The organism is Streptomyces sp. NPDC058307, assembly GCF_042880295.1.
In the GTDB taxonomy this organism is placed as follows: Bacteria; Actinomycetota; Actinomycetes; order Streptomycetales; family Streptomycetaceae; genus Streptomyces.
Map to the genome: position 1 here is coordinate 1 of NZ_JBHVYZ010000022.1, position 57,671 is coordinate 57,671.

Below are 57,671 nucleotides of genomic sequence, written 5' to 3' on the forward strand. Positions count from 1 at the left end.
CCTCGATGCAAATCGAGGCGCCCCGCTCCTGGTTCACTCGGACGAGTGTCCGACGATCCGTCAGACCTCCACCACCACAGGGAGGATCATCGGCCTGCGGCGATACGTGTCGGAGACCCACTTGCCCAGGGTCCGCCGCACCAGCTGTTGCAGCTGGTGGGGTTCGACCACACCGTCCTGCGCCGAGCGCTCGAGTACCTCGGTGACCCTCGGGATCACGTCGGCGAAGGCCGAGTCCTCGATGCCGGAGCCGCGCGCCTGGATGTGCGGACCGCCCGTGATCTTGCCGGTGGACGAGTCGACGACCAGGAAGACCGAGATGATGCCCTCGTCGCCGAGGATCTTGCGGTCCTTGAGAGCCGGCTCGCCGACATCGCCGACCGAGAGGCCGTCGACGTAGACGTAACCCGCCTGGACCTTGCCCGAGATCTTCGCCTTGCCCTCGACGAGGTCGACGACCACGCCGTCCTCGGCGATGACGATGCGGTCGTGCGGGACGCCGGTCAGGGCGCCGAGCTCGGCGTTGGCGCGCAGGTGCCGCCATTCGCCGTGGACCGGCATCAGGTTCTTCGGCTTGCAGATGTTGTAGAAGTACAGGAGCTCGCCGGCGGACGCGTGGCCCGAGACGTGCACCTTGGCGTTGCCCTTGTGGACGACGTGGGCGCCCCAGCGGGTCAGGCCGTTGATGACGCGGTAGACCGCGTTCTCGTTCCCCGGGATCAGCGAGGACGCGAGGATGACCGTGTCGCCCTGGACGATCCGGATCTGGTGGTCGCGGTTGGCCATGCGGGACAGGGCCGCCATCGGTTCGCCCTGGGAGCCTGTGCAGACCAGGACCACCTCGTGGTCGGGGAGGTCGTCCAGGGTCTTGACGTCCACGACCAGGCCCGGCGGGACCTTCAGGTAGCCCAGGTCCCGCGCGATGCCCATGTTGCGGACCATCGAGCGGCCCACGAAGGCGACCCGGCGGCCGTATTCGTGCGCCGTGTCCAGGATCTGCTGGATGCGGTGGATGTGGCTGGCGAAGCTGGCCACGATGATCCGCTTGCGTGCGTTCCCGAAGACCGTGCGCAGGACGCTGGAGATGTCCCGCTCGGGCGCCACGAAACCGGGAACCTCGGCGTTCGTGGAGTCGGAGAGAAGGAGGTCGATGCCTTCCTCACTCAGACGTGCGAACGCGTGCAGGTCCGTGAGACGGCCGTCCAGCGGGAGCTGGTCCATCTTGAAGTCGCCCGTGTGGACGACCATGCCCGCCGGCGTGCGGATGGCGACGGCGAGGGCGTCCGGGATCGAGTGGTTGACGGCGATGAACTCGCAGTCGAAGGGCCCGATGCGCTCGCGGTGTCCCTCCGCCACCTCAAGGGTGTACGGGCGGATCCGGTGCTCCTGGAGCTTGGCCTCGATGAAGGCCAGGGTCAGCTTGGAGCCGATCAGGGGGATGTCCGGCTTCTCCCGGAGGAGGTAGGGGACAGCTCCGATGTGGTCCTCGTGACCATGGGTGAGGACGATGCCCTCGATGTCGTCGAGGCGGTCCCTGATGGACGAGAAGTCCGGCAGGATCAGGTCGATGCCGGGCTGTTCCTCCTCCGGGAACAGCACCCCGCAGTCGACGATCAGCAGACGGCCGCCGTATTCGAAGACCGTCATGTTTCGGCCGATCTCGCCGAGACCGCCGAGTGGGGTGACCCGGAGGCCGCCCTGGGGAAGCGGCGGGGGCGGGGCCAGTTCAGGATGCGGATGACTCAAAAGACTCTCCTCAACCACGCACGCCACGTACCGGTAGGGCACATGGCGTGAGTGACGTTTGTGCTTGTAACAGTTGTCGTTGTGGTGCGGGCACCGGTGGCCCGCGTATTCAGTTGTTGAGTCTGGTGGCGCGCCGGGGGCGCGAAGTCTGGTGCTAGAGCTGTACCCCGCCGGCGGCAAGATCGATCTTGAGCTGCTCGATCTCTTCGGCTGAGAGCTCGACCATGGGGGCGCGCAGGGGCCCCGCGGGGAGCCCCTGGAGGGTGAGCGCCGCCTTGGTCGTCATCACGCCCTGGGTGCGGAACATGCCCGTGTAGACGGGAAGCAGCTTCTGGTGGATCTCGGCGGCCTTCTGTACGTCACCCGAGGTGAACGCCTCGACCAGGGCGCGCAGGTCCGGGGTGACGACGTGACCGACGACCGAGACGAAGCCGACCGCGCCCACGGAGAGCAGCGGCAGGTTCAGCATGTCGTCGCCGGAGTACCAGGCGAGGCCGGAGCGGGCGATGGCCCAGCTGGCGCGGCCGAGGTCGCCCTTGGCGTCCTTGTTGGCGACGATCCGCGGGTGCTCGGCGAGCCGGACCAGCGTCTCGGTGCTGATCGGGACACCGCTGCGGCCCGGGATGTCGTAGAGCATGACGGGCAGCTCGGCGGCGTCGGCGACGGCCTTGAAGTGCCGGTAGAGGCCCTCCTGCGGGGGCTTGTTGTAGTACGGCGTCACGATCAGGAGACCGTGTGCGCCCGCCCTCTCGGCGGCCCTGGCCAGCTCGATGCTGTGGTGGGTGTCGTTGGTGCCGACTCCGGCGACGACGTGGGCGCGGTCGCCGACCGCCTCCAGTACGGCTCGTACCAGGTCCGTTTTCTCCGCGTCACCGGTGGTGGGGGACTCGCCGGTGGTGCCGTTGATGATCAGGCCGTCGTTGCCTGCGTCCACCAGGTGGGTGGCGAGCCGCTGTGCGCCGTCGAGGTCGAGTGCGCCGTCCGCCGTGAAGGGCGTGACCATGGCGGTGAGGACCCGCCCGAAGGGGGTCTGCGGAGTGGAGGTCGGAGCCATGGGTAACACGCTACTCGTTGCTCAAGGTGGGGTCTGCCCTAGGGGGACGCGACAAGTGGTGACATATGCGGAGCCCGGCACTGCCTGCTCGGGGGTTCAAGCAGTGCCGGGTCCGTTTGATCAGGCTAGATGAACTTCTCCAAATGCCGCAATACGGACACTTCGCGCGGTGGACCCGTACATCTGTGCCCTGCGGGTACACAGGAGTCCGTTACGGCGCCACACGCCCGTTCGCATTGAAGGCGGCGTAGGTGAGCGGCATGAGCCTCGCCCACTCCGCCTCCATCTTCTCGCCGACCATCTCGATCTCCCGCTGCGGGAAGGACGGCACCGTCGCCTGTTCGTGCTGGGTGCGCAGGCCGAGGAAGTGCATGAGCGAGCGGGCGTTGCAGGTGGCGTACATCGAGGAGAACAGGCCGACGGGCAGGACCGAACGGGCGACCTCGCGGGCGACGCCCTGCGCGAGCATCTCCTGGTAGGCGCGGTACGCCTGGCGGTACGACTCCTCCATGGCGCTGCCGACGGAGGCGTGCTGCTCGGGGGTGCCCTCCACGAAGACGTACTTGCCGGGGCGGCCCTGCTGGACGAGCTTGCGGTCGGAACCGGGGACGTAGAAGACGGGCTGGAGCTCCCGGTAGCGGCCGGACTCCTCGTTGTACGACCAGCCCACGCGGTGCCGCATGAACTCGCGGAAGACGAGGATCGGGGCGCTGATGAAGAAGGTCATGGAGTTGTGCTCGAACGGGCTGCCGTGCCGGTCCCGCATGAGGTAGTTGATCAGCCCCTTGGAGCGCTCCGGGTCCTTGTTCAGCTCGTCCAGGGACTGCTCTCCGACGGTCGACACCCGGGCGGCGAACAGCACGTCGGAGTCGGCCGCGCTGTGCTTGACCAGTTCGACGGTGACGTCGTCGCGCAGCTCGATCTTGAAATCGTCGTCGGGGGTGGGGCTCACGGTTCGGGGGGTCCTTCCCAGCTCGTCGTATGGCGACGCCACTCTACGGCGCCCCAAACGGGACGTTCACTGGCGTGACCGAGTTAAGTCGGTGAAAACGGGCACCTTTTGCGGCGACCGCTCGTCTGTACAGACAGCAGCGATTCGTTCGATCCCCGAAGGGAGACGTACCTCCATGCTGTTGCGTCGGCGCGAACCCGTACCGTTCGCCTTTCTCGCCGAAGCCGACAGGTTCCGCAGCAATGTCACTCCTCCGCCCCGTGAACGGGCGTCCGCCGGTGAGATGGCCGGGCGCTGGCTGATGGGACTCACCATCGTCGCCGGGCTCGTGGGATCCCTGGTTCTCGGGATGCCGGCGCTGTCGCAGGATCAGGCTCCCTCTCAGACACAGCAGCAGTCCCAGGCATCGCAGGGACACTGACTCGGACGCGCCCCCGAAAGTGGCTCGCGGGGACACCGGCGGATAACCTCACCGGGCACAGCCCACCGCTTGGACCGAGTGAGGACCCGTCGTGCCCCTGCCCTTCCTGACGGCCGACCGCGCATTCGAGGCGACGGACGACGTCGCGCTGCCGTTCGACCACCGTGACCGCTGGCGGCGCCCTTACCGGCCCGGTCCGTGGCGGGTGGGTGTGGCGGCGATTCTTCTGCTGCTCGCCTCGTACGTGCTGTTCGCCGCGGTGATCATCGCGCTGACCAACTCGCCGACCGAGGCCGCGGTGGTGCTCGGCATCGCGGTGCTCGTCATCGTCGGCGCGCTGCGGCTGCTGCGCATGGGCGTGTGGGTGAGCGCCCGCGGGGTGCGTCGGGTGGGCTTCGTGTTCACTCGTACGGTGTCCTGGGAGCAGGTCGTCGCCGTGCGGACGGCTCAGCAGCCGGTGCGCTGGCTCGGACTGCCGCGCACGGTCCAGGGGCAGGCCCTGACCCTCGTACGGCAGGGTCGGGGGCCGGAGCATCTGCCGCCGCTGCTGACCACGCACAACGCGGACTTCCTGGCGCGCGGCCAGGCGTTCGACCGGGCCGCGGACGCGGTGGAGGCCTGGGCGGCGGAGCACGCGCGGGGCTGACCCCGGCGGGGACAACGAAGAAGGGGGCCGGTCCGCACCAGGACCGGCCCCCTTCGACGTGCCGGGACCTCAGAGCTGCTGGACGGGCCTGCCGTCGTGCAGTGCTATCGCGCGCTGCATGGCCTTGCGCGCACGTGGGGTGTCGCGGGCGTCGTGGTAGGCCACGGCGAGCCGGAACCAGCTGCGCCAGTCGTCGGGGGCCGCCTCCGTCTCGGCCCTGCGCTTGGCGAAGACCTCGTCGGCCGAGTCGCGGTCGATGCGGCCGCCGGGCGTGCGCTTGAGCTCGTCGACGGGCAGGCCGCCCTCGGCGTCGAGCTCGGCGGCGAGCGCGTTGGCCCGGCGGACGAACTGGGTGCTCTTCCACAGGAACCACAGGCCGATCACCGGCAGGATCAGCACCGCTACGCCGAACGTGACCGTGATGAGGGTGCCGGACTGGATCAGCATGACGCCGCGGCTGCCGACCAGGACGAAGTAGAAGACGAGGACGGCGGCCGTGACGGCGTAGGACAGCTTGGCGCGCATCAGCCCAGGTCCAGGAAGTTCTCCAGGCCGAAGGTCAGGCCCGGGGTCGTGACCACGCGGCGCGCGCCGAGCAGGATGCCCGGCATGAAGCTGCTGTGGTGCAGGGAGTCGTGGCGGACCGTCAGGGTCTCGCCCTCGCCGCCGAGCAGGACCTCCTGGTGGGCGAGGAGACCGCGCAGGCGGACGGCGTGGACGGGGATCCCGTCGACGTCCGCGCCGCGCGCCCCCTCCAGGGCCGTCTCGGTGGCGTCCGGTGCCGGGGCCGTGCCCGCCGCGCGCCGGGCCTCGGCGATGAGCTGGGCCGTGCGGGTGGCGGTGCCGGACGGGGCGTCGACCTTCTTCGGGTGGTGCAGCTCGACGACCTCGACGGACTCGAAGTACGGCGCAGCGATCTGCGCGAACTTCATGGTGAGGACGGCCCCGATGGAGAAGTTGGGAGCGATGAGCACGCCCGTCTCCGGGGACGCCGCGAGCCAGCCGTTCAGCTGCGCGAGGCGCTCGTCGGTCCAGCCCGTCGTACCGACGACGGCGTGGATGCCGTGGCCTACGCAGTACTCGAGGTTGTCCATCACCGAGGCCGGCGTGGTCAGCTCGACGGCCACCTGGGCGCCGGACTCGGCCAGGGTCTCCAGCTTGTCGCCCCGGCCGAGGGCGGCCACCAGCTCCATGTCCTCGGCGGCTTCGACGGCCTTGACCGCCTCGGCGCCGATGCGGCCCCTGGCTCCGAGGACGGCCACGCGCAGCTTGCTCATCTTCTTGCTTCCTTAACCGATGCAACCAGGGTGGATTAGGCGACGGCCTCGTGCAGTCGGGCCGCCTGCTTGTCCTTCAGCGGACCGATGACCGACAGCGACGGGCGGCGTCCCAGGATCTCGCGGGCGACCGCACGGACGTCGTCCGGGGTGACCGACGCGATGCGGGTCAGCATGTCGTCGACGGACATCTGCTCGCCCCAGCACAGCTCGCTCTTGCCGATGCGGTTCATCAGCGCGCCGGTGTCCTCCAGGCCCAGGACCGTGGAGCCCCTCAACTGGCCGATGGCGCGGCCGATCTCGTCGTCCGAGAGGCCGTGTTCGGCGACCTGGTCGAGTTCGTCGCGGCAGATCTTCAGTACGTCGTGGACCTGCGAGGGCCGGCAGCCGGCGTACACGCCGAACAGGCCGCAGTCGGCAAAGCCGGAGGTGTACGAGTAGACGCTGTACGCCAGTCCGCGCTTCTCCCTGACCTCCTGGAAGAGGCGGGAGGACATGCCGCCGCCGAGCGCGGTGTTCAGCACGCCGAGGGCCCAGCGGCGCTCGTCGGTGCGGGCGAGGCCGGGCATGCCGAGGACGACGTGGGCCTGTTCGGTCTTGCGGCCGATCAGCTCGACGCGGCCCGCGGTGCGCAGGGCGCGCCTGCCGTCGCGGGGCGCGATGGGCGTGGCGTCGGGGCTCTTGAGGGCGCCGGCCTTCTCGAAGGCGGCGCGGACCTGGCGTACGACCTTGTCGTGGTCGACGTTGCCAGCGGCCGCGACCACCAGATGCGTCGGGTCGTAGTGCTTCTTGTAGAAGCGGCGGATGCGGTCGGCGGTCAGGGCGTTGACGGTGTCGACCGTGCCGAGGACCGGGCGGCCGAGGGGGTTGTCGCCGAACATGGTGTGCGCGAACAGGTCGTGCACGCAGTCGCCCGGGTCGTCCTCGGTCATCGCGATCTCCTCGAGGATCGCGCCCCGCTCGACGTTGACGTCCTCTTCGAGGATGAGGGAGCCGGTGAGCATGTCACAGACCACGTCGATGGCGAGCGGCAGGTCGGCGTCGAGCACGCGCGCGTAGTAGCACGTGTACTCCTTCGCCGTGAACGCGTTCATCTCGCCGCCGACCGCGTCGAGGGCGGAGGAGATGTCCAGGGCGCTGCGCTTGGCGGTGCCCTTGAAGAGGAGGTGCTCCAGGTAGTGCGTGGCGCCGTTCAGCGACGGCGTCTCGTCGCGGGAGCCGACATGCGCCCAGATACCGAAGGTCGCGGAGCGGACCGAGGGGAGGGTCTCGGTGACGATGCGCAGGCCACCGGGGAGGGTGGTCTTGCGGACGGTGCCGATGCCGTTGGTGCCCTTGATCAGGGTTTGGGTACGGGCGACGGCCCGCGCCTCCGAAGAGGTGCGGGCCGTCGCCTTGGAGCTGTGGGACGTCACTGGTCGGCGTCGTCCTTCTTCTCGTCCGAGGAGCCCGCGGCGGAGCCGCTATTGGACTCAGTCTCGCCCTCGATCACGGGGATCAGGGAGAGCTTGCCGCGGGAGTCGATCTCGGCGATCTCGACCTGGACCTTGGCGCCCACACCGAGCACGTCCTCGACGTTCTCGACGCGCTTGCCGCCGGCCAGCTTGCGGATCTGCGAGATGTGCAGCAGACCGTCCTTGCCGGGGAGCAGCGACACGAACGCACCGAAGGTGGTGGTCTTGACGACCGTACCCAGGTAGCGCTCGCCGACCTCCGGCATGGTCGGGTTGGCGATCTGGTTGATCGTGGCGCGGGCGGCCTCGGCCTGCGAGCCGACCTGGGCACCGATGTAGATGGTGCCGTCGTCCTCGATCGTGATCTCGGCTCCGGTGTCCTCCTGGATCTGGTTGATCATCTTGCCCTTGGGGCCGATGACCTCGCCGATCTTGTCCACGGGGATCTTGACGGTGATGATCCGCGGGGCGTTGGGGGACATCTCGTCCGGCGTGTCGATCGCTTCCATCATCACGTCGAGGATGTGGAGGCGGGCGTCACGGGCCTGCTTGAGAGCGGCGGCCAGGACGGAGGCGGGGATGCCGTCCAGCTTGGTGTCGAGCTGGAGGGCGGTCACGAACTCCTTGGTGCCGGCGACCTTGAAGTCCATGTCACCGAAAGCGTCCTCCGCACCGAGGATGTCGGTGAGGGCGACGTAGTGCGTCTCGCCGTTGATCTCCTGGGAGATCAGGCCCATGGCGATACCGGCGACGGGGGCCTTCAGCGGCACACCGGCGTTCAGCAGCGACATGGTGGAGGCGCAGACCGAGCCCATGGACGTCGAGCCGTTGGAGCCGAGGGCCTCGGACACCTGACGGATCGCGTAGGGGAACTCCTCGCGCGTCGGCAGGACCGGCACGATGGCGCGCTCGGCGAGCGCTCCGTGGCCGATCTCGCGGCGCTTCGGGGAGCCGACACGGCCGGTCTCGCCGACGGAGTACGGCGGGAAGTTGTAGTTGTGCATGTAGCGCTTGCGGGTCACCGGGGAGAGGGTGTCCAGCTGCTGCTCCATACGGAGCATGTTCAGGGTGGTGACGCCCAGGATCTGGGTCTCGCCACGCTCGAACAGCGCGGAACCGTGCACGCGCGGGATGGCCTCGACCTCGGCGGCGAGCGTACGGATGTCCGTCAGCCCACGCCCGTCGATGCGCGTCTTCTCCTTGATCACGCGCTCGCGGACCAGCTGCTTGGTGAGCGAGCGGTACGCGGCGGAGATCTCCTTCTCGCGGCCCTCGAACTCCGGGAGCAGCTTCTCGGCGGCCAGACCCTTGACGCGGTCCAGCTCGGCCTCGCGCTCCTGCTTGCCGGCGATGGTCAGCGCGGAGGCGAGCTCCGGCTTGACGGCGGCGGCCAGCGCCTCCAGGACGTCGTCCTGGTAGTCGAGGAAGATCGGGAACTCGCCGGTGGGCTTGGCGGCCTTCGAGGCGAGGTCGGCCTGGGCCTTGCAGAGCACCTTGATGAAGGGCTTCGCGGCGTCCAGACCGGCGGCGACGACGTCCTCGGTCGGGGCCTCGGCGCCGCCCTTGACCAGCTGGATGGTCTTCTCGGTGGCCTCGGCCTCGACCATCATGATCGCGACGTCGCCGTCCTCCAGGGTGCGGCCCGCGACGACCATGTCGAAGACGGCGTCCTCGAGCTCGGAGTGCGTCGGGAAGGCCACCCACTGGCCGTTGATCAGCGCGACGCGGACGCCGCCGATCGGGCCGGAGAAGGGCAGACCGGCCAGCTGCGTGGACGCGGAGGCGGCGTTGATCGCCACGACGTCGTACAGGTGGTCGGGGTTGAGCGCCATGATGGTGGCGACGACCTGGATCTCGTTGCGCAGGCCCTTCTTGAAGGAGGGGCGCAGCGGGCGGTCGATCAGCCGACAGGTGAGGATGGCGTCCTCGGAGGGGCGGCCCTCACGGCGGAAGAAGCTGCCGGGGATCTTGCCGGCGGCGTACATCCGCTCCTCGACGTCCACCGTCAGGGGGAAGAAGTCGAGCTGGTCCTTGGGGTTCTTGGAGGCGGTGGTGGCCGACAGCACCATGGTGTCGTCGTCCAGGTACGCCACGGCGGAGCCGGCGGCCTGCTTGGCGAGGCGGCCCGTCTCGAAGCGGATGGTGCGGGTGCCGAAGGAGCCGTTGTCGATGACGGCCTCGGCGTAGTGGGTCTCGTTCTCCACTATTGGTTTCTCCGTTACTTTTCGTCTGCGTTCGTCTTTTGTCCCGATCCGCCCGTGTGGCGGGGGGACGTGCGCGGAGAAGCGCTCCATCTGGTGCGGGCCGGTCTTCGATCGAAGCACCCGGGTTCGCAAGGCCCGGGGGCCACTACCGAGGACCGGCGGCGGCGAGGTGCACTTCTCCTCGTGATACTGCGTTGTGCTACCACACTACAAAGTGGGTGTGACACTGCGCACGTTTCCGTACGTACGGTGCGCACGTACGGCAAAGGGAGCGGCCCCCGATCGTTTCGGGAACCGCTCCCTCACGGCGTCCTACTTGGCGCCCGCCGCACCGCGGCGGATGCCGAGGCGGTCGACCAGCGCACGGAAGCGCTGGATGTCCTTCTTCGCCAGGTACTGGAGAAGGCGGCGGCGCTGACCGACCAGGATCAGCAGACCACGACGGGAGTGGTGGTCGTGCTTGTGGGTCTTGAGGTGCTCGGTCAGGTCCGAGATCCGGCGCGAGAGCATCGCGACCTGGACCTCGGGGGAGCCGGTGTCGCCCTCCTTCTGGCCGAACTCGGTGATGATCTGCTTCTTCGTAGCGGCGTCGAGCGACACGCGTACTCCTCGTAGTCTCTTGGGTAGCCACCGAGTGCCCCTGGTCCACTTCTCAGGGGAGCTTCCGTTACTCGGGAGGCGGGGTCCGCTGGGCGCGGCCTCCAGAGCGGTGAGCTCCGGGGGTGCGTACACAAACGGCCATCAGCCAGGGTATCAGCCCGGCGGCAGTGCCCCGGCCCACGCCGGCGTCGTACGCATGACGCGGCGGCTGCCACCCGTGTGGGTGACAGCCGCCGCGAGGTGTGCGGAGCGAGCGTCAGCTGGTCATGCCGCGGGCCGCCGCGTACAGGTCGAGGACCGCGAGGCAGAGCGGGACGAGGGAGAGCAGCACCGCGCCCTCGCTCAGGTCGAGCATCCGGCCCCAGAACGGGGTGACGCCCTTGCGCGGCACGATCAGGGCGACGGCCACCAGGAGCGTGGCACCCAGGGCCACCGCGGCGGCGAGCCAGACGGTACGGATGTCCAGCGGAACGCTGTTGTGGTTGTAGACGAGCTCTTCGAGGATGTCGGCCGGCGGGTTCAGGGCGAGGCCGAGCACCAGCAGGCTGACGGTCACGATGCCCGAGATCATCAGGGTCACGACCTGGGACGTGTACAGGAAGAGCCGGGCCCGCATCAGCAGGGACAGGCCGGCCGTCAGCGACAGCAGCTGGGCCCAGCCGCTGGTGGAGAAGCCCAGCACCACACCGGCGGAGGCGACGCCGCCGATCGCGCAGCCGCCGACGAGGCCGAGCAGCAGTTCGTGACCGCGGCGGGCCTGGTCGGTGATGAGCTGGTAGTCGACCGGCTCCTGCTCCTGCTGGTCCTCGGCGCGGCCGCGCTTGGCGATCTGGTCGGGCGAGCGGAAGCCGATGGGCAGCCGGGAGAAGCGGGCGGACCAGCCGGGCAGGAAGCCGATGACGGCGACCATGACCACGGCGGTGACGGCGGCGGTCTCGCGCGGCTCGGCCTCGGTGACGATCGCGGTGAAGGTGGCGAGGACGCCGATGCCGGAGGCGAACGCGACGGCGATGAAGGGCGCGTCGTTCTGGGGCAGCATCAGCACCAGCAGCACCGAGGCGACGAGGACCACGGCGAAGGCGATGAGGAGCTGCAGCCGACCGGGACCCTCGCCCGCGTCCAGGCCCATGATCCCCGAGCCGCCCACCAGCAGGTGCGGCAGCGAGGCGATGCCGAGGGCCACGGCCGCCTGGTGGTCGTCGTAGACGCGCGCGCGTACGGCCGCGAGGGCGACCAGGACGATGCCGGTGGCGCCGGCGATGACGCCCGGCAGACCGTTCATGTCGTGGCGCAACGGCTCCGAGAACCACAGCGCCAGCGCCATCATGGTCAGCAGCAGCGCGCCTGCGGTCAGGCCGATGACGCGCATCATGCCGTCGTTCCAGCTGCGCCGGTCGGCCTCGACGGCGGCGGCCACGGCGTCGACGACGTCGTCGAAGACGGCGGGCGGCAGCGAGTCCGCGAACGGCCGCAGAAGCAGCAGTTCGCCATCGCGTATCTGCTGTTCGGAGAGCGAGCGGCCGTCGTCGAGGACGGAGCCGTCCCTGCGTACGAGGTTGTACCCGGTGGGCGCGGCCTCTTCGGGAGTCTGTCCCGACAGCCGCAGGATCTCCGGGTAGACGTCAGAGAGCGGCACGTCCTCGGGGAGTGCCACATCGATCCGGCTGTTCGGTGCCGCCACCGTGACCCGGCAGAATCCGGTTGCTGAAACCGTACTCACCTGACGGTTCCCCCTAGTCCAGTACTCGGTGATTCGTCGCGGTTTGCCAGGGCGATTCCCGTTCCGCGCTTGGTTTGGAGCGTCACCCTACCGTCCCCTTGCGGCATCTCCTCATCCCCTATCGGCTCAACAGGCCCGCAGAACAGTAGGATCAACGCCCGACTCATGAGTGGGCTGAGCCCCATGGGTCGACGAACGTTACGGGGGCCGTCACGACGGGGGCGGTTTCGACATTGCGACTGCGTGAAGGACTGGTGGATCGGTGAGCGTTGTCATCGTCAAGCGCCCGCCGCGGGTTTACCCGCCGGAGGTGCCGAGTGAGGAGGTCAAGCTCGAGTCCCCTCCCGAACTCCCTCGTACCGAGGACGACAGCCTGCTGATGAACCTGCTGCCCATGCTGGGCATGGGGTCGTCGGCGGCGTTCTTCTTCATGCCCGGCGCCCAGGGCTTCATGAAGATCATGGGCATGATGATGATGGCGTCCACGGTCGCCATGCTGGTCGCCCAGATCGTGCGGGCCCGCAAGGGACCGTCCGGTCAGATGGCCGAGGCCCGCCGCGACTACCTCAAGTACCTGGCGCAGAAGCGCCGTGAGGTGCGGCGCACGGTGCACAAGCAGCGCGACGCCCAGTACTACCTGCACCCGGCGCCCGAGCAGCTGTGGGCGCTGGTCGCCGAGGGCTCGCGACTGTGGGAACGCCGGTCCACGGACCCGGACTTCGCGCAGGTGCGCATCGGCCTCGGCCCGCAGCAGCTGGCGACGCCGCTGGTCGCCCCCGACACCGCGCCGGTGGACGAGCTGGAGCCGCTGACCGCCCACGCGATGCAGCAGTTCATCGCGAGCTACGGCACGCTGGGCGACCTCCCGCTGGCGATCGGGCTGCGGTCCTTCTACCACGTGACGATCTCCGGCGACGCCGAGACGGTCTACGGCCAGACCCGGTCCGTGGTCGGCCAGTTGGCCTCGCTGCACTCGCCCGAGGACGTGGTGATCGCGGTCGTGGCCTCGCCGGGTGCGGCGGTGGACTGGGAGTGGACCAAGTGGCTGCCGCACATGCAGCACAAGGAGTCCGACGGGGCCGGCAGCCGCCGTCTGCTCTGCTTCGACCTGGGCGAGCTGGAGGAGATGATCGCCCACCAGCTGGAGGGCCGCCCCCGCTGGAGCCGTGACGGTTCGCCGGTGCTGGACCAGCCGCACGTGGTCGTCGTCCTGGACGGCGGCGGGGTGCCCGCGGACTCGGTGCTCGCCTCGGCGGAGGGCCTGCAGGGCGTGACCATCCTCGAGGTGGTGCCCGGTGAACTCGACGAGGCGCGGGGCTCGTTGTCGGTGCGGGTGTGGCCCGAGGCGATGGAGCTGGAGGCGGGCACAGGTGTCTTCACCGGTGTCCCCGACGTGCTGTCGCAGGCGCAGGCGGAGTCGCTGGGCCGACAGCTCGCGCCGCTGCGTCTGGGCGCGGCCGACGCGGACGAACCGCTGCTGGCGAACCTGGACTTCACCGACCTCATGCAGATCGGTGACGCGGCAAGCGTGGACGTCTCGCGCACCTGGCGGCCGCGCACGCTGCACGAGCGGCTGCGGGTGCCGATCGGGCTCGGTGAGAGCGGCGACCCGGTCATGCTGGACCTCAAGGAGGCCTCGCAGGAGGGCATGGGCCCGCACGGCCTGTGCGTCGGTGCCACCGGTTCCGGAAAGTCGGAGCTGCTGCGCACCCTGGTCCTCGGCCTCGCGGTGACCCACTCGTCCGAGACGCTCAACTTCGTCCTCGCGGACTTCAAGGGTGGTGCCACCTTCACCGGCATGGGCGCCATGCCGCACGTCTCCGCGGTCATCACCAACCTGGCCGACGAGCTCACCCTCGTCGACCGCATGCGCGACTCCATCACCGGCGAGCTGAACCGCCGCCAGGAACTGCTGCGGCAGGCCGGCAACTACCAGAACATCACCGACTACGAGAAGGCCCGTGCCGCCGGTGCCGCGCTCGAACCGCTGCCCTCGCTCGTCCTGATCATCGACGAGTTCAGCGAACTGCTCGCCGCCAAGCCCGACTTCATCGAGATGTTCATCCAGATCGGCCGGATCGGCCGTTCGCTGGGTGTGCACATGCTGCTCGCCTCGCAGCGCCTTGAGGAGGGCAAGCTGCGCGGCCTCGACACCTTCCTGTCGTACCGCATCGGTCTGCGCACCTTCTCGGCGGCCGAGTCCCGTACGGCGATCGGCGTGCCCGACGCCTACCACCTGCCGAACGTTCCCGGCGCGGGCATCCTCAAGTACGACACCGAGACGATGGTGCAGTTCAAGGCCGCGTACGTGTCGGGCACCTACCGGCCGAACGGGCCGATGGCGCAGGGCGGCGGGCGGATCGACCGCTCCCCCGTGCTGTTCACCGCGGCGCCGGTGCCGGTGCGCATCCTCACCGAGCCGGAGCCGGAGACCCGCAGCACCCAGGTCGACGACGCGCTCGCCGACACCGTCCTCGACGTCATCGTCAGCCGCCTGGACGGGCAGGGTCCGCCCGCCCACCAGGTGTGGCTGCCGCCGCTGGACGAGCCGTTCAGCCTCGACCAGGTGCTGCCGGCGCTCAACATCAGTGCGGAGCGCGGTCTGCACGCCGAGGGCTACCACCTGCAGAGCAAGCTGACCGTGCCGGTCGGCCTGGTCGACAAGCCCTTCGAGCAGCGCCGTGACGTGATGTACGCGGACCTGTCGGGAAGCGCCGGTCACGCGCTGATCGTGGGCGGTCCGCAGTCCGGCAAGTCGACGCTCGTGCGCACGATGGTCACGTCGTTCGCGCTCACCCACACACCGGCCGAAGTGCAGTTCTACGCCCTCGACTTCGGCGGCGGCGGCATGCTCGCGCTGGAGAACCTGGCCCACATGGGCGGCGCGGCCTCCCGTCTGGACCAGGAGAAGGTGCGCCGTACGGTCGCCGAGGTGCACGGCATCCTGGGCGCCCGTGAGGAGTTCTTCCGCTCCAAGAGCATCGACTCCATGAACACCTTCCGCTCCCGCCGGGCGCAGGGGCACTACCCCGACCAGCAGTGGGGTGATGTCTTCCTGATCATCGACGGCTGGGCGACGTTCAAGAACGACTACGAGATGCTCGACCCGGTCATCGCGGACATCGCGACCCGTGGTCTCGGTTTCGGCATCCACCTGATCATCACCGCGACCCGGTACACCGAGATGCGGCCCGCGCTGCGCGACCAGATCCTCAGCCGGCTCGAACTGCGGCTGGGTGACGCGATGGAGTCGGAGTTCGACCGCAAGCGGGCCGAGAACGTGCCGATGGGCAAGCCCGGGCGCGGTCTGTCCCCGGACAAGCTGGACTACCTCGCCGCCACGCCCCGGATCGACGGGTCGACGCAGGTGGAGGACCTCGCCGACGGCATGGCGAACCTGGTGCAGAGCGTCAACAGCGCCTGGCAGGGCCCTACGGCCCCCAAGGTGCGGATGCTGCCGACGATGCTGCACGCGTCCGAGCTGCCCGGCGGCGGCGACTTCGGCAGCCGCGGTATCGCGGTCGGCGTCGACGAGCTCACCCTCTCGCCGGTCTTCGTGGACTTCGAGACCGACCCGCTGTTCGTCGTCTACGGCGAGAGCGAGTCCGGCAAGTCCTCGCTGCTGCGGTTCATGGCCAAGCAGATCGCAGAGCGGTACCAGCCCAACAAGGCGCTGTTCGTGGTCTCCGACTTCCGGCGCGCACTGCTCGGCCAGATGCCCGAGAGCCACATGTACAAGTACTGCGCCTCGGGTCCGCAGCTCCAGGAGGTCATGGAGTCGCTGGCCGGCTCGATGAGCCGCCGGATGCCCGGCCCGGACGTGACGCCGGACCAGCTGCGCAACCGCTCCTGGTACAACGAGCCGGACGCGTTCATCTTCATCGACGACTACGACCTCGTCGCCTCGTCGATGGGCAACCCGATGTCGGTGCTCCTGGAGTACCTGCCGTTCGCGCGTGACCTGGGTCTGCGCATCATCCTGGCCCGCACCACCTCGGGTGCCTCGCGCTCCTCCTTCGAGCCGGTCCTCACCCGCATCAAGGAGCTCGGCGCGCAGGGCATCGTGCTGTCCGGCGACCCGTCGGAGGGCCCGGTGTTCAACAGCATCAAGGCCGCCCCGATGCCTCCGGGCCGCGGCCAGTTCATCTCACGCCGGGCGAGCGGCCAGCTCGTCCAGACGGGATACCTGCCGGAGAGCTGAGTCGGCTTGGCGGAGGGGCGGGCCGCCCTGTCTGGGGCCCGCCCCTCCGTGTTGTTGTGAAGAAACCTGCCGAACGGGGAGAGATCGTGACGGGGTCTCTCCCCGGTCGTGTTCGTGCTGATCTACCTGACCATGCTGAACACAGCGAGAGTCCTGGGCATCCGGTCACTGCGCCGGGTCCTGCGGGTCCATCCCTGGCAGTCGGTCCCCGCTCGGCTACGGCAGCTTTCTGGGCAGCGGTTACACCTTCTGGGTCCGGAAGGACAGGTCGGGCGAGGTCGGCGAGGTCTGGTTCGCGGGCGACCCGCGCTTCCTGGGCGTCGTCGCCGTACCGGGCCCGCGCCGGCTGTTCGGAGTGGCACAGCGTACGGCGGTGGACGACCGGATGTCGGCCCGCAGACGCGGCGTCAGCCCCGAGGCGCGGGAGCGGGCCATGGAGGCGGGGGCACGGGTCGGTTGAGGAACCTCTGAACAGTGCGGGATACGGCGGTGGCGGTGCCCTGAGCGGTTGCCGCCACCGCCGTATCCCTTCGGCTGTTCTGCGGCCGGTCTGCCCGGCGGGCGGGCACCGGGCTGCGTCGGTCAGGCGGACCAGAAGTGCACTACCGCCTGGGCGTAGGCCAGGCGGGCGTCCGGGCCGGGTGTGCGGAGTTTGTACTTGTCGGTGATGCCGTAGAACTTCAGGGGCGCGGGGCCGAAGCCACCCGCGGGGCGCCAGGCCGTGCGGGTGGGCAGGTGCCAGTCGATGCCGTATCCGCCGACGAGACTCGCCGCGTTGTAGAGCAGGGCGAGCGGGGAGAGGACGACGTACAGCAGCCATGCCCCGACGGTTCCGCGGCGACCGACCAGGCGGGTGCCGTCCGGGAGTTCCATCTCGTACCGGGTCCGTCCGCCGCCCTGTCGGGTGGGCGGACGGAGCACGCCGAGGACCGCTCCGTCGGGCGCCGTCACGGTCAGGACGCCCTCCGAGCCGGTCGGGGCCACGGCGCACAGGGGCTTGTGACCTGCCGGGTCCTCGTAGAGAGCGAAGTCCGTGCCGGGTCGGTCCGGCGCGTCCTCGCCCGCGGATCCTCGTGCGACGTGGACGGAGGTTCCGCCGCGCACCTTGATGACACTCTGGAGGTTGAGGCCCGTGTTTCCCTGGAGGGCCTGCGCGTGCACGCCAAATACAGTCGTCATCGCCATTTCTTTCCGGTGACCGGCTTCAGCCCCGAGGCGCGGGAGCGGGCCGCGGCAGCGGGGGCGCGGGTCGGTTGAGGGGTTGAGCGATTGCGTGTACGGCGGTGACGGCGCCCGGGGAGGGTGCCGTCACCGCCGTATGCGTGCTGCCTTTCAGAGCCGTGTGTCCAGGAGCTTGCGCAGGGGTGGCGAGAGCTCGTGCACGGGCGCTCCCGCGGCCTGAACCCTGGTCAGCTCCTCAAGGTAACGGAGGGCCTCGCCGGACAGTTCCCTCTGGCGTCGGCCGAGACGGTGTCCGGCCAGCCAGGCCCAGATACCGAGGGGGATGAGCAGTACGGCCGCGTACGCCGCGGGTAGATCCTTGACCACGGCGTAGCCCACGCCGACGGCTCCGGCGACGACGAGGATCCAGCCCGCCTCGTCGTGCCAGCCTCCGTGGTCGGCGATCCGCTCGTACTCCTCGACCGCGGCCGGCTTGGGCGGCGGGGCCACCGGGGTGGCTCGTACGGCGGTGGCCGGTGCCCCGGCCGGTGTGGGGTGCGACGGCAGCGGGGCCACGTCCAGTGCCGCGCCGCCTCGGCCGGTGAGCCAGGCGGGCACGAAGGTCACGGGGGCGTCATGTGCACGCGCCGCCGCGAGGACGTGACGGTATCCCTCCAGGAAGGGGTGCCGGAGCTTGCGTCTGCCTTGGAGGTTGACCTGGACGAAGGCGGCGAGCGCCAGGACGAGGAGAGCCGCCGGGGGTGCCGCCGCCACCGCCATGTTGTCCGGCTTGCCGGCCACGGCCCATACCAGCCAGACGATTCCGACCGCAGTGGCCAGGGATCCGGCCCAGACCAGTCCTCCGCGTCCGAGCCGTCGCAGGGCGGCCTCATGTTCGGCGAGGGTCTTTCTGACCGCCCCGTCGTCGAAGTAGTCGTAGCCGTATGTGATGCCGAACTGCCGTACGGCATCGGCGAGTCGCGGGTCCGCGGACAGTGCCTGTGCGCCGACCGGCAGGAGATCACTGGGGTTGTTGTCCATGATGCGGCCGCCTCCTCGGGCCGGCCCCTATCCGAAGGCGAAGTCGACCGGCCCCCGCACGATACGTGTGCAGGGAGCGATCACCTCGATGACGAGCCGTTGACGGCCGGAGATCAACGTGACGGTGACGCGGTGCCCCGAGTCGCCGTCCGCGGCCAGGGACACGCTCTGGCCCGGTGTGCCGGACGACTTGAGCCAGCCCTGCCCCTGGAAGGTCTCTTCGAGCCGTCCGACGGCGGCCGCGAGCTCCGCGTCTGCGACACCGTCGATCTGCCAGTGGTGTCGTGCCGTGCACACCGACCTCAGCCCCTTGGACCAGCAGTCGACACACGTGACCGCGGACACCGCGTTGCCCTCGTCCATCCGGCCACGCACGCCGAGAGCGTCCAGGACCCGGCTGGAGTGGGCGTAGAGCTCTTGGACCACGGCCGGGTCGGGAGCCACGTCCGGGACCGGCTGGGCCTGGGAGAGGGCGGCGGCCATCTCGGCCTCCTCCTCGGTGGCCCAGTCCAGCGTCCGAACGATCGTCGCGAAGAGCTCGGAGTAGAGGTCCCAGTCCTCCATGGAGGGCGTGGAGAGCTCGAACACCAGCATGTCGGCGTCGTTGGGCAACGGGATGTAGACCTGTATCTGTCCGCGCGGCACTTCCAGCGGCTCACCCGTGGGGGACGCCTCCGCGGTGATCGTGAACGGCGCGCCGCCGATCCTCACCACGGCTTGGCTGTCCCCCTTGCCCACGGGCAGGGCGCTGATCTGAACGTCGTCTTCGGGATAGGCACGCCGGAGCGCGGAGTAGGCCTCCGACAGCGCCTCGTCGGCCGTCATGTTCTCCAGCGGCATCCGGTAGACCGCGACGGTGGCGGTGCTGCGGCGTCCGTCCATGTCCATGAGACAGAAACCGGCGTACTCGGCGCCGGCTTCCGCGAGCTGGACGGTGATCTGGAGATAGAGGGCGAACATCGTGATCTGGTCGTCCTCGCTGCCCTGCGCGAGGATCGTCGTGACCAGTTCGCCGAGCCGGTCGCCGGCCTCGTCGACATTCTCCGCGTCCACGGGAAGCTCGTGGAAGAACGGCGGCATGATCCAGCCGACGTGGAGGTCGTGGCGCCGGCCCTCAGGGTCAGCCGTGACGGTGGTGACTTCTGTCATCTCGCTCAGGCCGCCAGGGTCTGGAGGAACTTGTCCCCCGTTGCGGGGTACGGCATTGTCCGGACCGGAGCGGGCCGGCTCGGGTTCGCCGGAGTCGGGTGGGTCGAGACCGAAGGCCGGCTGCCGCCGTCGTCCCCACCGAAGATGAGCTTGCCGGTGCCGAGAAGCGCGCTGCCTGCCTTCGTGGGGAGCGAGATCTTCCAGACCTCGGACTCGGGCAGTGCCTTGCCGAGCCTGCCCAGAATCTGCTTGTTGATCTGCGTCGACATGACACCGTTCTTGATGCCCTGCATCAGACCCTTGCCACCTTGGGTGAGGCCGGCAGCGAGCCTGGCGCCCTTTGCTCCCGCCTTGACGCCGGTGAACAGGCCCTTGGCCGCACCGAGGCCGGGGAGCATGCCGAACGCGTCCATGCCGATCTTGAAGGGCGAGGCGCCGCCCATCCAGTGGCCGGCCATGGCAGCGCCGGAGAAGGCGATGGCGCCCGCGCCCAGGATTGCGGAAGCGACCTGCCCACCGACCGGAATGACGTTGACGACGATCGCGGCTGCGGCCAGCGCGCTGGAGATGGTGGAGAACAAGTCCGCGTTGTCGATCAGGAAATTCTTGAAGCCGTCCCAAGCACCCTTCAGGCCACCCGTGATCTTGTCCCAGATGCTGATGTCCGGCGGCCGGTTCTTGGCGGCCTCGCGAATGGCCTTCTCGGCCTTCGCGGCCTGTTCTTCCCAGTACTTGCGCAGCGCCTCGGCGTTCTGGATGAGGAGCTTGAGGTCGGTCGCGGCGTCCTGAGCCGCGCGCGTGGCGGAGTCGGCCTCCTCCGAGAGGGCCTTGGCCTGCTGCTCGGTGAGCTGCTGGAACTGCGCGCCCTCGATCTTGACGTTGACACGTTCGACGTCGTCGTTCTTCTGGTCGAGCCGCTTGCGGGCCTCGACCGCGCGCTCCTCCAGGTTCCTGGCCTGGCGCTGCATGGTCTCGAGTTCGTCGTGCCAGCCCTTGAGCGCCCTGGAGCAGGCGTTCATCGAGTCGTGGCCCTGCTGGAGGTACTTGGGCAGTTCGCCGACCTTGTCCTGGAAGTTCTTGGCGGCCTCGCCGTCCCAGATCCCGTCCGTCTTGCCGATGTTGACGAGCATCTCGCGCATCTCGTCGAGTTCGTCGCCAACCGTCTTCACGTCGTAGGCCAGTGACTCGATCGTATGCAGATCGCCCTTGGCTGGGTTGAACGTCAGGCCGGGCCAGCTGGGATCGTCGAACATCCCCATCGTCTTCTCCCCGTTGTGTGCGTATACGTGTGCGTGTGGTGTGTCGGAGGGGTGGTGCGGGCTGGGCTACTTCTGACTGAAGCCCTTCTGCAAATCCTCGTCGGTCGTCCGGTACGCCTCGAGCGTCTTCTGCAGGCCCTCGTGCAGCTGCTTGGCCCCGTCGGCGATCCGCTTGATGCCGTCGCCCCAGTCGTCCTGGAAGCCGTCGCAGGCGTTGTCGAGACCGTCCGTGCCCAGACCCTTGGGACCGACCTTGTTCAGCCGCTCCTGGGCGCCGCGCATGCGGTCGTCCACTTGGTCCAGCCGGTTGATCAGGGTCTTCATCCGATCGACATCGATCTGGAAGTCAGCCATCCCCGTGTCTCCCCGTGGTCGTGATCCAGTCAACGGCGCTCAGATTATCGGAGGGGCAACCTTGAGGGCACCTGAGGATGTTCGCGGTCGCCAACATGTGAGGACCACGGCTCAGACGCCGTCCCACACGTGCAGCACCGACTGTGCGTACGCCAGCCGGGGGTCCAGCCGCGACGACGCGATGTGGAAGATGCCGCCGCCCCGATAGTCGACAACGACCTCGGAATCGCCAGCGGCACGCCACAGCGCGCGGCTCGGAAGGCCGAGGTCCCAGGCAGACTCCTTCTTCGCCTCGTCCTTGTCGCCGAACAACAGCGGCACCAGCCCCTGGAGCGCCCCGAGCGCCCAGATGACGAGGTAGACCAGGGAGAAGACGGTGAACAGCGCCCAGCCCGCTGCGGTTCCGCGCTTCGCGATGAGAGGCTCGGTGCCGGTCACCGCCTGCACGGTCCAGCGCGGGCGGCGCGGCCACGGCAGCGCCCGTCCGTCCTGACGCGTGATCCGGCCGATCGGTGCGCCGTCCCCGGCGTACACCTCGTACGCACCCGGGCCGCTGGGCCGGACCGAGCAGAGCAGCTCGGCGTTCAGGCCGCTCATGGTGAACGGCGGCCTCGCCCGACGCCCGCCGTTCGGCGCGTCCTGAGGCACCTGGACGTACGCGAGCGGGTTGCCTTTGGTCTCCTCGCCCGCCGAGCGCACGGTGACAGTCTGTTCCCCCGGCTTGATCCGGGCGTACTCGCGCAGCTGCTTGCTGTCGATCTCGATCCTGGCCTGGGACTCGGGGCTCGGATACGACGCCGGGGCGGGGGCCTGGCCGTACTGTCCAGGCACCTGCGGTGGCCCCGGCTGCTGCCCCCGCGAGGACCATTCCTGACTGCTGTGGTTCATGGCCGCCCAACTGTCGATGCCGTTGACGATGACGAGCGCCAGAATCTCAAAGGTCGGTCGACCGTGTCGCGGGGCGGTCCGGGTCGGCCGGTTCGACGACGACTCGTCCACCGTGCGTTCACAGGACCTCCCCCGAAAAGTTGCTCCGTGGAGGACGTCGACCTCGTCTACCGGAGGCGGCGGGGCGGTACTCAGGCGGGCGACCGAGCCCGCCACAAGTCGCGGAGCAGCGCGATCTCCGCCATGTGGTGGATGAGTTCCAGGTTGGACCCCCACAGCACGGCGATGAACGGGTCGTCGGGGGCGGAGCCGTAGGCGTACTGCGAGAAGCCGACCGTGTCGAGTTGCTCCTCCGTCACCTTGCCGACCTCCTCACGCCAGCGGTCGAGCAGTGACCAGAACCGGTCGAGGGCAAGAGCGGCGGAGGGCGTGAAATCGACCAACTGCCTGGGATCCGTACGGCGTTCGCCGAAGGTCCACTCCCACTCGCCCGCGAAACAGGAGTGCAGGTGGCCGAGCCGCCACGCGATGGTCGTGACCGGGGTGACGTCGGGATCCACCGGGCCGGTGTGGGCGAGGACCTCCTCGACCCGTTCGACGCTCACGCTCCAGTCCTCGGCGATCTTGGCGACGCTCATGCCGTCGGCGGCCTGCCGGGCGACCTCGGCGTACTCCCCCGCCGGGATGCCCGGGGCACCCTGGTCGAGCAGCCACTCGCCGGGTCCGTACGCCCTCGGGGTCACCGCCTCGCTCCGGCGTCGGATCGACCAGCAGCCGGGCACCGGCTCCCACAGGCACTCCTCGTCGCGGAGCCCCTCCAGCCGCGACGGATTTCCGTGGGCCCCGGAGGCCACACGTCCGGAAGGAAGGTCTGCGCCAACTGGGCTCCAGATCCGGTCATGTGAGTCAGGGTCAGCTTGTTTCCATGATTCGTTCAAAGTTAGGTTCTTCGAAGTAACTTTCGAACGGGGGCCCTTGTGGGTGTTGTCCTGCCGAGCGAGCTGGATGCGGCCCTGGACCTGATAGGTATCAGCTGGCCCAATGTCGACGAGGACGACTACCGCGACATGGCCCAGGCCATGCGGGAGTTCGCCGACGACATCGACGACGGGGCCGCCGACGCCCATGCGGCGATCGCCGATCTGATCGGGACCAACGAGGGCCTGGCGATCCAGGCGCTGGAGAAGCACTGGGACCTCGTCAAGGGCACGCACCTGACCAACCTCGCCGAGGCGGGCCGGATGGCGGCGACCGCGCTGGACGGGGTGGCCGTACTGATCGAGGGCGCCAAGCTGGCGGCCATCGTGCAACTGGGCATCCTGGCGGCCGAGATCGTGGCGGCGATCGCCGCGGCCCCCGTCACCCTGGGTCTGTCGACGCTCGGCGGCATCGCGGGGACACAGGCCACCCGGATCGCGGTCAAGCGCATCTTCGAAGAGGTCTGCGAAGAGGTCGTCTCGCGCGTGATGGACGTCGCGATGGGCCCGGTCTACCAGGCGCTCGGCAACATGGCCGGAGACCTGGTGGTCCAGATCGGCGGCAACGCGCTCGGCACCCAGCACGGTGTCGACCTCGGTCAGACCGCGAGGTCGGGCCGGGAGGGCTTCGGCGAGGGCGTCAACGCCGCGAAGTCGGGCGGGATGCAGCTGGCGAGCGCGGGCGGGAGCTCCGGCGGGTCGATGCAGCTGGCCGGCGCGGACGGCGGAGGCGGCTCCGGCAGTTCGGGCGGCGGCGGTGGCGGCGGTCAGTTCAGCATGGACCTGGAGTCCTACGACCGGGCCGGCACGCAACTCAAGGGCGCGGGCGGCAAGATCCGCGACGGAGCGGGCGGCAAGCTGTCGCGCGCGAAGTCCACGCACGGCCGCACCAAGGGCAAGGACGCGATCGCCGACGCCGCCAACGCCATGCTGGACCAGGTCATCGAGGGCATCGAGAAGGGCGTCAAGCGGTCCGCCTCGCACCTCGACGAGAACATGACCGGCGGCCTGAAGCAGATGGCCAAGCGCCACCGGGACAACGACGACCAGGTCGCGACCGAGCTCCAGGGCATCAGCAAGAAGCACGTCTACCACGTGGACGACATGGGGAAGGTCACCCGCCTCACGTCCTCGGGGCACCGGGACCTGACCGACGAGGACCGGGCTCGTCTCACCCCGCTGAACCTCCAGGGCGACAACGTCGGACGGCGGGTGGCGGGCGACTACCGACTGCCCGACGCACCGGATCGGAAGCGGAAGCCGTCGGAACAGGTCGCCTTCGGAAGCACCGATCTGTCGCAGGCCACGCGGATGGCACGTGATGCGAACAAGGATTACGGCCAGACGAGAAAAGGAAAGTTCTCGAGCCGGAACTACGCCGCGGCGAGGTACGGCGAGCCGGGTGCGAAGGAGGAGTTCATCCTCGTCGGGCGCAGTAAGTGGCCTGCCTCCCATTCGGAACGTCAGGTCGGTATCCCGTTCCTCAACAACGGAACGGAGAAGGGAATGACCGAGCTCTATACCGAGCGTGAGCCATGTACGACGGGCCCGGGCGCCAAAGACTGCAGCGCCTGGATATCCGAGCATCTGCCGGACGGCGTGAAGGTCTCGCACACCGTGGAATACGGTGAAACTGCGGATTCGAAAAAGTCGGGGAACGAAGAAATGGAGCGATACCTCAACGGTATCAATCCGAAAAAGAAGTAGGAATTGACCCGGGCTGATGGCTCCCGATAAAATGCCCAGCCCGGCAGCAGTGATGGTGAAATAACCGACAGGACAGAACATGCCCCAGCTTGTCGACCGCGCGATGATGGAGTCGGTCCTCCCCCCGGAGCGGCTTCTGACGCTCGAGGAGGAAAAGCTACCCGCGGAACTCCACGAGTCGGCCCGCTCGATCCTGACCGGCGTCGGCCTTCCGGACGACCGCAGTTCCTTCTTCGTGATCGACGGTGCGCTCTTCGAAGGAGAGACCCCCAACCGGTTTCGTCGGTGCGCGGAGCTGCGCCACTTCTCCGACTACAAGGACATGCCGGAAGGCTGGGAGAACTGGCTCGTCATAGGAGAGATCTTCTACGACGTCGTGGTCCTGGACCCCGTGTCCGGGACGGTGTACTGCCTGCCGGACGGCGAGCCCGGTACGTACCCGCTCAACCAGAGTCTCGACTCCTTCGTCTACTTCACCTATCTGCTTGAACTGGAGCGCCCCAACTACGACTTCACCGTGTCGGAGGAGATCCCCGATTCGGAGGGCGTCGCGGTGTCGCTGCGGGAGCGGATGATCCGGGCCGATCCGCTTCCGTTCGAGGGCGTGGAGCCCGCCTGGTCGGAGGAGTTCGACTGGGAGGACGAGGACGCCCCGCGGATGCCCGCGTGGGATGTCGTGCTGTCGAACGTGTACGAGTCCGTGGGCTAGAACCTGCAACAGGCCCTGGTCCGAGCCCGGTGGCGAGGAACCCTGCGCGAGGCCCCCTGCGCGAGGCACGAGACAGACAGGTCACGAAATGACACCCCCCATCGATCGGGAGACCCTGGAGACGGAGTTCGGCCCGGACGAACTCGTCACGTTTCCCGAGGCCGTGGTGGCGACCGTCCGGCACGGGCCGAGTGCGCGTTTCCTGCGCGATGTCGGCCTTCCGTCCCGCCCCAACCCCTGGTTCGACCTCGTGAACGGCACGCCGGAGGAGGCCAGAGCGCTCGGCGCCTGCTACGACGACCTCCGCGAGCGGTGGACCGACCTGCCCGAGGGCGCCGAGAACTGGCTCCTGCTCGGCACGGTCCCCTACGACGACATCGCCCTGGACGGTGTCACCGGGGTCGTCCAGTTGCTGCCGGGGGACGGGTCCGACATCTGTCCGCTGAACAAGGACCTCTCCTCCTTCGCGCACTTTCTCCATCTCCTGGAGAGGGAACGCCCGCACTACGACTTCGCGTCGGAACAGGAAACCCTCGACCCCGCGGGAGCGGCCCGTCGGCTGGGCGAGCGGATGCGGGAGATCGACCCGCAGGCCCTGGCGGGGGCCCGGTCGCGCTGGCACGACATCCTGGAGTACGTCGAATTCCCCGAAGCGCGATAGGCGGAGCCATCCATGACTGTCCCCCACCACGACGTCCGGCACTTCCGGCAGGACGCAGCCGGTGACGCCCGCGACACACCCGCGAGCGTGCGCCGGCTCGCGGAGGTCGCGGTCCCCGTCCAGGTCGGGCCCTACTTCGTCACCGCCCCCGACGACGCGGTGGGCCTGCGGGAGTACGCGGAGGCCGTGGGCCGACGGGTCGTGGAGGAGTCCTGCAGGGAGTGGGCGCGGCTCGGCTCGGACCGCGGCTTCGAGATCTGCGCCGATGCGGAGGGGGTCGTACGGGCCGTACTCCTCGACTGGGCCGAGGAGTCGAGGTTCGTGAACTCCAGCCCCGAGGCGTTCGCCGAGTCGCTCGTGGTGCTGGACCGGGCCCTGGGCGAGATGTACCGCACGGAGGAGCCGCAGGAGGCCGCGGCCGTGTTCGCGCAGCTGGAGCAGCGGCTGAGGACCCGGGATCCGCGGGCCTTCGAGGGGCGCGAGAACTGGTGGCCGCTCGTCCTCGACGACATCCGGGACACCGCGAGCGCAGAGTGGTTCACCGCGTTCGAGATCGTCGACGGACAGGGTGAGAAGCAGATCGTCACGCAGGCCGGCGGAATAGGCGTCCACCCGGAGGAACAGCTCTGGTCCCGGCTACGGGCCGCGGGGGTCGAGCCGGAGCAGGTACTGCGGATCCACACCGAGTTGGAGGCCTGCTTCATGCCGGGCCACTACTGCTCGCTGTGGCTCGGACAGGTCTTCCCCGACGCCCGTCTGACACACAACTTCCCCTACGGCGAGACGGCCGAGTCGCGTGCCGAGGGTATCCGGCTGCTGCGCGAGGCCGCCGACCAGCAGCCGTCGTAGGGCGCCGGAGAACGACTGATGAGGGGGAGCCCTACGCCATGACCGCCGAGACCACCACACCGGACCTCGCCTCCTGGCCGCCGTTGGACGACCGTGAGCGGCCCGCCGCGCGGCGGTTGCTCGCATGGGCGGCCGACGGCAGCGGGACGGAACCCCGGCTGTGCCTGGTGCGGGGTGCCGAGGGCAGCGGAAAGAGCCGTCTGCTGGCCTGGTTCCTGGTCGGGTCGGCCGACCACCCGGCGACGACGGTCCACGCCACCGTCCTGGCCGAGGGACTGACGGCCGAGTCCTTCGCCTGGGCCATGGGGCGCCAGCTCGGCTACGGCCCGCTCGGCCCGGCAAGGCTGCTGGACCGGGTCAGCCGGGACGAGCGACCGGTCCTGCTCCTCGTACCCGATCTGCACCGGGCCGGGGCGGGCTCCGCGGATCTGCCGGCGGCCGCACCGGAAACCCTGGTCGCCGAGGTGCTGGAGCCGCTGCTGTCCCTGTCCCATGTGCGTGCGGCCGTCGAGGTCGGCGACCGCGAGCTGCTGAGCGCGGACGGCGCGGAGGTCATCGACCTGGGCGAGGGCACCGTGGACACCCCGGGCGGTGAGGCCCCGTACCCGGAGCTCCTCGCGGCGGTCCCGCACACCTCTGGTGGCCGTCCGGACTGGTCCCGGGCGCCCGACCCGGTCCGCCGCTACATCCTCGACGTGGCACTGCGCGCCGACGACCAAGGGGCCGCCGTACGCGAGCTGTTGACCGACCCCGGCTTCCTGGTCCACGGCTCGGCCGCCGCGCTCACCGCCCTCCTCGCCGACGAGCGCGTCCCCGTGCCCGGGCGGCTGCGCGAGGTGTGGAGGCGCGCCGCAGCCGAACTGACGGCGTATCACACCGGCAGCGCCGAACGGGCCGCCCTCCTGCACACCGCCGCCGTGGACACGGACCCCGCCCTGGCCGGGTACCTTCAGCCTCTCGCCGAGCGTCACTGGTGGACCGCGGTGTGGGCCCGGCACGAACTCGCGGTGAGCGCGCTCGCCCTGGTGCCGGGCGAGGAGCGACGGGTGCTGGCGACCGATGCCATGGGGCGGCCGCGGTCGTACGAAGTGGACGGCGGTGCGCCGGCCGGGGCCGTCGTCGGTGCGGTCCGTGGGGATGCCGGTTTCCCGCCGTCCTTCGTACGACCGGACTCCGTCGCCCCGCGCGACGCCCACTCGGTACTGCTGCTCGACCGGTCCGGTGCGCTGCTGCCGCTCGTGCCCGAGGACGAGCCGACGGTGGCGTTCGTGCTCGGGCACATCGCCGGGCACCATGGCGCGGCTGCCCTCGCCGGCGAGGAGTCGGAGGTCAGCGCGCTCGGCAACGGTGGCTCGCAGGGGCCGTACGCCGTCGTCGGCGACCAGGGCGGCACGGTTCACCTGTGGTCCCTGCGCGAGTATCAGGACACCCCGCGCGCCTGCCAGGTGCACGAGCATCCGGTCACCGCCGCCACCTGCGTCGACACCGCCGAGGGGCTGACCCTCACCTTCAGCGCCGGGTCGGACGGCTCGGTGCGGCTGTGGGAGGCGTCCTCCGCCGAGCCGATGCCTGTCCCGGTGCAGCAGCGCCGCCATCTGGTCACCGCCCTCGCCGCGGCCGACACCCCGGCCGGTCCGGTGCTCGCCGTGGCCTGGAGCGACGGTGAACTGCACCTGTGGCACGTGCTTTCCGGGACCGTGCGCGTCCTGCCCCTGCTGCGGCCGTGCACCGCGCTCGCGCTCACACCAGGAGGGCTGCTCCTCGTCGGGGACCCCGAGGGTCTGTACGCCGTACAGCTACGACCGGACGCGCTCCGGGAGCTGCGGGCCGCCGGATCCGGTTCCGCCGCGTCGTAGTCGCCGGTGGGCGGGGGCGGCAGGACCCAGTCGGGGTCTTCGAAGTCGTTGACCTGGCAGCCGTCATGACCATTACGGGGGAGCTGTTGATCACTTGACCCTATAAGGACGTCCGTTCCCCCGGTCAAGGCCCGCTGGACGTATCGCCACAAGGTCTCCAAGGACGGCTTCGGCGAGATCGAGGGCCGCGAGGTCATCTCGACCTCTCCCGTCGTCCTGATCCGGCACGGTGACCAAGGTGACGCCGTCTTCTCCCGGCACGTCAATATCGGCCCGGCCCTGCTGGGACGAGGACTGCCTGTCCGTGTTCGAGCCGAACTCTTCCGTCGTCTACGGGGAGACGCCGTACACGCTGGTGGCCCTGCCGACTGCGGACTGACGGAGGGGTTGTTGCTCGGGAGGCTACCGTCGCGCACGTACCCGCGACGGAAGCCTTCCGAGCGGCTCAGGACCTGACCGGCCCTCCCTCCGACGTGCCCGGTGAGAGGCCAGTTCACCGACGTGTCTCAACCCTCCGTCGCGTCTCCATCACCGTGGTCCATCCTCGCCACTGCCTGCACGGTGAGACCGGCAAGGGGCGCCAAGACGCCCGCCACCGCCGTCCACACCCGCCACACGCCACTGTCCGGGACGAGCAGCAGGGCGGCGAGGCACCCCAGGGCCACCGCGAACCCCACGACCACCGGCGCGGACGCCGTCACGAGCCAACCGGCACCGAGGTCCAGGGTCTGGACCCGCCGCTCGGGGTCCGGTCGGGCGGGTTCCATGACACCCGCCTCCTCGACCTGCTCAGCCACCTGGACGGGGACGGCACCCGGCAGCTGCCAGCCGTCGTCACCGACGAGTTCGGCCAACACGTCTTTGCCACGGCGCTGTTGGGGATGCCAGAGGAGCCAGCCTTGTACGCCGGTCAGGGCGGCCCCGGCGTCTTCGCCGGCCATCTGGGAGTGGAAGGGAACCTGCCGCCCACGGCCCTCCAGCACCAAACAGCGCAGTCTGCGGGTGTTCTCCCGACGCTTCTTCTCGTCGGCCGCCTCCGGACTGCCGGGCGGCGGCGCGTCGATGTGCTCGGCAGTTCCGGTGACGGAGACGCGCAGCGCCTTCCAGTCGGGGCCGACGGTGCGCCTGGGGCGACGCATGCTCTCGCTCTTCCACCAGTAGCAGAGCGGACCGAGAGTCGCCAGCGCCCACAAGCCACCGATCGTCCAAGAGTCGCCGACCTGTACGGCTCGCCCGGCGAGTTGCCGCTCCACGTCGTCCCGCTGGTCGTCACCGATGGCGCCGAGATCGGGGCGGTGGGGGACGTAGGCGACGTAGAGCTCACTGCCGACTTCCCGGCGGTAGTTCGTGGTCGCCTCGAAGCTCACAGGCACACCCTCACCGGTCGGCGACGGAAGCAGAACGGTGAAGTCCGCTGTGGCATCGGCCGTGCTGTGACGACTGTCGGCAACCTCGTTCTCAATCTTCACGACGGGACGCTCCTCGATCACCGCACCGGCCTCGGCCAGTACGGCACTCGTGCCGGTTCCGCGTGCATCGACGACGGCGAGCGTCACCCAGAGAGCCAACATCGTGGGAACGGCGACCATCGCACCGGCGAAGCGTGCCGACGGCCAGCGCGTGCCACCCAGCCTCGACGGCACGGTGCCCTCCCGGCAGCCAGGGGTCGTCGAAAGGATCCGCACACCCCACCGGTAGGTCTCGCGACGGGACGGGCCGCCCCCACACAGCACCGCCACGCCCAGGATCACCACACATGCGGCCAACAGCACCAGCGAAGACCCCGAGACAATCGCGCGCACCGGCGTGGATCCCAGGAAGAGCCACGCGGCGGTCAACGCCCCGAGGGCGAGCGGAGTCGCTGCGGCAACGAACCTCCCGCAGCGGCGGAAAAGACGAAGACCGGTGACGTCGGCTGTGCCGCTCGCGTCCTTGTCCATGGTCCATTCACTGCTCACCCGAACGCTCCATACCTCTGCGGGTCGGGCCGCCCCCGCAGGGCGCCGGCGTCGTCTTCCGCATCCCTTTGTGCGTCAGCGACCGCGCCGGGCCTGTCCTTACCGTGCTCGGCGTTGGGATTGCCGTTGACCAGTCCGTCGACATCCTGGGCCATGGTGCCTCCTGCCCCCAGTCCGAAGCTGATGGGCGCATTGGTGGCTAGATCCCCTACGAGTTGGTGCGCCGCGGAGAGCGTCCGTCCATCCGCGGCTCGGTGGACCGCAACGCTCCCGGAGCCCCCGGCCAACCCTCCGGCCACGGCTCCGAGGGCCATCTGAGAGGCATCGAACCGGTCCCGACTGTGAAGGTTGTTCAGGCTGTCACCGACGACCGACGAGGCGGCCCCTACCGCCACACCATCAGCGGCGCTGGCCCACGCACCTCCGCCCAGCCTTTGAGCCAACAAACCGGCTCCGAACTTCCCACCCAGCGCTCCCACCACTCCATCGACCGCGTTGTTGGCGAACTCGGCGTCCTTGCCCATGGCCAGGTTGGTTGCGATCCCCGTACCCGTCCCCGCCCCCCACTGCACACCCAGCTCGACAGCCAGCCGCAGCGGCCCACTGTTCCTCACCAGCCCTCGGACGTACCGGAACAGACGAGCGGCAGCGCTGAGCAGCCGACCCAACTTCGACGCGGCGTTCCCGGCCTGCGCCGCCAGCCGCATGGCATTCGCAGCTCCCGCCGCCGCCGAGAAGCCCACCGTGACGAATGACAGCGCGACGGACGCCGCGATCGAGACACCGATCTCGAGGTAGATCTGATGAATCTCGTCATTGATCTCCTCGATGTTGTCGGCAGCCTCCTCAAGCCCCCTCGCCGCCTGATCGAAAAGCGGCGCGGTCTCCTCGACCGCTCTCCCGACCTTCTCCCAGTACTCTCGGAACGCCTCGGCGGATTCCCCCCGCCAATGCTCACCGAGAACCCCCCGCACCCTCCTGTCGAGTCCGCCGTACGCCTCCTCCAGTTCCTCCCCCATCGTGCGCCACCCCTTGGCCGCCGCACGCAGCACATCGGGACGGCCGCCGGGATTGACCACCTCGATCCCGGCTTCGTAGATCTTCTCGGCGACGCTCTCCTCGCTCACGGCTTCCCACCCTTGAACAGCCCGGCAAGAGCCTCGTCCGCCGCTTCGGAATTCTTCGCGTTGTCCTTGAGGGCCTGGTTCAGCTCCTCAAAGTGGCGAGCCAGATTCCCCAACGATTCGACCATCCCGGCGGCCAAGTCCACGTAGGCCGACGTGACCTCTTCGGACTCCGTCAGAAACCCGAAACCGTCGTGGATCTGCTCCGCCCCCGTCGTACGCTCAAATGCCCTGACCGCACTCGCCAGGTCATACGCCCGCGTATCGAACGCCCCTGCCAGCTTCGCCAGTTCCTGCGGATCTAAGTAGAAGTCACCAGACATGCGCCGCTCCCCACTCCCTCTCCACCGAGACTTCGACGTGCACTTCCGCAACCGAAGAGCGCGCGAAGAGTCACGTGTCAGCACCCGAAGGAGGGACGGCGTCAACCCATGGATACGTGGCCTCTGTCCGTGCGACCATCCCGGTCACCTGACAGTGCGCCTGGGCACAGGCAGACTGGTCAAAGATGCCGGCATCATCGCGGACAAGCCGCAGCAGACCGCCGACGGTTACACCGGCCCCGACCAGCAGATCACCGACTCGAAGGGGGCGGGACCACGCCTGGCGGGGGCAGCGCTTCCCAGGGCCCGGCGACCGCCTGGGGAGGGGGAGGAGCACATTATCGAAACGATCGGTATCGACCTCCCCCGCGACATCGGGAGCACAGGGAACTCGGTGTGCCGATGAATGGAACGAGTGCGGCCGACGCGACCCTCACCGATCTGATCCGGGCTGCGTTCCGCAACGCGATGCCGCCGACGATCTCGACGTCAACAAGATCCTGCCGGACAACCCGTCTCCGCGATCGACTTCCGTGCTCAAGAGGGCAGAGCCGCCGGTGCGCCACACCCATGGCGGGCCGCCGACTGCTCCGCGAAGTGCTCAAGATCCGCGCGCTCCTCTTTCGTGAGCGCGTCCGAGGTGAACTCCCGGTTGCTGCCCTCGACCGGCGAAGCGCGGTAATAACCGATGCCCAAAGCGCCTTGGCAGGTGGCTGACGTCCAGGCCGTGTATTCGTCGGTTCCCGAAGGAGTGTCGTGACCGCCGTACTTACCGTCGACCACAGCCTTGGAAGCATCGCTGAAGGGACCGTATGCGGCGGCAAGTTGCAGACCGCCGACGAGTAGACACTCTTCGGCCGGTGACGTTCCAGCGGCGGTTTCCCGCACCTTCGTCACGGACGTCATCCCTTTGCAGGTCCCCGTGGCATCGCTCGCCCGCACGGTCGCGGCTTCGGCAGCCGGAGGGGTGAGCTTGCCCGAGTTTCCTGGTTCCGTCGCACAACCGGTTTTCTCTGCGGCACGCTGGGCTGCCCCGGTCACCGTACGGGCGAGGTCGAGCCGGACGGCCTTTGTGGGCTCGCTGCCGTAGGGCGACTCGCCCACCACGAGGATTCCGCTGCCCTCCTCCGGCGTCCAGTTCCTACAGCTGAGAAGTACCGACGTCGTGGCCTCGTCCTCGTCGGTGACCATGAATCCTTGCCAACCCGCGTCCAGAGGTACGGGAAAGGAGTCCTGGTCACGCTGGAAGGAATAGAACCCGTATGCGTTGTGAGCACCGGACGCGGTCTCGATCGATAGGACGACGCCGTCGACATCGCACGTCGTCGCCAGGCCGGGTGGCTCCGTCACATCGCTGGAGACGTCGAACTGCCTACTGGAGACGTGGAAGCCCAAGCCGAGCAGGGAGAGTTTCGACTTCCCCGCGAGGCTCAGCACGGGGTCGACCGGAAGCATCCCACTGCACACCCGCGCGGTCTTGGCGGCCGGGTACTGGAGTTGGAATCCGTAGTACCCGGCCCCCAGGACGGCCAGCGTCAGCGCGGAACTGATCAGCCGACGCTTCACGTCTCCCCGGAACAGTGCCGATTGGTCCCACTTCACTGGAAGCAATTCCCGTCTGTGTCCTCAGCTGCCCGAGGGACTCGGAGACGCTGAACCAGAATCCGCTCCGGACTGGACTGCGGAGCACTTGAACACTTCACCGCCGAGATACCGCGCGGCGATGGTCGCGGCGGAGGCAAACGTCTCTCGCTGCCCGCTGTCGAGAGTCCGGGTCGGTGGCATGTTCGCCACCTCGACTTCGAGCAGTTCGTGCTCGCTCACGCCCCGCCCCTCGAAGGCGCAGGGGATGGCGACGAACGCACGGTTCTTCTCCACGTATCCGACTGCCGAGTCGACCTTGAACGACTTGACAGTGGAGGCGCCGGGCGACCGGTACCTGTCGAGGTCGTCAAGGTCGTCCGAGTGCCAGAGATAGTCGATCCGGACAGAGTCCTCTTTCCCGTAGAGCTCACATCTCCCGGCAGCCGTCCACTGCGTGGGAGAGAACTTGCTGGTCTTCTCCGAGACGACGCCGCTGTCACCGACAAGCGTTGCGAAGACCTGGCCCTTGAGGTTGCCGTCACACACCGAGGTGCTGCGGTCATCCTCGTCGCCACCCTGGCCGCTGCATCCGGCTGCGACCAGCACCGCCATAGTGACAACAGCCAATGATCTCAGACCCTGCCGAGGTCCCCGGGCGACACCAGGCTCACGAGTGTCCAGCACTGTCGAAATCATCGCCCGCTCCCGGAAGAGTTCCACGTCGCCCCCGTGGTGTGCCCGTCGTCCGCCGCCCGCGCCGCGGACTCGGCCAGTGTGTTCAGCTTCTGGGGGGACATGTCCACCCCCGAGTTCCTGATGGCTTCGCGGAGCGAATCCGCAGTGGAGTCCCGCAAGGCCGCCCTTCCTTCCGCGTACCTGGAGTACGCATCTTTCTGGGCTTCGTCGGTGGTGTCCTGCTGGACCTGGTCCACCACCATCGCCTGGATGTCCTCGACGGCCCAACCCGCGATGGTCCCGACGATCGGAGCGGCCGCTCCCGTCGCTGCGCCGACCGCCATACCCAGACCACGCCCGGCCCACTTGTCGCCTGTCGCCACGGCATCGTTGAAGTCCTTGTCAGACGCCGAGTGCTCCTCGAAGATCGCCTGATCGCGGGCGTCGCTGAGAATACCGGCCACGACGCCGCCCGGATGAGCCACGTTCTCCATCGCGGGGGTCATCTCGTCGTAGCCGGGATGCTGCTTCGCCACCTCCTGCATCCAGATGGCGGTGTTGGCCTGCGAGGACTCGCTGATCGCGACGTAGGCGTCCGGGTCGCGCCCGACGTTCGCAAGAAAGGGCACTAGCGTGCCGGTCTCGAACCCCTTGGGGGGATTGACCGGTTCACCAAAGGGCTTGATCGTGCCCTGTTCGTTCCCGAACGCGGCTTGGACGTCCGCCATGTACTCGGCCGTCATGTTGCCCAGGCTGTCCCGCATTTCGTCCCTGGGAGAGCCACTGATCAGACCGGGATCGCCGCCGATGGTGCCGACGAGTTCGTTCATCAGAGCCGCGCGATCGGCCGTGTGTTTGACCGGGGCTCCGTCGCTGTCGAAGGGGCGGCCCGAGGTGGCGGATTCCAGGGCATGCCCGAGGTTGTTGTATCCGCTGGGGTTGCCGGGGTCACCGGTGTATCCGGGGCCCTCGGGCCAGTGCCGGTCCTTCAGCAGGTAGTCCAGGTGATCGACCTTCTGGCCGTCAATGGTGGCGTCGGACGTGAGGAACTCGGTGGAGGCGTCCGGGTTGTGCCCCAGCGCGTCCATGAAGCCCGCCATCGGATCGAGCGCCCCGATGTTGGTCGTACCCAGTGTCCGCGGATACCCCCAGTACGCGTCCGGGTTCTGCCCCGCGTTGGCGCCGTTCTTCTCCGCGGTGATCAGCGCGTCGCCGTAGCCCTGGAGGAAGTCCTTGTCCCACTTGCCCTCGCTCATCAGGCTGCTGGTGAGCTGGTAGCCGCTGAGGCCGTACGGCGACTCGGTGGGGTTGGCGTTGAAGTCTCGCTGGCCTGCCTTGAGCAGGTCGTTCTGGAACTTGGTGATGTCCGGGTCGGGGCCACCCTTGCGGTGATCGTCCGACGTGGTCGCCGTTCCGATGGTGGTGCCCAAGTTCGCCTTGAGCTCCTTGAGTTGGGCCAGCTGCGCCTTGGAGAGCGTGGTGCCGGCCGGCGGGCTCATGAGCTCGTTGTACTTGCTCAGCATGTTCTCGCCACCGGTCTTGACCGCGAAGTCCCTGGAGAACTCGGGGTCGTTCTTGTTGGCGGAGAGGAGCAGGTTGAGCTTGGTGATCTCGGCGTCGGAGAGGCGGCCCTTCTTGTTCATCAGGGCGGCGGCCTGGTCGGCCTCGACGGAGTCGAGGGTGGTGTAGACGCTGGTGTTGAAGGACTGGCTGTCGCCGTTGGCGTCGCGTTCCAGGGCCGAACTGGCGGCCGTGTCCGCGGCGGTGGCCACCTCCAGGACGCGCGTCAGCCGGGAGACGAGCGAGTCCAGCTTCTTCTTGCGTTCCTCGGCAAGGCCTGGCGAGGCGGAGGCGGTCGGGCTGTCCTGGCGCGGGTCGACGTCCTCGACACGGCCGTCGTCGTAGACCTTGTAGTGGTCCTCGCGGGCCTCGTCGAGCAGGGCGTGCAACTGCTTCTGGGAGGCGGTGAATTCGCCGTGCGCGTCCAGCAGCAGCTTGGCGATGCGCTCCGCCTCGGTGGCGGCGTTCTCGTACTCCGTGCGGGCCTTGCCCATGGTGACGAAGGCGGCCTCGGCGGCGTCGCCCTCCCAGTGGCCCTTGAGGTGGTTGACGACCCGCTGCTCGAACTCCCGCTGCAACGCGTCGTACTTGGCCGGCAACGCTTTCCAGGACGCGGCGGCGTCGGCCAGCGGGCCGAGGTCGGCCTTGTCGAGGTAGGGGATGGACACCATGTGCGACTGCTCCTTGTGAGGGGGTTCCGGTCCGACTCGATGGGCTCGCCCGGGCGCGGCGCTACGGCGGCGACGGCCTCGGGCGGCCCGGCTCACCCGAAGGGCGTGCTGATCGAGTGCTGCCGGGCCTGTTCCTCCTGCTCGGTGCTGGTGTAGTGGCCGGAGGTGGTGTGGAGCTTGTCGCTGATGTCCTGGAGCAGGCTCTTGAGGTTGATGACCTGGGAGCCCCAGCGGACGTCCATGGTCACCAGGGAGCCGGCGGTGGCCCAGGAGCCGGCCTCGGCCATGCCTCCGGCGCTGTGCTTGTTCAGCCCCCTGGAGGCGCTCAGGCAGTCGTCGTCGGCGCCGTTGTCGGCGTTCTCGGTGGCACCGCGCAGCTCGACGAGGGCGTTGGCTGCCTCGTCGAGGCGCTGGGTGTCGACGTTGGTACCACCGCCGCCACCCCCGCTACCGCCCTCTGCGGGCACGGAGTTCAGCCGCGTCCGAGTGGATCCGCTGTGCTGCGGCGTATCGAAGGGAGTACTCATCCCTTGTCCCATCCCCGTGGTGAAAGTGGTGGACATGCCCGGTTCGCTCACTCGACCACGGATTTCGTCGCATCCGTACGACGTGAGGTGCCCACTCCGGCCGAACCTCGCGCTCGGCGACCTAGGCAAGGACATGCCAATCAGCAGGCGAAAGATACCGGATCTTCCGTCGGGCGGCTCAGCGTTGGCCGCACTGTGGGACCGGAGGGTGAACACGAATGGCTCGGCGGACGTCTGCCCGCCGAGCCGCTCACCGCTCACCGCTCACCGCTCACCCTGAACCGAAGATCAGCCTGCGGGCGCCTCCAAAACCGCCCCCGACGGCACCTTCACACCCACCGCCCCGCCGAAGTCGGAGTTCGTGCGGTCCTGCATGTCGTCACGGGTGCTGTCCACCTTGATGAAGTACGGCTTGCCGGTGGTTGCCACGTACCAGGTCACGGACTCCCCCTTCTCCGCCAGCACGACCGGAACCGCCTGCTGACCGTCCACCGTGGTGACCTTGCCCTTGGTCACCTTGGTGTCGGCGTCGAGCGTGTCGGGGTCGGTCAACTGCTCCTGGTGACACCAACTCGCAAGCTTCTTCATCAGCGCGTTGCTCGACGTCCCATGGGTCCATTTGGTCGTGGAGAACGCCTTCTCCCCGAGCGCGGAGTTCAACCCCTCGGCGAACGTCGAATCAGGCCTGGCCCAAATGTCCTTGCCCTTGCGGATGATCTCGAAGGAACCCTTCTTCGTGATTTCGACGCTGCCGACACATTCCGTGGCGGAGAGTCGCAGATCACTCTTGGTGCCCTCGCGCTCCATCTTCTCGTGGAAGGATCCCGCCTCGGCATTGGTCTTCATGCCGGTGTCGTAGATCTCCTTCGCGGAGAGCTTGTCGATACCGTTGGGCTCCGCGGCGGGACTGGCCTTCGCGGCCTCGGACGGCGTGGAACCAGCCGCGGACTTCGCGGCATCACTGTCACCGTTGCAGGCCGTGAGTGACACGAGTGCAACGGCGCAGGTGAGCGCGACGGCTGCATGTCGGGCAGACGGAATGTACGTCTTCATAAAGACCCCCGTGAGTATTCGATTGCGGGCAAACTCCGTGATCATCTAAACAACAATCGCCCGATACTCCAACTCGGCTTGCTGCCGGCCGAGTTGTCGCCCGAAACCCTCAGGAGTGACCGCGTCCAACGCCTGCAAGGCCGTCACAGGCGTTGGAGTCTAGCCGCCGGAGTGGGCGTACTGGCACAGGGGATGCGCGAAATGACTCCGCAAGCCCGAGCCGGCAGCGGAAGCACAGCCGGATTTCCACGAGCTGAACACCAATATTTCACGTGACCCGCCGAGGATCCCCGCTCCACAACGGACTCCTCCGGATGCCCTTCCGACCAGTGGCCGCAGAGCCCGTAGATTGACCTCGTGGGACTCTTCGACAAGTTGACCGGCACGCAGCGCCCCGACGACGGTGTAACACCGGCCTCCCCCAGGGAAGTGCGGGCAGCCCTGCTCGGCCTCAACCGGCCTGACCTCCCGTACGTCATCCGCGACGGCGCCCCGGAGGACGCCGACCTCGTCGCGGAGTGGCGACTGGCCGAACCGACCTGGCAGACCTTCTTCGTCCAGTCCCAACTGTCGCGCGCCATCCGCATCCGCATGCGCCTGGCCGACGAGGACCATGAGGTACGCGCCCTCGAGGAAGCGTGGGAGGTCAGCCGCGTCGGGAACCCTCCGAGACTCGAGATGTCGTCGCAGTACACACGCGGACCGAGCAGGACCGTCTCCACCCGGTGGGGTGTCCGCCGAGACGACGCCGGCAACCTCGAACCAACGAAGACCTTCCACTTCGACAGTTCGGACCTGGTCGATCCCCTGCGAGACACCGTCCTCAAGTCGGGCTGGACATGGCGTGGTGTGGTCTTCGGCAAATTGTGAGTGGCATGGGGAGTCGAGGCGTGCCGTCCTGCCCTAGTCGACCGCAGACACAGGTCAGGTCAGCTCACGGGCATCGCAGTTGCAGCCACTCGGGCAGCTTCTTCTCGAAACCGTCGGCCGGCACCCAACCGAATTCATTGTGGGCGATGTCCAGGGCGCGCCTCGCGCCTAGCAGGCGGTAGTAGCAGTCATCGACACCCAACCGGTGTTTGCCCCCTGAGCAGGGAAGCGGCACCGGGGCCCCAGGTCGTGGAGGGACACAGTTCAGGCGGTGGTCCGCGAGGAACTGCCGCAACTCGCGCTCCTGTTCCTGGGGGTCACGGATCCGGTCGAGACGCAGGCGTTCCCGGTCCACCCAGATTCGGCGCCGCCAGCGCGGCTTCCTGGCCCGTCCGGTACCCGAACTCGGTACGTCGACCTCGAGAACAGTGAGCAGAAGAATCGGAATGCGCGCCAGCACCCAGGCCGGAGGGCCCCAGAGCCACTGCAGGAAATAACGCGTCCAGATACGCGGCGCCGGTTTGGGCGGTCTAGGGTCCCACTCGCGGCCGAAACCAGTGGTCACTGTGCTCATCCGAATGCTCCAAGGCCTCGATCGGCCAAGTCCTTGTACTTCTCGTACTTCCCGTGCACCTCATCGGACAGGGCCGTCTCGGCCGACTCCACGAACTTGTACCCTCGGTAGGCAGCCTCGGCACCGCGCGAGACCCACGAGGTGGGATCGATGAACGTCTTGCCGTTGTCACCCAGCTTCACCGCATCGGCCAAACCCGGGATCTTGCCCAGCGGAGTGTGGTCGATGATCTTTGGAAAGAGGTGTTCGTCAGCCCACTTGACAGGGCTCGTCAGTGGCCTCTCATACCGCGTGGCATCGTTGAAAACGCGCTCAGTTGCCATCGCGAGCCGATCCTTGACCGAATCGGCGGTGACCCGGTACACCGCATTGCCTTCACCGAAGAGCCCCAGGAACTTCTTGGACTCCAGAAAGACTTCAGCATTCTTGGCTTTGCCGGCTATCTCGGCTATGCGCTCTGTTGCCTTGAACGAGTCCGCCGCGATTTCAACGCCCTTCCAGGCGCCCATGGCGACTTTGCCGCCCCGGAGAAGATCACCAAACGGCACAAAACCTGCGATGTCGAGGCCGATGTCCGCCCAGGAGCCCTTCTTGGCGCCGGCCGCCCATCCGGCCGCATGGAATCCGAGCGCCCCGGCGTTGAGGATCCTGCCCGCGATCTCGAAGACCGCGGCTCCGATGACCGTCTCCGAGAAGACGATGGCCAGCACGTCACAGGCGGCGGCCGCCATGCCCAGCCAGTCGCCGATCTTGTAGATCGTGTCGGCGTGCTCCTGTACCCACTTCCAGATGTCCCCGGCCAGCTCCGTGATCTGGTCCCCGAGGCCTTTGAGCGTATCCATGAAACGGTCGAACAAGCCCGGCTTGTCCGGGGCGCACTCGGCAGCCCTGCGGATGGCCTCCGCGGCAGCCCGTGCGGCCTGCTCGTGATCACCGAGCAGGCCCTGGGCCTTCTTGATGACGGCATTCAGGTCGCCGGTGGCCTCGTTGACCCGTCTGACGGCGTAGTCCAGACGCTGCTGGGCGTTGTTCAGTGCCGCTTCGGTGTCGAAGGTCTTCCCCGCGAGCTGCAGGTCTGGAGCGCCCTGCGCCTCCTTGAGTACCCGGCGCGCCTCCTCCGCCTCCCGCTCGTAGCGGGCGGCGAGCGCCTGGAAGTCGGCCAGCTGGGAGTGCCATTGATTGAGGGCCTGCGCAGCATCGATCAGGGAACTGTGGCCATCGGCGAGGTACTTCGGCAGCTCTCCGACCTTCTTGGCGAAACCGGACGCGGCGTCGCCTTCCCACACGCCGTCGGCCTTCCCTATTTTCGTGAGCGTGCCGTGGGCCTCGTTCAGCTGGTTGCCCACCTTGCTCAGGGTGGTGACGAGTCGCTGCACCGACGCCGGCACGCCGGGTGCCGGGTCGAAGCCGAGCGCGTCGTAGGTCTGCGTGCTCATACGTCTACGTCCTCCTCGACGCGATCATCCGAACGGGTTGGGCGTAGGCGTGGTGGTCCTGGCGGGAGCGACGGGCGCATCTACCCGGTGATCTCTACCGGCGTCGTCAAAGGCGATGGTGTCGGCGATATCGGCCAGTACTGCCTGGTACATGTACAGGTCCTGGACGTCGGCGGAACTGAGCGACAGAAGGAGGACCCGATCCTCGTCGGGGAAGGGCAGCCAGATCTCGATACGGACGGCAAACCGTTCCTGCTCCCCGTCCGCCAGCTGCCAGACCATGCGAGTACCCGCGACATGCACCACAGCGGGCCCGGCCGGGAGACGGACCGGCAGCACATCGCCGCCGTCCTTGCTTCGTGCCAGTGTCTCGGCGATGCCGGCAGCGGCAAGCGCAGGGTCCGGGTTGGCGAGATCCTGCACACTGACCAACAGGGTGCAACGGCTGACTCGTTCCACCGGCTGTGATCCGTCTTCGCTGCCTCCGACAGGGAAGACACCCATCGCGTTGTAGACGGCGCCTTCGGAAACCAGGTGCCGCGAGTTCACCCCGTACAGGGCGGCGGTGAGGGCGCGAAGGGGCTCTCGCTCTTCTTGGCCGCCCCAGTAGTCACGCGCGAACGCGACCATCTGCTCATCGAGAGCGACCTCATCAGCGCCCGCGCCGAGAGGGATCTCGTGGAATTCGGGTTGCACTTGGAAGCGGAACGCCGACGAAGCAGGCCTGGAGTCGGTCGTTCTCTCCACCGTGGTGTCCGAGGCCGGCGTCGTCACTTGCCGTCCGCCTTCCCGGACGCCTTGAACGCCTCGGCGACCTGCTCCTCCAGACTCTCGTAGACCTTCCTGGTCTCCGAGAGCCCCTCCGTGACCCCGCCGGTGGCGTCAGCGATCAGCCCGATCCCATAGCCCCATTTGTTCTGGAACTCGTCGCACGCCTCTTCCAACTCGGCGTAGCCCGAGCCCTGCGGGCCGATGTTCTTCAACTGCTGCATGGCCGAACGCATGGTGTCCGCGCATTCGCCGAGTTGCACGCTCAGCCGAGCGAGCGCCTCAAGTTCAACCTTGTAATAGCCAGCCACCGTCCTCGAACTCCCCCGTGATGTTGAGTCTCGGCCCCCAGGCCGAACAATCGATGGTCAGATTACAGCCGTCGACCGAAGGTCGCACTCACTCCCGGGGGCTGTTTCAAACTCTGCTGACCTGACGGTGGTTGCCATGCAGCTGACCGTCAGCGCGCCCCCATACAAGTGGTGCTCGCGCCTACTGCGGCGGCCACTGGCCTTGAGGCGGGGGCGAGTGCTGCTGGTAGGGGTTCTGCGGCGGCGAGACAGGCTGCTGGTACGGATTCTGCTGCGGAGGGAAGGGCTGCTGACCGTACTGCGGGTAGCCACCTGGACCACCGGGCCCGCCGTTGTTGTTCTTGTTCCGCCGGGACAACTTCACGATCAGAAGGACAATGAGGCCGATGACTACCAGGGCAATGACACCGAGGACGAGGAAGAAGACCATTTGCTTCTGGTCGGCCTTTTCTTTTTCTGTGGCGGAGTCGGCGTCAGATGTCGCAGCACTTGCTGCAGCAGACGGACTGTCAGACCCCGGGGCCGCCAACGGCCCCAACTTCGAGCCTGCGGGGATGTCCTCGGTCAGCGCGGCGAGGGGGCGAATGGTTCCGTAACCGTACTTCTCGTCAGGAAGCGAGAGTCCCTTGGCGGTGGCGGGCAAGACAGCAGTCTTGACGAGGCGATTGGCAATCTGGCCAGCAGTCAAGTCGGGAAACTTTGACTTGATCAAGGCGGCAGCTGCAGACGTAAACGCTGCAGAGTCGGATGTTCCTGTGCCGATGCGGAGTTTGTTCCCAGGCCATCCAGCACTCACGATGTCCGTGGCAGGAGCAGTCAATAGGACTTGGGGTCCATAGTTCGAGCCGTCCCAGATGGTCCCGTCTTTTCCTACCCCACCGACCGTCAGTACGCCCGGAAACTCACCTGGGAAGTCAATCTGACCGGACTCACCTTCATTTCCGGAGGCCGCCACGATGAGGACATCATGCTCAATCGCATACGCCACTGCCGCTCGATCCTCGGGAAATTCGTGGCTAGTGCTCACAGACATACTGATAACGGAAGCACCGCGATCCACTGCGTAGCGAATCTCCTCCGCGAAGCTACCGCCGCCCCACCGAACGGGAAGAATCTTGGCTTCCGGGGCCAGCCCCATCACACCATCGGCAGCACTCGTGCCATGCCCGTGTCCGGCAATGAGCGAGGCCATTTCTGTGCCGTGATTGGTGGATAGATTAGAATCGGATTCTTCCGGAGAAGCGTCATCATCACCGTCCACAAAATCCTTACCTTTGAGCACGTTGCCTTGAAGATCTTGGTGCCCAGCATTGACCCCTGTGTCGATGACGGCGACCGTGACACCCTTGCCCGTTGACACCTTCCAAGCGGACTCGGCCTGCAGCACATCCAGTGCCCACTGGTCACGTCTGGTCTGGTCGGCAGAAGCAATAGGTGCCGCTGCCAGGATGAGCGCGCCTGTCAGTGCCGTGGTGCCTACAGCACGCACCATTCGCGTGAAGGCCATTCCCTCTCCCTCTCCCATACCCAACGTGGGCGTGACCCGAAGGCCACGCCCACGCATCCTGTCACGTGCCGGTGAACCCCGACGGCATACGTCTACTCAATGACTCGAGGAGCCACGTTCGTCTCCGGGGCCCAAGTCTCCTCGTCCTCCACCAAGTAGTTGGGGCGCTCTCCCTCGCGCTGCTCGTCTTCCTTGCGGCGACCAGTGCGTGAACCGGGGGCGCCTGCGATGCCGCCCTTGCGGACAGCGCTGGCTCCCTTTCCTGCGGCTCCGCGGCTGCTGTGCAGGCCCGATCCACCGGCGGTGCCCCTACCCGCGCCCGCACCGGATTTGGGCGTGCCACCGACGACGCCGCCACGAGCCGTGCCTCCGACACGCCCGGCTGCGCCCTTGGCAGCGCCTGCGCCCCCCACACCGCCAGCACCAACACCAGCACGACCTGCCATACCCCCGGCGGCGCCAGCACGACCGACCATGCCACCGCGAGCGGCCCCGACGCCTCCAACCGCACCGCCTACCGCACCGCCGACGAAGCCTGAACCACCACCGACGCCACCACCGCCAACGGTTCCACTACCGACCGTACCGATGCCGCCAGTCGTGGGCGCACCCGTATGACCGCCGGAAACGCCGTCAATCGCAGTACCGATCTGAGGCTGTGACACCGAGGGCTGGTGGACGCCGCCCGTAATATCCGACGGCTTGTGGGCACCGCCCGTAATACCCGACGGCGGGGACACAGACTTTGACGAGTCGATCGTGCTGACCTGGCCGCTGCGGGCAGTACCTGTTGTCGCGGCGTTCGGGCTTCGAGTGGCGCTCTCTGTCGGCACTGGTACAGGAGCCGGAGCAACGCCACCCGGATCGCCCGGATAGTCCTCGCTGTCGTCTCTGGTCTTGTTCAGGGTCCACTGCCCCATCTCCGCAGCCCGACTGTTATAAGCCGCCCCCAACGCCTCCATCTTCACAGCCATCCGCAGCTGTGCCTCGCGTCCCTCCGACAGGCTGCCCGCGTTGCCGTCGAGGGCCTCCTGGGAGCCGGCGCCGCTCTTGAGGGCGTTGTTCGCGCCCGAGTCGTCCCGGTGGCCCATGTTGCCGACGTAGTCGAGTCCGCTGGAGATCTTGCTCGGCTTCTCCATCGCCAGGACCTCGGGCTTGATCTTCGAGAGCGTCGCGGCGGCGCCCTTGAGGGAGACCGAGGTGTGCGTGGCGTACTTGGAGCTGTCGGTGATCTTCTTGCTGATCACCTGGGCCCGCTCCCGGAACAGGTCCGCGCTCTGTCCTTCCCAGTGGGCCAGGACGTGCTCGACGGCGGCGTCGAGGGTTTCCTTGATCCCGCCGGGGCCGACCAGGTCCTTGCTGAGGGCCTCCCAGGCCGTCGCGACCCTGGTCACGGTCCCCGGGTCGGCGTCACGGACCATGTCCTTCATCTGGTCCATGTCGTAGTTGAGCCCGAACGGCGTGGTGTGCTTCGCCGCAATGCACTGATTCGTCTCGACGTACTCGAAGTCGTCGATGCCCTTGTCGCCCATGTCTACAGCCCCCTCATATCCACGTAGCAGGACATCCCGTTACTTCTGGTTGAACGCCGCATAGTTCTCCGCCTCAGCGTCGCTGAACGCGTCATGCGTCCTCTTCGTCTTCTTCCCGAAGTCGTCCAGCACGTCTTCCAGGTGCGCGACGATCTCGTAGAGACGCTCCTTCATCGCTTCGTGGGCGTCGTACAGCGCCTTCGCCTCACCGAAGCCCGTACCGAGCGCGCCCTGCGGCAGGTACGTGTTGCCCATGCAGCTCGACTTGGACGTCGACATGTCCCTGATGACGCCGTTGAGCTTGGTAATCGTCCCCTCGATCTCACTCAGATCGACCTTGTACTGCTCAGCCATGATGCTCAGCTCCCCGTTGACTCCACGTTGTTACCCACACCCTGCTTGCGCCGCCAGTCGCTGAGGACCCGCCCGCCCCCGAAGAGCAGCAGGACCAACGCGAATCCCGTCGCCAGGACGTACAGCGCGTAGCGTTCCGTTCGTTGCTGCTCGCTCTCGCCGAGGACCAGTGTCGCGGCCTGGACGTCGGCGGCGGCGCCCGCGGGGCCGGCCGAGTCCGGCTTGGGGCCGGCGGCGGAGGGCTCCGTCGTGTCGTCGTTGACCGCTGCCGCCGGGTCGATGACGCCCCAGCCCACGAAGTCGTCGCGGCCCGCCTTGGTCCGGTCCGCCGTCTGCTCGATCTGGGTGATGACCTGCTTGTAGGTCCACTTCGGGTGCTTGGCGCGGATCAGCGCCGCGACACCCGAGACGTACGGCGCCGCGAAACTCGTGCCCTGGTCGACGCAGTTGCCGCCCACCGGGACGGTCGAGACCATGTCGATGCCCGGTGCCGCGACGCCCACGAACGGCCCCGACTGGGAGAAGGGGGCACGGGCGTTGTTGCGGTCGGAGGCGGCGACCGCGAGCACACCGGGGTACGCCGCCGGGTACGTCTCCTTGGCCTTGCCGTCCGCACCGTCGTTGCCGGCCGCGGCCACGATCAGCGCGTCCTTCGACTGGGCGAACTTGATGGCCGACTGGAAGGCCTCGTCGACCGACGGGTCCATCTTGGACGCGGTGTCCTGCGAGATGTTGATGACCTGGGCGCCCTGCTCGGCCGCCCACTTGATGGCCTGCATCATCGTGCCGACGTTGCCGCTGCCCTGGTCGTCGTTCTGGCGGATCGGGATGATCGTCGCTTCCGGGGCGAGGCCGACGAAGCCGGTGCCGTCGAGCTTCCTGGCCGCGATGATGCCCGCCACCTTGGTGCCGTGGCCGACCTTGTCGGACTTGCCGTTGCCGCCGGGGTGGAGGAAGTCCTTGCCGTTGGCGACCGCGCCGCCCTTGAGCTGCGCGTTGACGGTGTCGACGCCGGTGTCGATGACGGCGACCTTGACGCCCTTGCCCTTGGTGGTCTGCCACAGCTGGTCCAGAACCACGCGCTGCAGCGACCAGGGCGTTCCCTTGATGACGTCGGACGGGAACGAGCAGCTGGTGTCGTCGACCTGGAAGCGCACGTCGTCGTCGGCCAGGGTGGTCCGCACGCGCTCGGCGGCGGTGCTCGGTGTGGCCCCCGCCAAGGGCAGCCCACAGGCCAGAACCGCGACCGCGGCGGTGCCTGCGGCGCTCCGACGCGCGACGCGCGATGCCCCGGATCCCACTGTCTTACGTCCTCCCGTTTTGTTTCTGTACGGGACGCATGAACCGGCTTTGAGCGGAAAGGTCCATGCGCCCCGTGAACCGCCGATGGGGGCGAGTGCGCGACAGCGCACCCGCCCCCATCAAGCGGTCACGTCAGCCGCCCCAGATCTGGGCGTTCTTCGACTCGGTCGCCTGGTAGTTCTGGGCGGCGCTGTCGAGGGCCTTGGCGATGGCCTCCAGCGTCTGCTGCATGGAGGCGGCTCGCTGGTCCCACTCGGCCTGCTTGGCGCGGTAGGACTCCTGCGCCGTGCCTTCCCAGCTGGCGGAGATGCGCTTGACACCGCTCTCCAGCTCGTCAAGCTGCGTACGGATCTTGCCCGCAGTGCTGCGGACGTCCTGCGCGGCCTGGGAGATCGTGGCGAAATTTACAAGAATCTGCCCGGACATCTCTTCTATGTCTCCTCGGATGTGTGGATGGTCGGTCACGGCCGTGCGCAGCGGCGCACGGGTCCGATCATCCGAAGGGGGACGAGGCCGCGATGTTCTGGATGGACGCGCGCTGCTCCTCTTCCGACGCCGCGTAGGCCTTGGTGCTCTGGTCGATCGCTTCCTTGATGTCGTTCAAGATCTGGTTGATCTTGTTGGCATCCTGGTTCACCTGCGACTGCAGGTTGTTGTACGCGGTGGCCGCCGAGCCCTTCCAGCCGCCCGTGATCGTGTCGATCACGGTCTGCAGGCGGGAGATTTCGCCCTGGATCGAGGAGTTGACCGAGGAGATCTTGCCGCTGAAAGCGACCATCTCCTCCTCGGTCATGGTGAACTGCTGTCCAGCCATGTTGTGTCCCCCATGAGACGTAGGAGTTCTGAGTAGACCCTCACTCGGAACGCCGACACCGAATGGTGGCAGGCGTATCCCGTCCGGTCTGGTTCCACTCTAGTCGCATCGGCCGACGGAGCGAACATCAGTTGGGGCTTGTATCAAGAACGCGATGACATCAACTCACCACGTTCACAAGTGCGTTCGTGAAGTGCGAGGGACACGGGATCCGACTGCGGGCTACGACCCCTGCGCCTGCTCCGCGTTGCCGCTGCTCAGCTCCGGCCCCGCCGCCAGCAGGTCCGCCCAGGTCGCCGGGACCGACGCCGCGCGGATCTTGCCGTAACCGAGCCGGACCTGGGAGGTGTTGGTCTGCTGGGTCTGGTTGTCGGCCTTCTCGCCGCCCGTCACCTCGCTGTCGTTGCGGGCGGGGATGGAGTAGCGCAGGCCGGTGTCGGTCACCAGGAAGGTGCTGCCGCCGCCGGCGTCGGTGCCGGTGATCCGCTTGAAGAGCAGGCCGCTGCCGGGTGAGACGTAGGTCCGCGAACCGCTCTGGGAGACGTCCTTCGGGAAGTCCTGGCCGGTCCAGACCGACATCAGCGGCCTGCCGGTCCTCGGGTTCTTCTCACCGCCGTGCCAGATGCTGCACGAGGTCTTCTCACCGCCCAGCTCCCAGACGGTGTTGGCCTGCCTGACCGACTCGGCGGGCCAGTTCTTCTCCTTCAGCCACTCACCCGTCTCCGGCTGGATGTCGTTGAAGCTCACCTTCACCGGCTCCGGGTCCGTGGCCGCGTACACGGCGCTGATGAAGGGGTTGCGCAGCCACATCTGTGCCGTGAAGTCGGAGACGGCCTTGACGCCGTCCTTCAGCACGATGAACTTCTGCGTCGAACTGCCGGAAGGCGCCTCCAGGACAAGGCCCACCTTGGAGTACTGGGGCAGCAGGCCCTCGATGTGCGCCTCAGAGCCCGCCTTCGCCCCCAGGTCCTGCAGCGTGGGGAAGTCGAGGGAGCCCACGGGGTTCAGCGTCTTGACGAAGGCCGCGCTGACCTTCTGCGGCTGCTTTCCGTCACCGAACACGGCCCGCTCGATGTCCTGCATCTGGTCGTCGGTCATCAGCCGCCACAGCTTGCCGCCGATCAGGTAGGCGCTGCCGTCGGAGGTGACCATGAACCGCTGGCCGTGCCCGACCGTCGGGTCCGTCGGACCCTCGATGTACAGCACCTGGTCCTGCTTCAGCCGGCCGCCGCTCTTCTGGAACAGCTTGGTGTCGTCGCTCTTGTCCAGCACGTACGTGGCGCTGACGGGCTGTCCGTCCTCACCCGGTGCCTGGCACAGCGCCCAGGTCTTCGACGTCTTGGCGTCCTCCGCCGACGGCAGCCGGTCCGGGGCGAAGGGAATGCCGACGGTGGCGCCCATCGGGTACTTGCTGTTGTCGAGCACCGACTCCTTGACCTTCAGGACCTGGGGGTTCTCACCGTTCAGCAGCAGCTTGGCGGACGCCAGGTTGAGGACCGGGTGCAGGCTGAGCTTGCTCTCGCCCTTGGTCTTCACCAGCACATAGCGCGTCGTCGACTCGCTGCCGACGAGGATGTTCTTGCCCTGCTGGTCCCAGCCCTTCGGCGCGGTCGGGCTGAGCATGCCCCAGGCGCCGAATCCGATGAGCACCAGCGCCGCCACACCGAGACTCGGCAGGACGGTCTTCAGGGGGCGCGGCGCCGCCTCTTCCGAACCGTGCGGAGACGGCTGGAGAAACGCCGCCACCGTGCGCCTGCGCGCGAAGGAGTAAGCGTTCAGCTCATCCCGACGTGTCGCCATCGATGGGTCAACTCCCCGTATTTTTTGCTTTGTTGCCGAATGCGGAACTCCCCAGGGCCGCCCGGTGGTCCGTGGCGTTTGCTCCTGCAGGGGCCTCTACTATGCCGTGTGACGATCGCACCGTACGGTACGGGGTACGGTGATCCGCCGCCAGCTCGAGCCGCGGCCAGACAATGCAAAGGGGTTGTACCGGGGGATGAGCACTGCGACCAGGTCCCGGCGCCGTAACGGCAGCCGTCGTACCCAGGAGAACCAGGGGCCAGGGCAGGTGCCGGAACCGGCACAGCGGTCCGCTCCCCCGAGTCCGGCCTCGCCGTCGCTCGCCCGGCGCCCCGGCAGCATCGGCCCCATCCGGGTCCAGCAGCTGATCGGCTTCGAACTGGCCGCCGCCGTCCTGCTCATCGGCTGGCTGCTGCGCCCCATCGGTCTCACCGTCGGCATCGTGCTCGCCGTACCGCTGGTCCTCGCCGGGCTGCTGCGCCGGCGCGGCCGCCCGCTGCCCGAGTGGTTCAGCACCGCTCGCGCGCTGCGCGACCGCCGCAGGCGCAACGCCGAGCCCGTGCCCCCCGGCACCGACCCCGGCTTCGCCCCGGCCGTCGAGTGCGACCCGGCGCTGCGCACCTACAGCTTCCAGGACCGCGAGCAGCGCGAGATCGGCATGCTCGGCGACGGCACCTTCCTCACCGCGCTGGTCCAGGTGCAGGCCGCGGACACCCCCCTGCGTCCCTCCTACGGCACCGGCGACATCCCCCTCGATCTGATCCAGGGCCTGCTGGAGGTGGACGACATCCGGCTCGCCTCGGTCCAGATCGTCCAGCACACCCAGCCCGCGCCCGCCCCGCACCTGCCCCCGCAGGCCATGGCGGTCCGTTCCTACGGGCCGCTGCAGGCCCAGAGCATGACGCCGGGGCTGCGCATCACCTGGGTCGCGCTCAAGCTCGACCCGGAGCTGTGCCCGGAGGCCGTGGCGGCCCGCGGCGGCGGCATGCAGGGCGCCCGGCGGGCGCTGCTGCGGGTCGCCGACCAGCTGGCCAGCCGGCTCATGGGGGCCGGCATGCAGGCCAAGGTGCTGAGCGAGTCGGACATCTGCGGGGCCGTCGCGACCTCCAGCTGTGTCAACCCGATGGCCACCACCGGCGGCGCCGCCCTCGACGGCAGCCGCTCGGGCCGCCGTACGGCCGAGACCAGCCGCACCTGGCGCTGCGACGACCGGCTGCACACCACGTACTGGATCTCCAAGTGGCCGCAGTTCGGCGGCGCCGGACCGGCGTTCCCCCGGCTGGTCGGCGCGCTGACCTCCGCGCCCACCCTCGCGAGCACCTTCTCGCTCACCATCAGCAGGCAGCGGGGCAAGGTCCTCGCGCTGTCCGGACACGTGCGCCTGACCGGCCGCGGCGAGAACGAACTGGGCGAGGCCGCCGAGCATCTGGAGCGGGCGGCGTCCGCGTTCAAGGTCGGTCTCGTACGGCTCGACCGCGAGCAGCTGCCCGGAGTCCTGGCCACCCTGCCGCTGGGAGGTACCCGCTGATGTCCGCTCCCACCATGCGTCCCTCCGGCCGCTCCGGCTTCGGATCGTCGTCGGCCCCTGGCTTCCCCGGACAGCGTCCCGGCCATCTGCCCCGCTCCCCCGAGCCCGCCCGCACCGGCCCCGAGCGGCGGCTGCGCGAGGCCTTCGGTCTGCTCGGCCCCCGGCGTGAGCGTCACCTCGTCGACGCCGACGTCCTGGCGCAGCTGACGCTGCCCGTCGGCGACGACGGCCTGATCCTCGGCATCGACCAGAACAACCAGCCCGCGGTGCTGGGACTGTGCCGCCCCACCCGCCTGGACATGGTGCTGGTCGGCGGCACCTGGATGGCCCAGGTCATCGCCTTGCGGGCGGCGGCGATCGGCGCCCGCGTGGCCGTCGAGACGGCCCGTCCGCAGCTGTGGGCGCCGATGGCGCAGGCGGCAGGCGGCGGCCAGCAGTGCGTGACGGTGCACCAGGTGGGGCGGATCGCCCCGCAGGGCCCGTCCCCGGCCAGCCCGGTGCTCGTCATCCGCGACCTGGGCATCCGTCCGCCGCGCAGCCGTCTCACCACGGCGCCCTGGCAGTCGGTGCTGACCCTGCTCCCCTACCTCGGCCCGACCGCGCCGCGACTGCTGGCCAACGCGGACGTCGTCGGCGTCCAGCGGATCTCCCCGCAGGAGTCCCAAGTGGTCGGCAGGTCCATGCGGTTGCCCCAGGGCGACGCCGCGTCGCTGCCGTCCCTCGCCGACAACGTCGCCCTGTGGTGCACGCAGAAGCACCGGCAGTACGTGATGACCCAGCCCACCGACGCGGAGACCGGTCTGCTCGGGGCGCCCCGCCGTATGGACTGACGGCCGGGCCCGTGGCGCGGCCAAGGTCTCGGCCCCTCACGCGAGTTCGTGACCGAAGCGTTGCGCTGTGTGAGGGGGCCCAGGCCAAGTAGGGTGCTCCTGCACGAGGTTCGCTCATGAGAAAGGGCCCGCCGACCATGACTGACGCGGACGACATCGCCGCAAAGACGCCGGACGAGGACGTCAAGGCACGAAAGGCGAGGGAACGGGACGAGCTGTACGCCCTGGACATCTCCGGCGTCGAGTGGCTCAGCGCGCCCGGCACCGAGGAGCACGAGGAGCGCGTCGAGATCGCCTACCTCCCCGAGGGCGCGGTGGCCATGCGGTCCTCCCTGGACCCCGACACCGTGCTGCGGTACACCGAGGCGGAGTGGCGGGCCTTCGTACTGGGCGCCCGCGACGGCGAGTTCGACCTGGAGCCCAGCGCGCACAACGGCGGATCCCCCGCGGAGCAGGCCGAGTAGCGCGGCAGCAGCCGAGCAGGCACCGCGGCCCGGGCTCTCGACACAGACAACCGTCACAAGGCCGACATCAAGGCAGGCACCGGCCCCTTGGGCGCGAGCGCACAGCGGACGGGCCTGCCCCGCCGACGCCTGTGGCGTTTACGCTTGATGCGGGTGCGACGTCAGAACCCATGGGTGGGTTGTTCGCGTCCAGGGGACTTCAGTCGGATCGGACAACAGGAACGGTCGCCCCCAGCCCGGCACATGAGTGCCCACCCGGCACGAGGGTGCTCGACCAACCAGGAGGAATTGTGCAGAGCGATCGGGACGGGCTGCGCGCGGGCTGGACCACGCCCAGCGACGACCAGTCCGACGCGGAGTCCGCCACCGAGTTGACGGGCGAGTTCACCATCGACTACGCCGCTCCTGCCTGGTACACGCAGAGCGCCGCGCCCGAGGCCGAGGCCGAGCCGGCGCCTCCCGCGCCCGCCCCTGCCCCCACCGCGCCCGCACCGCACCCCGGTTACCCCGATACGTCCGGTTCCGCACCGTCGGCTCCCGTCCCCGGCCCGCGGTTCGACCCGTCCGCGGGTCCGGCCGGCGCGACGCCACCGCCTCCGCCGCCGTGGGCGGGACACCCCGGGGCCCCACAGCCGCCGGCCCCTCCGAACCCGCAGACCGGCTACGGCTACCCACAACCGCCGGCGCCCCCGAACCCGCAGAGCGGTTACGGCTACCCGCAACCGCCCGCGTCCCCGAACCCGCAGACCGGCTACGGCTACCCGCAACCGCCCGCGGCACCGGCGCCTCCCGCTCCTCCCGTGGTCCCCGTGGCGTCGCAGGCGCCCGCGCCCCCGGTCACCCCCACGCCGCCCGCCGCCCCCGTGACCCCCGCACCCCCTGGACCGCCCGCCGCCCAGGGCGCCGACGCCGCCGCGCCTTCGACCGGCGGGGACGCGGACGGCCGTAGCGACACCCCGGCCGCCGCCGCTACGACGACGAGCGCCCCGCAGCCCCCCGCAGCGCCGCCGGCGGACGTGCCCGCCGATCCCGACCCGTCGGCCTCCGGCGAGCCTGCGCAGGTGTCCCCGGAGACGGGTGACACCGCACCGACCGCCCCCGCCCCCGCCCCCGCCCCCGGCGAGGCGGCTTCCGCGTCCGGCTCCGACGACGAAACCGCCATCGCCGGCCAGGACACGGACACCCCCGAGGCCACGGAACCCCCGGCCGAGACCGGCGCGGAGCCGCAGGCCGCCGCACCGGACGCCCCGGCCCCGCAGACGGCCGTACCGGAGCAGCCCCAGCCGGCGCAGCCCGCCGTCCCGGAGCAGCCCGAAGCCCAGCAGGACGGCTGGCGGCCCCCGCCGGCTCCGCAGGGCGCCGTCCCGCCGCTCCCGCCGCAGTTCGCGTCGGCGGACTCCGGCACAGCCCCGCCGTCGGCCCCGGAGTGGACGACCGGCGGGCAGCCGCAGCCGCCCGCCGCGCACCCCGGCACCCCGCCCCCGCACGTCCAGCCGGCAGCCCCCGCGGCCCCGCCGCAGGCACCGCAGCCGGCGCCCTCCGGCTGGCCGGCCCAGCCCCCGCAGGCGGACGGCCCGGCGGCGCAGGGCGGTTACGGCTACCCGCAGCCCCCCGCTCCCCCGAACCCCCAGAGCGGCTACGGCTTCCCCCAGCCCCCGGCCCCGCAGCCCGGCCAGAGCGGCTACGGCTATCCCCAGCCGCCCGCCCCGCCGAATCCGCAGGCCGGTTACGGGTTCCCGCAGCCCCCCGCGCCTCAGAACCCCCAGAGCGGCTACGGCTTCCCGCAGGCCCCCCATGCCCCTCAGGCCCCGCAGCCCACCCCGGGCGGTTACGGCTATCCGCAGCCACCCGCCCCGGCCCAGCCCCAGCAGCAGGCCCCGGGCCACCCCGGTCAGCCCATGCCCCCGGCTCAGCCGGGACAGCCGGGACAGCAGCCGCCGCAGGCTCCCCAGCCCCAGCCCAACCCGTACGCGGGCGCCCCCGGCCAGCCGGGCGTGGATCCGCGTACCGGTGCCGCCTGGCCCGCCGCCGTCCAGCACGACCAGCGCCAGCAGGTCGCCGGCGCCGGTGCGCCGCTCGGCTACAACGCCGCGGTCGAGCTGACCTCGGACCGGCTCGTCAACAGCAAGAAGCAGAAGGCCAAGAGCAGCCGCCCCATTCCCGGCGGGTCGAAGTTCAAGATCGGCGGCAGGAAGGAGGAGCAGGAGAGGCAGCGCAAGCTCGACCTCATCCGCACCCCGGTGCTGTCCTGCTACCGGATCGCGGTGATCAGTCTCAAGGGCGGCGTGGGCAAGACGACCACGACCACAGCCCTCGGCTCCACCCTCGCCACCGAGCGGCAGGACAAGATCCTCGCCATCGACGCCAACCCGGACGCCGGCACGCTCGGCCGCCGGGTGCGGCGCGAGACCGGCGCGACCATCCGTGACCTGGTCCAGGCGATCCCGTACCTCAACTCGTACATGGACATCCGCCGGTTCACCTCCCAGGCGGCGTCGGGCCTGGAGATCATCGCCAACGACGTCGACCCGGCCGTGTCGACGACGTTCAACGACGAGGACTACCGGCGCGCGATCGACGTGCTGGGCCGCCAGTACCCGATCATCCTCACGGACTCGGGCACGGGTCTGCTCTACAGCGCCATGCGCGGGGTCCTGGACCTCGCCGACCAGCTGATCATCATCTCGACGCCGTCGGTGGACGGCGCGAGCAGCGCCAGTACGACGCTGGACTGGCTGTCGGCGCACGGGTACGCGTCCCTGGTCTCGCGGTCCATCACCGTGATCTCGGGAGTGCGCGAGACCGGCAAGATGATCAAGGTGGAGGACATCGTCACCCACTTCGAGCAGCGCTGCCGTGGCGTCATCGTGGTGCCGTTCGACGAGCACCTGGCGGCCGGTGCCGAGGTCGACCTCGACATGATGCGGCCGAAGGTCCGGGAGGCGTACTTCGACCTTGCCGCGATGGTGGCCGAGGACTTCGTGCGGGCCCAGCAGGAGCAGGGCCTGTGGACGGGGCAGGGCGGTCACCAGCCGCCGACGATGGCTCCTCCGATGCCGGGTCACCAGCAGGCCCCGGCCGGGCAGCCGCAGCAGCCCCAGCCGCCGTTCCAGGGCTTCCCCGGCGCCCAGCCCGGCCAGCCGTGGCAGACCGGTCAGCCCGGTCAGCCGCAGCCCGGGTTCCCGCAGCCGCCGTACGACCCGAACGCGGGCCGGCCGCCGCAGCAGTAGCGCGACACGACAAGAGGGCCGGCACCTTCACGGTGCCGGCCCTCTTGTCGTGTCGTCTGTCGTGTCGTCTGTCGTGCCGTCGGTCAGGCCTCCGCGCCCGCGATCAGCTCACGGCACCGCTGCACGTCGACGGCCATCGCCTTGAGCAGCGCGTCCAGCGAGTCGAACTTCTGCTGCCCGCGCACATAGGCGAGGAAGTCCACCGCCACGTGCAGCCCGTACAGGTCGAGCCCGACGCGGTCGATGGCGTACGCCTCCACCGTGCGCTCGGTGCCGTCGAACTGCGGGTTGGTGCCGACGGAGATCGCGGCCGGCATCGCCTCGCCCTGGGTGTGCAGCCAGCCGGCGTAGACGCCGTCGGCGGGGATGGCGGTGTGCGGGAGGGTCTCGACGTTGGCGGTCGGGAACCCGAGTTCACGGCCGCGCTGGGCGCCGCGCACGACCACGCCCTCGACCCGGTGCGGGCGGCCCAGGATCTCCCCTGCGCCCTCCACGTCGCCCTCGGCGACCAGGCGCCGGGTCAGGGTGGAGGAGAAGGGCTCGCCGCCGCCCGCCGCGCCGGTCACGTACAGGTCGACGACCTCGACCTCGAAGTCGTACGTCTTGCCCTGCTCGACGAGGAAGTCGACGTTGCCCGCGGCCTTGTGGCCGAAGCGGAAGTTGGGGCCCTCGACGACCGCCTTGGCGTGCAGCTTGTCGACGAGCACCTTGACGACGAAGTCGGCGGGCGAGAGCTTCGAGAACTCCTTGGTGAAGGGGAGGATCAGAAGCGCGTCCACGCCCAGCTCGGCCATGAGCTCGGCGCGGCGGTGGTGCGGGGCCAGCAGCGGCGGGTGGCTGCCGGGGCGGACGACCTCGCTGGGGTGCGGGTCGAAGGTGACGACGACGGAGGGCACGCCCAGCTCGCGCGCCCGGTCCACGGCATGCCGGATGATCAGCTGGTGCCCGCGGTGGACCCCGTCGTAGGAACCGATGGTGACGACGCTGCGCCCCCAGTCCTCGGGGATGTCCTCCAAGCCACGCCAGCGCTGCACTGTGACCGCTCCTCGTCGAACCCGTGTCCGTATTGACTCTTGCGACTTACGCAGGTCTAAGGGTGCCATGCCGCGCGCCCGTCGCTCGCATCGGCATGGGGGCTGTGACCCGACGCACGCGGCAACGAGGGCTCCGCGGGCCCGCCGAACTCGGCGCACTCACGCGGGAACCCGTGCCCCCGCCAGGTTCTCGATCATCCGCCGGGTGCCGGGGCCGACCACCGCGGCCCACTCCCGCGGGCACTCGGCGAGCCAGCCGGCCACCAGAGCGGCGAACCCGGGGACATGCCGGCCGAGGTCGACGAGGCCGTGGTCGAAGCGCGTCGCGCCGTCCGGGGTGCGGACGAGGAGGAGGCCGATGCGGTGGACGAGGTCGCGGATGTCGGCGTCCGCGCGGGCGGCCGCCGCGGGCAGCAGGGCGCCCAGGACCGCGGGCTCCCGCTCATGGTCCATGAGGACGTCGAGGAGTTCCCGGCGCAGCGGGCGGGATGCGGGGGTGCCCGGCCCGGCGAGTACGGCCGCCAGCGCGGCCCGCACCTCCTGCGGACCGCCGTCCAGCAGACCGGTGACCAGCGGGAGGAGCAGGGCCCGGGCGGCGGGGCCCTGGTCGAGGCGCCGGTCTACGTACGCGGCCACGTCACCTGCCGTCTCCGGGCGCCGCTGCACCGCCTCCCGCACCAGCACGGCCACCCGGCGGGCCAGGGCGGGCGTGGTGACGTCGGCGAGGGTGCGCAGCACCTCCCCGGCGCCCGGCCGCCGCAGGCGCTCCCGGAAGGCGTCCAGGACCGGCTCGGGGTCGGTGGCGAGCGCGGGGACCAGTGCGCTCGGCGGGAAGTGCGGGTCGCCGGCCGCGAAGTGACCGAGAGCCTGCGGGAGATGGCGGGCACGCGTGTGTGGATCGCGGACCAGCAGGGCGAGCGCGCCCCCGTGCAGGGTGCAGTCCTCGGGGCGGGCCA

At 68.9% G+C, this 57,671-nt stretch carries 51 protein-coding genes (1 of these 51 running past the window's edge); 14 read left to right on the plus strand and 37 right to left on the minus strand.

The window, feature by feature from the left end; translation table 11 throughout:
• Window positions 1-60: 60 nt before the first annotated feature.
• The 3 genes from ACFVYN_RS17840 to thyX all read right to left on the minus strand — a co-directional run bounded on the left by ACFVYN_RS17840 (window position 61) and on the right by thyX (window position 3,752).
• Window positions 61-1,746 carry a ribonuclease J gene (locus ACFVYN_RS17840; RefSeq protein WP_389999129.1) on the minus strand — a complete coding sequence of 562 codons (1,686 nt, stop codon included), beginning with the start codon at window positions 1,744-1,746 and terminating at the stop codon, window positions 61-63.
• Window positions 1,747-1,900: 154 nt separating this feature from the next.
• A complete protein-coding gene (gene dapA, locus ACFVYN_RS17845) occupies window positions 1,901-2,800 on the minus strand; it encodes a 4-hydroxy-tetrahydrodipicolinate synthase (RefSeq protein WP_389999131.1) in 900 nt (299 codons plus the stop codon).
• Window positions 2,801-3,011: 211 nt separating this feature from the next.
• Complete coding sequence (gene thyX / locus ACFVYN_RS17850; protein ID WP_389999133.1) at window positions 3,012-3,752, minus strand: FAD-dependent thymidylate synthase; 741 nt, start codon at window positions 3,750-3,752, stop codon at window positions 3,012-3,014.
• Window positions 3,753-3,930: 178 nt separating this feature from the next.
• On the opposite strand from thyX, the gene ACFVYN_RS17855 reads away from it, so the two are divergent.
• Together ACFVYN_RS17855 and ACFVYN_RS17860 are read left to right on the plus strand one after the other, a co-directional pair.
• Entirely contained in the window at window positions 3,931-4,173 is a 243-nt protein-coding gene (locus tag ACFVYN_RS17855; RefSeq protein ID WP_389999359.1) for a hypothetical protein, read from the plus strand.
• A 91-nt stretch (window positions 4,174-4,264) separates the two neighbouring features.
• The gene (locus ACFVYN_RS17860; RefSeq protein WP_389999136.1) at window positions 4,265-4,819 is read left to right on the plus strand and encodes a phage holin family protein; all 555 of its coding nucleotides are present in this window, start codon (window positions 4,265-4,267) and stop codon (window positions 4,817-4,819) included.
• 69 nt (window positions 4,820-4,888) lie between these two features.
• On the opposite strand, the gene ACFVYN_RS17865 is transcribed toward ACFVYN_RS17860, so the two are convergent.
• The 6 genes from ACFVYN_RS17865 to eccD form a co-directional block, all read right to left on the minus strand.
• A complete protein-coding gene (locus ACFVYN_RS17865) occupies window positions 4,889-5,344 on the minus strand; it encodes a hypothetical protein (protein WP_389999139.1) in 456 nt (151 codons plus the stop codon).
• Complete coding sequence (dapB, locus tag ACFVYN_RS17870; protein ID WP_389999141.1) at window positions 5,344-6,096, minus strand: 4-hydroxy-tetrahydrodipicolinate reductase; 753 nt, start codon at window positions 6,094-6,096, stop codon at window positions 5,344-5,346. The genes ACFVYN_RS17865 and dapB overlap by 1 nt, the downstream gene beginning before the upstream one ends.
• A 35-nt stretch (window positions 6,097-6,131) precedes the next feature.
• A complete protein-coding gene (locus ACFVYN_RS17875; RefSeq protein WP_389999144.1) occupies window positions 6,132-7,511 on the minus strand; it encodes a M16 family metallopeptidase in 1,380 nt (459 codons plus the stop codon).
• Window positions 7,508-9,754 (minus strand): polyribonucleotide nucleotidyltransferase, encoded by a 2,247-nt coding sequence (locus ACFVYN_RS17880; protein ID WP_389999146.1) that lies wholly within the window; start codon window positions 9,752-9,754, stop codon window positions 7,508-7,510. The genes ACFVYN_RS17875 and ACFVYN_RS17880 overlap by 4 nt, the downstream gene beginning before the upstream one ends.
• Before the next feature lie 312 nt (window positions 9,755-10,066).
• Window positions 10,067-10,354 carry a 30S ribosomal protein S15 gene (gene rpsO, locus ACFVYN_RS17885; RefSeq protein ID WP_030945091.1) on the minus strand — a complete coding sequence of 96 codons (288 nt, stop codon included), beginning with the start codon at window positions 10,352-10,354 and terminating at the stop codon, window positions 10,067-10,069.
• A gap of 256 nt (window positions 10,355-10,610) precedes the next feature.
• Window positions 10,611-12,074 carry a type VII secretion integral membrane protein EccD gene (gene eccD / locus ACFVYN_RS17890; protein ID WP_389999148.1) on the minus strand — a complete coding sequence of 488 codons (1,464 nt, stop codon included), beginning with the start codon at window positions 12,072-12,074 and terminating at the stop codon, window positions 10,611-10,613.
• 262 nt (window positions 12,075-12,336) lie between these two features.
• Here eccD and eccCa point away from each other — a divergent pair, with 262 nt between their 5' ends.
• Window positions 12,337-16,275: a type VII secretion protein EccCa gene (gene eccCa, locus ACFVYN_RS17895; RefSeq protein WP_389999150.1), complete on the plus strand. Its 3,939-nt coding sequence runs from the start codon at window positions 12,337-12,339 to the stop codon at window positions 16,273-16,275.
• A gap of 582 nt (window positions 16,276-16,857) precedes the next feature.
• Here the strand turns inward: eccCa and ACFVYN_RS17900 are convergent.
• The 7 genes from ACFVYN_RS17900 to ACFVYN_RS17930 all read right to left on the minus strand — a co-directional run bounded on the left by ACFVYN_RS17900 (window position 16,858) and on the right by ACFVYN_RS17930 (window position 22,981).
• Window positions 16,858-17,454 (minus strand): hypothetical protein, encoded by a 597-nt coding sequence (locus tag ACFVYN_RS17900; protein WP_389999153.1) that lies wholly within the window; start codon window positions 17,452-17,454, stop codon window positions 16,858-16,860.
• 153 nt (window positions 17,455-17,607) lie between these two features.
• On the minus strand, window positions 17,608-18,477 hold the full coding sequence (locus ACFVYN_RS17905; RefSeq protein ID WP_389999155.1) for a hypothetical protein: 870 nt from the start codon (window positions 18,475-18,477) through the stop codon (window positions 17,608-17,610).
• Window positions 18,478-18,504: 27 nt separating this feature from the next.
• The gene (locus tag ACFVYN_RS17910) at window positions 18,505-19,626 is read right to left on the minus strand and encodes a hypothetical protein (protein ID WP_389999157.1); all 1,122 of its coding nucleotides are present in this window, start codon (window positions 19,624-19,626) and stop codon (window positions 18,505-18,507) included.
• A 5-nt stretch (window positions 19,627-19,631) separates the two neighbouring features.
• Window positions 19,632-20,885, minus strand: a complete 1,254-nt coding sequence (locus tag ACFVYN_RS17915; RefSeq protein WP_389999160.1) for a putative T7SS-secreted protein — start codon at window positions 20,883-20,885, stop codon at window positions 19,632-19,634.
• 66 nt (window positions 20,886-20,951) lie between these two features.
• Complete coding sequence (locus ACFVYN_RS17920; RefSeq protein WP_389999163.1) at window positions 20,952-21,239, minus strand: hypothetical protein; 288 nt, start codon at window positions 21,237-21,239, stop codon at window positions 20,952-20,954.
• Between the two features lie 111 nt (window positions 21,240-21,350).
• On the minus strand, window positions 21,351-22,127 hold the full coding sequence (locus tag ACFVYN_RS17925) for a hypothetical protein (protein WP_389999166.1): 777 nt from the start codon (window positions 22,125-22,127) through the stop codon (window positions 21,351-21,353).
• A gap of 191 nt (window positions 22,128-22,318) precedes the next feature.
• On the minus strand, window positions 22,319-22,981 hold the full coding sequence (locus ACFVYN_RS17930) for a DinB family protein (RefSeq protein WP_389999169.1): 663 nt from the start codon (window positions 22,979-22,981) through the stop codon (window positions 22,319-22,321).
• A gap of 123 nt (window positions 22,982-23,104) precedes the next feature.
• Between ACFVYN_RS17930 and ACFVYN_RS17935 the strand changes: the two genes are divergently transcribed.
• From ACFVYN_RS17935 to ACFVYN_RS17960, 6 genes are all read left to right on the plus strand, one after another.
• Window positions 23,105-24,811: a nucleic acid/nucleotide deaminase domain-containing protein gene (locus ACFVYN_RS17935; RefSeq protein ID WP_389999172.1), complete on the plus strand. Its 1,707-nt coding sequence runs from the start codon at window positions 23,105-23,107 to the stop codon at window positions 24,809-24,811.
• A 79-nt stretch (window positions 24,812-24,890) separates the two neighbouring features.
• Complete coding sequence (locus tag ACFVYN_RS17940; protein ID WP_389999175.1) at window positions 24,891-25,520, plus strand: SUKH-4 family immunity protein; 630 nt, start codon at window positions 24,891-24,893, stop codon at window positions 25,518-25,520.
• An 88-nt stretch (window positions 25,521-25,608) separates the two neighbouring features.
• The gene (locus ACFVYN_RS17945) at window positions 25,609-26,181 is read left to right on the plus strand and encodes an SUKH-4 family immunity protein (protein ID WP_389999178.1); all 573 of its coding nucleotides are present in this window, start codon (window positions 25,609-25,611) and stop codon (window positions 26,179-26,181) included.
• 12 nt (window positions 26,182-26,193) lie between these two features.
• Window positions 26,194-27,030 (plus strand): nucleic acid/nucleotide deaminase domain-containing protein, encoded by an 837-nt coding sequence (locus ACFVYN_RS17950; RefSeq protein WP_389999181.1) that lies wholly within the window; start codon window positions 26,194-26,196, stop codon window positions 27,028-27,030.
• 38 nt (window positions 27,031-27,068) lie between these two features.
• Window positions 27,069-28,886, plus strand: coding sequence for a hypothetical protein (locus ACFVYN_RS17955; RefSeq protein ID WP_389999184.1), 1,818 nt, complete (start codon window positions 27,069-27,071; stop codon window positions 28,884-28,886).
• A 238-nt stretch (window positions 28,887-29,124) separates the two neighbouring features.
• A complete protein-coding gene (locus tag ACFVYN_RS17960; RefSeq protein ID WP_389999186.1) occupies window positions 29,125-29,265 on the plus strand; it encodes a hypothetical protein in 141 nt (46 codons plus the stop codon).
• Window positions 29,266-29,392: 127 nt separating this feature from the next.
• Here the strand turns inward: ACFVYN_RS17960 and ACFVYN_RS17965 are convergent, their stop codons facing one another.
• The 8 genes from ACFVYN_RS17965 to ACFVYN_RS18000 form a co-directional block, all read right to left on the minus strand.
• Window positions 29,393-30,844 carry a hypothetical protein gene (locus ACFVYN_RS17965; protein WP_389999189.1) on the minus strand — a complete coding sequence of 484 codons (1,452 nt, stop codon included), beginning with the start codon at window positions 30,842-30,844 and terminating at the stop codon, window positions 29,393-29,395.
• Window positions 30,841-31,971, minus strand: a complete 1,131-nt coding sequence (locus tag ACFVYN_RS17970) for a WXG100 family type VII secretion target (RefSeq protein WP_389999192.1) — start codon at window positions 31,969-31,971, stop codon at window positions 30,841-30,843. Before ACFVYN_RS17970 ends, ACFVYN_RS17965 begins: the two co-directional genes overlap by 4 nt.
• A complete protein-coding gene (locus tag ACFVYN_RS17975; protein WP_389999195.1) occupies window positions 31,968-32,291 on the minus strand; it encodes a hypothetical protein in 324 nt (107 codons plus the stop codon). Before ACFVYN_RS17975 ends, ACFVYN_RS17970 begins: the two co-directional genes overlap by 4 nt.
• A gap of 537 nt (window positions 32,292-32,828) precedes the next feature.
• Window positions 32,829-33,857 carry a hypothetical protein gene (locus ACFVYN_RS17980; RefSeq protein WP_389999197.1) on the minus strand — a complete coding sequence of 343 codons (1,029 nt, stop codon included), beginning with the start codon at window positions 33,855-33,857 and terminating at the stop codon, window positions 32,829-32,831.
• Between the two features lie 60 nt (window positions 33,858-33,917).
• Window positions 33,918-34,487, minus strand: coding sequence for a hypothetical protein (locus ACFVYN_RS17985; protein WP_389999200.1), 570 nt, complete (start codon window positions 34,485-34,487; stop codon window positions 33,918-33,920).
• An 80-nt stretch (window positions 34,488-34,567) separates the two neighbouring features.
• Window positions 34,568-36,781, minus strand: a complete 2,214-nt coding sequence (locus ACFVYN_RS17990) for a DUF6571 family protein (protein ID WP_389999203.1) — start codon at window positions 36,779-36,781, stop codon at window positions 34,568-34,570.
• A 92-nt stretch (window positions 36,782-36,873) separates the two neighbouring features.
• Entirely contained in the window at window positions 36,874-37,308 is a 435-nt protein-coding gene (locus ACFVYN_RS17995; protein ID WP_389999206.1) for a hypothetical protein, read from the minus strand.
• Window positions 37,309-37,596: 288 nt separating this feature from the next.
• Window positions 37,597-38,298 carry a hypothetical protein gene (locus ACFVYN_RS18000; protein WP_389999209.1) on the minus strand — a complete coding sequence of 234 codons (702 nt, stop codon included), beginning with the start codon at window positions 38,296-38,298 and terminating at the stop codon, window positions 37,597-37,599.
• Window positions 38,299-38,718: 420 nt separating this feature from the next.
• Here ACFVYN_RS18000 and ACFVYN_RS18005 point away from each other — a divergent pair, with 420 nt between their 5' ends.
• Window positions 38,719-39,231 (plus strand): hypothetical protein, encoded by a 513-nt coding sequence (locus ACFVYN_RS18005; protein ID WP_389999212.1) that lies wholly within the window; start codon window positions 38,719-38,721, stop codon window positions 39,229-39,231.
• Between the two features lie 64 nt (window positions 39,232-39,295).
• On the opposite strand, the gene ACFVYN_RS18010 is transcribed toward ACFVYN_RS18005, so the two are convergent.
• The 11 genes from ACFVYN_RS18010 to eccB form a co-directional block, all read right to left on the minus strand.
• Entirely contained in the window at window positions 39,296-39,805 is a 510-nt protein-coding gene (locus tag ACFVYN_RS18010; RefSeq protein WP_389999215.1) for a hypothetical protein, read from the minus strand.
• The gene (locus tag ACFVYN_RS18015) at window positions 39,802-41,241 is read right to left on the minus strand and encodes a putative T7SS-secreted protein (protein ID WP_389999218.1); all 1,440 of its coding nucleotides are present in this window, start codon (window positions 41,239-41,241) and stop codon (window positions 39,802-39,804) included. The genes ACFVYN_RS18010 and ACFVYN_RS18015 overlap by 4 nt, the downstream gene beginning before the upstream one ends.
• Before the next feature lie 24 nt (window positions 41,242-41,265).
• Window positions 41,266-42,015 carry a hypothetical protein gene (locus ACFVYN_RS18020; RefSeq protein WP_389999220.1) on the minus strand — a complete coding sequence of 250 codons (750 nt, stop codon included), beginning with the start codon at window positions 42,013-42,015 and terminating at the stop codon, window positions 41,266-41,268.
• Window positions 42,012-42,320 (minus strand): hypothetical protein, encoded by a 309-nt coding sequence (locus ACFVYN_RS18025; protein ID WP_389999223.1) that lies wholly within the window; start codon window positions 42,318-42,320, stop codon window positions 42,012-42,014. Before ACFVYN_RS18025 ends, ACFVYN_RS18020 begins: the two co-directional genes overlap by 4 nt.
• 181 nt (window positions 42,321-42,501) lie before the next feature.
• Window positions 42,502-43,827 carry a S8 family serine peptidase gene (locus ACFVYN_RS18030; RefSeq protein ID WP_389999226.1) on the minus strand — a complete coding sequence of 442 codons (1,326 nt, stop codon included), beginning with the start codon at window positions 43,825-43,827 and terminating at the stop codon, window positions 42,502-42,504.
• 92 nt (window positions 43,828-43,919) lie between these two features.
• On the minus strand, window positions 43,920-45,359 hold the full coding sequence (locus ACFVYN_RS18035; RefSeq protein WP_389999228.1) for a hypothetical protein: 1,440 nt from the start codon (window positions 45,357-45,359) through the stop codon (window positions 43,920-43,922).
• A gap of 39 nt (window positions 45,360-45,398) precedes the next feature.
• Window positions 45,399-45,713, minus strand: coding sequence for a WXG100 family type VII secretion target (locus tag ACFVYN_RS18040; protein WP_389999231.1), 315 nt, complete (start codon window positions 45,711-45,713; stop codon window positions 45,399-45,401).
• A gap of 5 nt (window positions 45,714-45,718) precedes the next feature.
• Entirely contained in the window at window positions 45,719-47,014 is a 1,296-nt protein-coding gene (gene mycP, locus ACFVYN_RS18045; protein WP_389999234.1) for a type VII secretion-associated serine protease mycosin, read from the minus strand.
• Between the two features lie 133 nt (window positions 47,015-47,147).
• On the minus strand, window positions 47,148-47,441 hold the full coding sequence (locus tag ACFVYN_RS18050; RefSeq protein WP_057616722.1) for a WXG100 family type VII secretion target: 294 nt from the start codon (window positions 47,439-47,441) through the stop codon (window positions 47,148-47,150).
• 67 nt (window positions 47,442-47,508) lie between these two features.
• Complete coding sequence (locus ACFVYN_RS18055; protein ID WP_007385064.1) at window positions 47,509-47,829, minus strand: WXG100 family type VII secretion target; 321 nt, start codon at window positions 47,827-47,829, stop codon at window positions 47,509-47,511.
• A 222-nt stretch (window positions 47,830-48,051) separates the two neighbouring features.
• Complete coding sequence (eccB, locus tag ACFVYN_RS18060) at window positions 48,052-49,629, minus strand: type VII secretion protein EccB (RefSeq protein ID WP_389999237.1); 1,578 nt, start codon at window positions 49,627-49,629, stop codon at window positions 48,052-48,054.
• A gap of 196 nt (window positions 49,630-49,825) precedes the next feature.
• On the opposite strand from eccB, the gene eccE reads away from it, so the two are divergent.
• The 4 genes from eccE to ACFVYN_RS18080 all read left to right on the plus strand — a co-directional run bounded on the left by eccE (window position 49,826) and on the right by ACFVYN_RS18080 (window position 55,681).
• Entirely contained in the window at window positions 49,826-51,157 is a 1,332-nt protein-coding gene (gene eccE / locus ACFVYN_RS18065) for a type VII secretion protein EccE (protein WP_389999240.1), read from the plus strand.
• Complete coding sequence (locus ACFVYN_RS18070) at window positions 51,157-51,987, plus strand: hypothetical protein (RefSeq protein WP_389999243.1); 831 nt, start codon at window positions 51,157-51,159, stop codon at window positions 51,985-51,987. Before eccE ends, ACFVYN_RS18070 begins: the two co-directional genes overlap by 1 nt.
• Window positions 51,988-52,124: 137 nt before the next feature.
• Window positions 52,125-52,451 carry a DUF397 domain-containing protein gene (locus tag ACFVYN_RS18075; RefSeq protein WP_389999246.1) on the plus strand — a complete coding sequence of 109 codons (327 nt, stop codon included), beginning with the start codon at window positions 52,125-52,127 and terminating at the stop codon, window positions 52,449-52,451.
• 290 nt (window positions 52,452-52,741) lie between these two features.
• Window positions 52,742-55,681 carry an SCO5717 family growth-regulating ATPase gene (locus tag ACFVYN_RS18080; protein ID WP_389999248.1) on the plus strand — a complete coding sequence of 980 codons (2,940 nt, stop codon included), beginning with the start codon at window positions 52,742-52,744 and terminating at the stop codon, window positions 55,679-55,681.
• A gap of 83 nt (window positions 55,682-55,764) precedes the next feature.
• On the opposite strand, the gene ACFVYN_RS18085 is transcribed toward ACFVYN_RS18080, so the two are convergent.
• Complete coding sequence (locus tag ACFVYN_RS18085) at window positions 55,765-56,715, minus strand: bifunctional riboflavin kinase/FAD synthetase (RefSeq protein ID WP_389999250.1); 951 nt, start codon at window positions 56,713-56,715, stop codon at window positions 55,765-55,767.
• A gap of 159 nt (window positions 56,716-56,874) precedes the next feature.
• Window positions 56,875-57,671: the final stretch of a trypsin-like peptidase domain-containing protein gene (locus tag ACFVYN_RS18090; protein ID WP_389999253.1), read on the minus strand. It continues 2,539 nt past the right edge of the window; the window shows 797 of its 3,336 coding nt (coding positions 2,540-3,336); the start codon falls outside the window, past its right edge — the gene reads right to left on this strand; its stop codon occupies window positions 56,875-56,877.

Excerpts from the sequence above, each read along its gene's own strand:
- dapA (WP_389999131.1), bottom strand. The coding sequence starts at position 2,800 with ATGGCTCCGACCTCCACTCCGCAGACCCCCTTCGGGCGGGTCCTCACC.
- ACFVYN_RS17865 (WP_389999139.1), bottom strand. The coding sequence starts at position 5,344 with ATGCGCGCCAAGCTGTCCTACGCCGTCACGGCCGCCGTCCTCGTCTTC.
- dapB (WP_389999141.1), bottom strand. The coding sequence starts at position 6,096 with ATGAGCAAGCTGCGCGTGGCCGTCCTCGGAGCCAGGGGCCGCATCGGC.
- ACFVYN_RS17900 (WP_389999153.1), bottom strand. The coding sequence starts at position 17,454 with ATGACGACTGTATTTGGCGTGCACGCGCAGGCCCTCCAGGGAAACACG.
- ACFVYN_RS17905 (WP_389999155.1), bottom strand. The coding sequence starts at position 18,477 with ATGGACAACAACCCCAGTGATCTCCTGCCGGTCGGCGCACAGGCACTG.
- ACFVYN_RS17910 (WP_389999157.1), bottom strand. The coding sequence starts at position 19,626 with ATGACAGAAGTCACCACCGTCACGGCTGACCCTGAGGGCCGGCGCCAC.
- ACFVYN_RS17915 (WP_389999160.1), bottom strand. The coding sequence starts at position 20,885 with ATGGGGATGTTCGACGATCCCAGCTGGCCCGGCCTGACGTTCAACCCA.
- ACFVYN_RS17920 (WP_389999163.1), bottom strand. The coding sequence starts at position 21,239 with ATGGCTGACTTCCAGATCGATGTCGATCGGATGAAGACCCTGATCAAC.
- ACFVYN_RS17925 (WP_389999166.1), bottom strand. The coding sequence starts at position 22,127 with ATGAACCACAGCAGTCAGGAATGGTCCTCGCGGGGGCAGCAGCCGGGG.
- ACFVYN_RS17940 (WP_389999175.1), top strand. The coding sequence starts at position 24,891 with ATGCCCCAGCTTGTCGACCGCGCGATGATGGAGTCGGTCCTCCCCCCG.
- ACFVYN_RS17945 (WP_389999178.1), top strand. The coding sequence starts at position 25,609 with ATGACACCCCCCATCGATCGGGAGACCCTGGAGACGGAGTTCGGCCCG.
- ACFVYN_RS17950 (WP_389999181.1), top strand. The coding sequence starts at position 26,194 with ATGACTGTCCCCCACCACGACGTCCGGCACTTCCGGCAGGACGCAGCC.
- ACFVYN_RS17955 (WP_389999184.1), top strand. The coding sequence starts at position 27,069 with ATGACCGCCGAGACCACCACACCGGACCTCGCCTCCTGGCCGCCGTTG.
- ACFVYN_RS17975 (WP_389999195.1), bottom strand. The coding sequence starts at position 32,291 with ATGTCTGGTGACTTCTACTTAGATCCGCAGGAACTGGCGAAGCTGGCA.
- ACFVYN_RS17985 (WP_389999200.1), bottom strand. The coding sequence starts at position 34,487 with ATGGCGGTGCTGGTCGCAGCCGGATGCAGCGGCCAGGGTGGCGACGAG.
- ACFVYN_RS17990 (WP_389999203.1), bottom strand. The coding sequence starts at position 36,781 with ATGGTGTCCATCCCCTACCTCGACAAGGCCGACCTCGGCCCGCTGGCC.
- ACFVYN_RS17995 (WP_389999206.1), bottom strand. The coding sequence starts at position 37,308 with ATGAGTACTCCCTTCGATACGCCGCAGCACAGCGGATCCACTCGGACG.
- ACFVYN_RS18010 (WP_389999215.1), bottom strand. The coding sequence starts at position 39,805 with ATGAGCACAGTGACCACTGGTTTCGGCCGCGAGTGGGACCCTAGACCG.
- ACFVYN_RS18015 (WP_389999218.1), bottom strand. The coding sequence starts at position 41,241 with ATGAGCACGCAGACCTACGACGCGCTCGGCTTCGACCCGGCACCCGGC.
- ACFVYN_RS18030 (WP_389999226.1), bottom strand. The coding sequence starts at position 43,827 with ATGGCCTTCACGCGAATGGTGCGTGCTGTAGGCACCACGGCACTGACA.
- ACFVYN_RS18035 (WP_389999228.1), bottom strand. The coding sequence starts at position 45,359 with ATGGGCGACAAGGGCATCGACGACTTCGAGTACGTCGAGACGAATCAG.
- ACFVYN_RS18040 (WP_389999231.1), bottom strand. The coding sequence starts at position 45,713 with ATGGCTGAGCAGTACAAGGTCGATCTGAGTGAGATCGAGGGGACGATT.
- ACFVYN_RS18050 (WP_057616722.1), bottom strand. The coding sequence starts at position 47,441 with ATGTCCGGGCAGATTCTTGTAAATTTCGCCACGATCTCCCAGGCCGCG.
- ACFVYN_RS18055 (WP_007385064.1), bottom strand. The coding sequence starts at position 47,829 with ATGGCTGGACAGCAGTTCACCATGACCGAGGAGGAGATGGTCGCTTTC.
- eccB (WP_389999237.1), bottom strand. The coding sequence starts at position 49,629 with ATGGCGACACGTCGGGATGAGCTGAACGCTTACTCCTTCGCGCGCAGG.
- eccE (WP_389999240.1), top strand. The coding sequence starts at position 49,826 with ATGAGCACTGCGACCAGGTCCCGGCGCCGTAACGGCAGCCGTCGTACC.
- ACFVYN_RS18070 (WP_389999243.1), top strand. The coding sequence starts at position 51,157 with ATGTCCGCTCCCACCATGCGTCCCTCCGGCCGCTCCGGCTTCGGATCG.
- ACFVYN_RS18075 (WP_389999246.1), top strand. The coding sequence starts at position 52,125 with ATGACTGACGCGGACGACATCGCCGCAAAGACGCCGGACGAGGACGTC.